Annotated in this window: 60 protein-coding genes and 1 riboswitch (2 of these 61 cut by a window edge); of the genes, 16 read left to right on the forward strand and 44 right to left on the reverse strand. The window is 39.2% G+C overall.

Annotated elements, in window-relative coordinates:
- The 6 genes from COJ96_RS20685 to cax form a co-directional block, all read right to left on the reverse strand.
- A protein-coding gene (locus COJ96_RS20685) for a nuclease-related domain-containing protein (RefSeq protein WP_257148609.1) crosses the window boundary here: on the reverse strand, positions 1-862 show its 5' portion. The gene continues 131 nt to the left of window position 1, outside the view; the window shows 862 of its 993 coding nt (coding positions 1-862); the start codon lies at positions 860-862; its stop codon lies off the left edge, out of view.
- Positions 863-1,112: 250 nt separating this feature from the next.
- Positions 1,113-2,657, reverse strand: coding sequence for a fumarate hydratase (locus COJ96_RS20690; RefSeq protein WP_098575688.1), 1,545 nt, complete (start codon positions 2,655-2,657; stop codon positions 1,113-1,115).
- 189 nt (positions 2,658-2,846) lie between these two features.
- Complete coding sequence (locus COJ96_RS20695; protein WP_066251284.1) at positions 2,847-3,044, reverse strand: SE1561 family protein; 198 nt, start codon at positions 3,042-3,044, stop codon at positions 2,847-2,849.
- Positions 3,045-3,167: 123 nt separating this feature from the next.
- Entirely contained in the window at positions 3,168-3,938 is a 771-nt protein-coding gene (locus COJ96_RS20700) for a YfkD famly protein (RefSeq protein ID WP_373561737.1), read from the reverse strand.
- Between the two features lie 126 nt (positions 3,939-4,064).
- On the reverse strand, positions 4,065-4,682 hold the full coding sequence (locus tag COJ96_RS20705) for a YczE/YyaS/YitT family protein (RefSeq protein WP_098575690.1): 618 nt from the start codon (positions 4,680-4,682) through the stop codon (positions 4,065-4,067).
- Positions 4,683-5,071: 389 nt separating this feature from the next.
- Positions 5,072-6,127, reverse strand: coding sequence for a calcium/proton exchanger (cax, locus tag COJ96_RS20710; RefSeq protein ID WP_180230203.1), 1,056 nt, complete (start codon positions 6,125-6,127; stop codon positions 5,072-5,074).
- A gap of 198 nt (positions 6,128-6,325) precedes the next feature.
- Between cax and COJ96_RS20715 the strand changes: the two genes are divergently transcribed.
- Together COJ96_RS20715 and COJ96_RS20720 are read left to right on the forward strand one after the other, a co-directional pair.
- Positions 6,326-7,504 (forward strand): MFS transporter, encoded by a 1,179-nt coding sequence (locus COJ96_RS20715; RefSeq protein WP_098575691.1) that lies wholly within the window; start codon positions 6,326-6,328, stop codon positions 7,502-7,504.
- 174 nt (positions 7,505-7,678) lie between these two features.
- Positions 7,679-9,592 carry a heavy metal translocating P-type ATPase gene (locus COJ96_RS20720; RefSeq protein ID WP_098575692.1) on the forward strand — a complete coding sequence of 638 codons (1,914 nt, stop codon included), beginning with the start codon at positions 7,679-7,681 and terminating at the stop codon, positions 9,590-9,592.
- Positions 9,593-9,857: 265 nt separating this feature from the next.
- Here COJ96_RS20720 and COJ96_RS20725 read toward each other — a convergent pair whose 3' ends face one another.
- Positions 9,858-10,694: a YihY/virulence factor BrkB family protein gene (locus COJ96_RS20725; protein WP_098575693.1), complete on the reverse strand. Its 837-nt coding sequence runs from the start codon at positions 10,692-10,694 to the stop codon at positions 9,858-9,860.
- 13 nt (positions 10,695-10,707) lie between these two features.
- A complete protein-coding gene (locus COJ96_RS20730) occupies positions 10,708-11,079 on the reverse strand; it encodes a YtxH domain-containing protein (RefSeq protein WP_098575694.1) in 372 nt (123 codons plus the stop codon).
- 193 nt (positions 11,080-11,272) lie between these two features.
- Between COJ96_RS20730 and COJ96_RS20735 the strand changes: the two genes are divergently transcribed.
- On the forward strand, positions 11,273-11,497 hold the full coding sequence (locus tag COJ96_RS20735) for a DUF1128 domain-containing protein (protein WP_098575695.1): 225 nt from the start codon (positions 11,273-11,275) through the stop codon (positions 11,495-11,497).
- A 39-nt stretch (positions 11,498-11,536) separates the two neighbouring features.
- Here the strand turns inward: COJ96_RS20735 and map are convergent, their stop codons facing one another.
- Positions 11,537-12,286 carry a type I methionyl aminopeptidase gene (map, locus tag COJ96_RS20740; protein WP_098575696.1) on the reverse strand — a complete coding sequence of 250 codons (750 nt, stop codon included), beginning with the start codon at positions 12,284-12,286 and terminating at the stop codon, positions 11,537-11,539.
- Between the two features lie 270 nt (positions 12,287-12,556).
- Here map and COJ96_RS20745 point away from each other — a divergent pair, with 270 nt between their 5' ends.
- The gene (locus tag COJ96_RS20745; RefSeq protein WP_026564443.1) at positions 12,557-12,883 is read left to right on the forward strand and encodes a helix-turn-helix domain-containing protein; all 327 of its coding nucleotides are present in this window, start codon (positions 12,557-12,559) and stop codon (positions 12,881-12,883) included.
- Between the two features lie 91 nt (positions 12,884-12,974).
- Here COJ96_RS20745 and COJ96_RS20750 read toward each other — a convergent pair whose 3' ends face one another.
- Complete coding sequence (locus tag COJ96_RS20750; RefSeq protein WP_098575697.1) at positions 12,975-13,097, reverse strand: anti-repressor SinI family protein; 123 nt, start codon at positions 13,095-13,097, stop codon at positions 12,975-12,977.
- A gap of 30 nt (positions 13,098-13,127) precedes the next feature.
- Positions 13,128-13,215: riboswitch (cyclic di-GMP riboswitch) on the reverse strand.
- 616 nt (positions 13,216-13,831) lie between these two features.
- On the opposite strand from COJ96_RS20750, the gene COJ96_RS20755 reads away from it, so the two are divergent.
- The gene (locus COJ96_RS20755; RefSeq protein WP_098575698.1) at positions 13,832-14,035 is read left to right on the forward strand and encodes a hypothetical protein; all 204 of its coding nucleotides are present in this window, start codon (positions 13,832-13,834) and stop codon (positions 14,033-14,035) included.
- Positions 14,036-14,269: 234 nt separating this feature from the next.
- On the opposite strand, the gene hutH is transcribed toward COJ96_RS20755, so the two are convergent.
- Positions 14,270-15,796 (reverse strand): histidine ammonia-lyase, encoded by a 1,527-nt coding sequence (hutH, locus tag COJ96_RS20760; protein ID WP_098575699.1) that lies wholly within the window; start codon positions 15,794-15,796, stop codon positions 14,270-14,272.
- Between the two features lie 323 nt (positions 15,797-16,119).
- Here hutH and COJ96_RS20765 point away from each other — a divergent pair, with 323 nt between their 5' ends.
- The 5 genes from COJ96_RS20765 to COJ96_RS20785 all read left to right on the forward strand — a co-directional run bounded on the left by COJ96_RS20765 (position 16,120) and on the right by COJ96_RS20785 (position 22,661).
- Entirely contained in the window at positions 16,120-18,207 is a 2,088-nt protein-coding gene (locus COJ96_RS20765) for a DNA topoisomerase III (RefSeq protein ID WP_098575700.1), read from the forward strand.
- Between the two features lie 103 nt (positions 18,208-18,310).
- Entirely contained in the window at positions 18,311-19,579 is a 1,269-nt protein-coding gene (locus COJ96_RS20770) for an MDR family MFS transporter (protein WP_098575701.1), read from the forward strand.
- A 337-nt stretch (positions 19,580-19,916) separates the two neighbouring features.
- On the forward strand, positions 19,917-21,149 hold the full coding sequence (locus tag COJ96_RS20775) for an aminopeptidase (RefSeq protein WP_098575702.1): 1,233 nt from the start codon (positions 19,917-19,919) through the stop codon (positions 21,147-21,149).
- A 437-nt stretch (positions 21,150-21,586) separates the two neighbouring features.
- A complete protein-coding gene (mscL, locus tag COJ96_RS20780; protein WP_098575703.1) occupies positions 21,587-21,976 on the forward strand; it encodes a large-conductance mechanosensitive channel protein MscL in 390 nt (129 codons plus the stop codon).
- Between the two features lie 49 nt (positions 21,977-22,025).
- Positions 22,026-22,661 carry a Bax inhibitor-1/YccA family protein gene (locus COJ96_RS20785; RefSeq protein ID WP_098575704.1) on the forward strand — a complete coding sequence of 212 codons (636 nt, stop codon included), beginning with the start codon at positions 22,026-22,028 and terminating at the stop codon, positions 22,659-22,661.
- A gap of 71 nt (positions 22,662-22,732) precedes the next feature.
- Here the strand turns inward: COJ96_RS20785 and COJ96_RS20790 are convergent, their stop codons facing one another.
- The 12 genes from COJ96_RS20790 to safA all read right to left on the reverse strand — a co-directional run bounded on the left by COJ96_RS20790 (position 22,733) and on the right by safA (position 34,971).
- Positions 22,733-24,475 carry an aromatic amino acid hydroxylase gene (locus COJ96_RS20790; RefSeq protein WP_098575705.1) on the reverse strand — a complete coding sequence of 581 codons (1,743 nt, stop codon included), beginning with the start codon at positions 24,473-24,475 and terminating at the stop codon, positions 22,733-22,735.
- A gap of 38 nt (positions 24,476-24,513) precedes the next feature.
- Positions 24,514-25,032, reverse strand: coding sequence for an RNA polymerase sigma factor (locus COJ96_RS20795; RefSeq protein WP_257148579.1), 519 nt, complete (start codon positions 25,030-25,032; stop codon positions 24,514-24,516).
- A 95-nt stretch (positions 25,033-25,127) separates the two neighbouring features.
- Positions 25,128-26,462 carry a polysaccharide biosynthesis protein gene (locus COJ96_RS20800; protein ID WP_098575707.1) on the reverse strand — a complete coding sequence of 445 codons (1,335 nt, stop codon included), beginning with the start codon at positions 26,460-26,462 and terminating at the stop codon, positions 25,128-25,130.
- 105 nt (positions 26,463-26,567) lie between these two features.
- A complete protein-coding gene (locus tag COJ96_RS20805; RefSeq protein ID WP_098575708.1) occupies positions 26,568-28,322 on the reverse strand; it encodes an FTR1 family iron permease in 1,755 nt (584 codons plus the stop codon).
- 33 nt (positions 28,323-28,355) lie between these two features.
- Positions 28,356-29,648: an iron uptake transporter deferrochelatase/peroxidase subunit gene (efeB, locus tag COJ96_RS20810; protein ID WP_098575709.1), complete on the reverse strand. Its 1,293-nt coding sequence runs from the start codon at positions 29,646-29,648 to the stop codon at positions 28,356-28,358.
- Entirely contained in the window at positions 29,649-30,500 is an 852-nt protein-coding gene (gene efeO, locus COJ96_RS20815; protein WP_098575710.1) for an iron uptake system protein EfeO, read from the reverse strand.
- A 142-nt stretch (positions 30,501-30,642) separates the two neighbouring features.
- Positions 30,643-31,275 carry a response regulator transcription factor gene (locus COJ96_RS20820; protein WP_098575711.1) on the reverse strand — a complete coding sequence of 211 codons (633 nt, stop codon included), beginning with the start codon at positions 31,273-31,275 and terminating at the stop codon, positions 30,643-30,645.
- Positions 31,268-32,323: a sensor histidine kinase gene (locus tag COJ96_RS20825; RefSeq protein WP_098575712.1), complete on the reverse strand. Its 1,056-nt coding sequence runs from the start codon at positions 32,321-32,323 to the stop codon at positions 31,268-31,270. Before COJ96_RS20825 ends, COJ96_RS20820 begins: the two co-directional genes overlap by 8 nt.
- Positions 32,320-33,054 (reverse strand): cell wall-active antibiotics response protein LiaF, encoded by a 735-nt coding sequence (gene liaF, locus COJ96_RS20830; RefSeq protein ID WP_098575713.1) that lies wholly within the window; start codon positions 33,052-33,054, stop codon positions 32,320-32,322. Before liaF ends, COJ96_RS20825 begins: the two co-directional genes overlap by 4 nt.
- Before the next feature lie 138 nt (positions 33,055-33,192).
- The gene (locus tag COJ96_RS20835) at positions 33,193-33,837 is read right to left on the reverse strand and encodes a PspA/IM30 family protein (protein WP_098575714.1); all 645 of its coding nucleotides are present in this window, start codon (positions 33,835-33,837) and stop codon (positions 33,193-33,195) included.
- Between the two features lie 21 nt (positions 33,838-33,858).
- Positions 33,859-34,206, reverse strand: coding sequence for a lmo0954 family membrane protein (locus COJ96_RS20840; RefSeq protein ID WP_098575715.1), 348 nt, complete (start codon positions 34,204-34,206; stop codon positions 33,859-33,861).
- A 150-nt stretch (positions 34,207-34,356) separates the two neighbouring features.
- Positions 34,357-34,971 carry a SafA/ExsA family spore coat assembly protein gene (gene safA, locus COJ96_RS20845; protein ID WP_098575716.1) on the reverse strand — a complete coding sequence of 205 codons (615 nt, stop codon included), beginning with the start codon at positions 34,969-34,971 and terminating at the stop codon, positions 34,357-34,359.
- Positions 34,972-35,078: 107 nt separating this feature from the next.
- Here safA and COJ96_RS20850 point away from each other — a divergent pair, with 107 nt between their 5' ends.
- The 3 genes from COJ96_RS20850 to COJ96_RS20855 all read left to right on the forward strand — a co-directional run bounded on the left by COJ96_RS20850 (position 35,079) and on the right by COJ96_RS20855 (position 37,344).
- Positions 35,079-35,453, forward strand: coding sequence for a DUF1360 domain-containing protein (locus tag COJ96_RS20850; protein ID WP_098575717.1), 375 nt, complete (start codon positions 35,079-35,081; stop codon positions 35,451-35,453).
- A 94-nt stretch (positions 35,454-35,547) separates the two neighbouring features.
- Positions 35,548-35,694: a hypothetical protein gene (locus COJ96_RS28825; protein WP_180230204.1), complete on the forward strand. Its 147-nt coding sequence runs from the start codon at positions 35,548-35,550 to the stop codon at positions 35,692-35,694.
- Between the two features lie 120 nt (positions 35,695-35,814).
- Positions 35,815-37,344: an FAD-dependent oxidoreductase gene (locus COJ96_RS20855; RefSeq protein WP_098575718.1), complete on the forward strand. Its 1,530-nt coding sequence runs from the start codon at positions 35,815-35,817 to the stop codon at positions 37,342-37,344.
- A 136-nt stretch (positions 37,345-37,480) separates the two neighbouring features.
- Here COJ96_RS20855 and COJ96_RS29355 read toward each other — a convergent pair whose 3' ends face one another.
- From COJ96_RS29355 to COJ96_RS20880, 6 genes are all read right to left on the reverse strand, one after another.
- The gene (locus tag COJ96_RS29355; protein ID WP_257148580.1) at positions 37,481-37,615 is read right to left on the reverse strand and encodes a hypothetical protein; all 135 of its coding nucleotides are present in this window, start codon (positions 37,613-37,615) and stop codon (positions 37,481-37,483) included.
- A gap of 55 nt (positions 37,616-37,670) precedes the next feature.
- Entirely contained in the window at positions 37,671-39,140 is a 1,470-nt protein-coding gene (locus COJ96_RS20860; RefSeq protein WP_098575719.1) for an amidase family protein, read from the reverse strand.
- Between the two features lie 108 nt (positions 39,141-39,248).
- Positions 39,249-40,394, reverse strand: a complete 1,146-nt coding sequence (locus tag COJ96_RS20865) for a DEAD/DEAH box helicase (RefSeq protein WP_098575720.1) — start codon at positions 40,392-40,394, stop codon at positions 39,249-39,251.
- A gap of 104 nt (positions 40,395-40,498) precedes the next feature.
- A complete protein-coding gene (locus COJ96_RS20870) occupies positions 40,499-40,798 on the reverse strand; it encodes a DUF5658 family protein (RefSeq protein ID WP_098575721.1) in 300 nt (99 codons plus the stop codon).
- Positions 40,799-40,951: 153 nt separating this feature from the next.
- Positions 40,952-41,800, reverse strand: a complete 849-nt coding sequence (locus tag COJ96_RS20875) for an MBL fold metallo-hydrolase (RefSeq protein ID WP_373561730.1) — start codon at positions 41,798-41,800, stop codon at positions 40,952-40,954.
- A gap of 159 nt (positions 41,801-41,959) precedes the next feature.
- On the reverse strand, positions 41,960-42,169 hold the full coding sequence (locus COJ96_RS20880) for a hypothetical protein (protein ID WP_098575723.1): 210 nt from the start codon (positions 42,167-42,169) through the stop codon (positions 41,960-41,962).
- 164 nt (positions 42,170-42,333) lie between these two features.
- Between COJ96_RS20880 and COJ96_RS20885 the strand changes: the two genes are divergently transcribed.
- Positions 42,334-43,038, forward strand: a complete 705-nt coding sequence (locus COJ96_RS20885; protein ID WP_098575724.1) for a Crp/Fnr family transcriptional regulator — start codon at positions 42,334-42,336, stop codon at positions 43,036-43,038.
- On the opposite strand, the gene COJ96_RS20890 is transcribed toward COJ96_RS20885, so the two are convergent.
- Complete coding sequence (locus COJ96_RS20890; protein WP_098575725.1) at positions 43,031-43,282, reverse strand: amino acid decarboxylase; 252 nt, start codon at positions 43,280-43,282, stop codon at positions 43,031-43,033. The genes COJ96_RS20885 and COJ96_RS20890 overlap by 8 nt on opposite strands.
- 278 nt (positions 43,283-43,560) lie before the next feature.
- Between COJ96_RS20890 and COJ96_RS20895 the strand changes: the two genes are divergently transcribed.
- A complete protein-coding gene (locus COJ96_RS20895) occupies positions 43,561-43,914 on the forward strand; it encodes a hypothetical protein (protein WP_180230205.1) in 354 nt (117 codons plus the stop codon).
- A gap of 72 nt (positions 43,915-43,986) precedes the next feature.
- On the opposite strand, the gene kynB is transcribed toward COJ96_RS20895, so the two are convergent.
- The 4 genes from kynB to COJ96_RS20915 all read right to left on the reverse strand — a co-directional run bounded on the left by kynB (position 43,987) and on the right by COJ96_RS20915 (position 49,052).
- Positions 43,987-44,604 carry an arylformamidase gene (gene kynB / locus COJ96_RS20900; RefSeq protein WP_098575727.1) on the reverse strand — a complete coding sequence of 206 codons (618 nt, stop codon included), beginning with the start codon at positions 44,602-44,604 and terminating at the stop codon, positions 43,987-43,989.
- A gap of 111 nt (positions 44,605-44,715) precedes the next feature.
- Entirely contained in the window at positions 44,716-46,695 is a 1,980-nt protein-coding gene (locus tag COJ96_RS20905) for a WG repeat-containing protein (RefSeq protein WP_251459261.1), read from the reverse strand.
- A 169-nt stretch (positions 46,696-46,864) separates the two neighbouring features.
- A complete protein-coding gene (locus tag COJ96_RS20910) occupies positions 46,865-47,878 on the reverse strand; it encodes a 4Fe-4S binding protein (RefSeq protein WP_098575728.1) in 1,014 nt (337 codons plus the stop codon).
- A gap of 187 nt (positions 47,879-48,065) precedes the next feature.
- Complete coding sequence (locus tag COJ96_RS20915) at positions 48,066-49,052, reverse strand: Gfo/Idh/MocA family protein (protein ID WP_306460607.1); 987 nt, start codon at positions 49,050-49,052, stop codon at positions 48,066-48,068.
- Between the two features lie 203 nt (positions 49,053-49,255).
- Between COJ96_RS20915 and COJ96_RS20920 the strand changes: the two genes are divergently transcribed.
- On the forward strand, positions 49,256-50,911 hold the full coding sequence (locus tag COJ96_RS20920) for a glutamine--tRNA ligase/YqeY domain fusion protein (RefSeq protein ID WP_098575729.1): 1,656 nt from the start codon (positions 49,256-49,258) through the stop codon (positions 50,909-50,911).
- 38 nt (positions 50,912-50,949) lie between these two features.
- On the opposite strand, the gene COJ96_RS20925 is transcribed toward COJ96_RS20920, so the two are convergent.
- The 10 genes from COJ96_RS20925 to COJ96_RS20970 form a co-directional block, all read right to left on the reverse strand.
- Positions 50,950-52,008, reverse strand: coding sequence for a PAS domain-containing sensor histidine kinase (locus COJ96_RS20925; RefSeq protein ID WP_251459267.1), 1,059 nt, complete (start codon positions 52,006-52,008; stop codon positions 50,950-50,952).
- Positions 52,009-52,027: 19 nt separating this feature from the next.
- A complete protein-coding gene (locus COJ96_RS20930) occupies positions 52,028-52,477 on the reverse strand; it encodes a GAF domain-containing protein (protein ID WP_098575730.1) in 450 nt (149 codons plus the stop codon).
- A gap of 14 nt (positions 52,478-52,491) precedes the next feature.
- Entirely contained in the window at positions 52,492-53,145 is a 654-nt protein-coding gene (locus COJ96_RS20935) for a response regulator (protein ID WP_098575731.1), read from the reverse strand.
- 13 nt (positions 53,146-53,158) lie between these two features.
- Positions 53,159-53,821 carry a sensor histidine kinase gene (locus COJ96_RS20940; protein ID WP_098575732.1) on the reverse strand — a complete coding sequence of 221 codons (663 nt, stop codon included), beginning with the start codon at positions 53,819-53,821 and terminating at the stop codon, positions 53,159-53,161.
- Positions 53,822-54,062: 241 nt separating this feature from the next.
- Entirely contained in the window at positions 54,063-54,344 is a 282-nt protein-coding gene (locus tag COJ96_RS20945) for a hypothetical protein (RefSeq protein ID WP_098575733.1), read from the reverse strand.
- Positions 54,331-54,642: a hypothetical protein gene (locus tag COJ96_RS20950; protein WP_098575734.1), complete on the reverse strand. Its 312-nt coding sequence runs from the start codon at positions 54,640-54,642 to the stop codon at positions 54,331-54,333. Before COJ96_RS20950 ends, COJ96_RS20945 begins: the two co-directional genes overlap by 14 nt.
- Complete coding sequence (locus COJ96_RS20955) at positions 54,635-54,826, reverse strand: hypothetical protein (protein WP_098575735.1); 192 nt, start codon at positions 54,824-54,826, stop codon at positions 54,635-54,637. The genes COJ96_RS20950 and COJ96_RS20955 overlap by 8 nt, the downstream gene beginning before the upstream one ends.
- Positions 54,816-55,340 (reverse strand): Rieske 2Fe-2S domain-containing protein, encoded by a 525-nt coding sequence (locus COJ96_RS20960; protein WP_098575736.1) that lies wholly within the window; start codon positions 55,338-55,340, stop codon positions 54,816-54,818. Before COJ96_RS20960 ends, COJ96_RS20955 begins: the two co-directional genes overlap by 11 nt.
- Positions 55,341-55,351: 11 nt before the next feature.
- Positions 55,352-55,912: a 4Fe-4S dicluster domain-containing protein gene (locus tag COJ96_RS20965; RefSeq protein ID WP_007086371.1), complete on the reverse strand. Its 561-nt coding sequence runs from the start codon at positions 55,910-55,912 to the stop codon at positions 55,352-55,354.
- Positions 55,913-57,671, reverse strand: the 3' portion of a protein-coding gene (locus COJ96_RS20970; protein WP_098575737.1) for a molybdopterin oxidoreductase family protein. Its footprint extends 410 nt past the window's final position; the window shows 1,759 of its 2,169 coding nt (coding positions 411-2,169); the start codon falls outside the window, past its right edge; the stop codon is at positions 55,913-55,915.

The following is a 57,671-nucleotide window of genomic DNA, read 5'->3' on the forward strand; positions in this document are numbered from 1 at the left end:
AGGAAGGCATGTTAAGAAATTTCCGTAATTCATGATTGGTAAATGAGGGTTTGATCAGAAGAAAGTAATCGTTAATACCATTAATGAAGGCATCTTTTGAAAATAATAAACATTTAGGACATATCCATTTCGACCTTATATAATCCATAGGAATATTTAAACACCTTGGGCATTGGACTCCCGAGATAAGTTCGTCTTCTGAAACCTGAAAATAATTAAGGATATCAATTTTTTGAGGTGTGTGTTGCGATAATAAAAGATTAATGATTTGATAAACGGTCTTTTTATTTAGCTTTTTTCCTGTGTGGGCCTCTTCTAATTCATCTACTTTCCTTAATAAATCATAGGCCCTTATGACTTTTTGCTCTGCTTCTTCGTATTCTTGATTGATAATTATTTCTGTAGAGGGTTTACAAATAGTAACAAGGTTTGCAATAGGAATCTGAGGTACTTTATCATACTCAAATGAATGTCTTAATAATATTTCATGGCGGTTTACTTGCGCTACTGGATTCTCATAGATGTCCCTGTTGTCTGCATATTCATGAATCATTTGTTTTTTTTCAAATCGTAGCATTCCTGAGTGGTTTTTTGCATCAATTATTATTATTAATTTTTGGGAAAGGAGTAGAGCATCAATCTGGAAATAGGTATTTCCTATAGGAAGACGAAGACCGTAAAAAATATGGTACTTGTGTACGGGAATTTGATCCAGATAGTATTTTAATGTTTTTTCTCCATTATATCCGGACCTTAAAATTCGTATTTTAGACTTTATTTCTGGCATTTTTCTATGATTTTCTGCTAGCCTTCTTTCTAAAGCCTCCACTTGAAGCAAGAAATTAGGGGGTGCGAGTTCCATTTCAATCAAGATAAATCCTCCTTTGTATTTTTAGTATAACTTCAACAAGATATTTGATAATCCTAGTCTTTTTTTATACTTGTTATGAAACTTTTGTGTCTGGTCGTCGCTTATGACATATTATCGGACTACTTTTTATCTATTTTTCGAAACTTACGACATTTGCTGGATATTATTTGAAAATCATCTCGTTTTTTTAGTTCATAAAAAAAATAAGCGCCCGCAACCCGAGCGCCTATCCCACAACTCTCTATTTAAAAACCGGCTCCTTAAACGCCGCTAACTTTTCTAATGAAGATTTATCCACGTCTGCGTGCAGGCTGTTTCCGTGTGAGTCCATTGTCACTACTGCTGTGAAGCCCTCTATACGAAGGTGCCACATTGCTTCTGGAATACCAAATTGCATTAAATCGACACCTTCAACTGATTTGATGCAATCTGCATAATATTGTGCAGCTCCGCCAATTGCATTTAGGTATACCCCGCCATGTTCTTCTAATGCAGCTAACGTCTTCGGTCCCATACCGCCTTTACCGATAACAGCTCGGATGCCGAATTTTTTCATGATATCACCTTGATAAGGTTCCTCACGAATGCTTGTTGTTGGACCTGCTGCCTTTACATGCCAAGCACCGGCTTCATCCTTCAACATAACCGGACCGCAATGATAAATCACTTGTCCATTTAAATCCACTGGTGCGTCATGATCGCTTAAATACTTATGAATTGCATCACGGCCAGTGTACATCATCCCATTAATCTGAACGACATCGCCTACTTTTAAAGAACGGATTTGTTCTTCAGATATTGGCGCCTCCAAGGAGATAACCCCTTCAGATGTAGCGGCTGTTTCCTGCACAGCTGCTTCTTTTTCAGCAAAATCAATGAATTCCCCGTCTTGATACATCCATTCGTTGATTTCACCAGTCTCCGCGTTTACACTCACACCTAAACGACGGAATGCCCAGCAATTGTAGGCAACAGATACATAGAAACTTGCAGGAATGCGGTTCATGACGCCCACTTTACAGCCTAAAAGGGTGGCTTCACCACCGAAGCCCATTGTGCCGATTCCTAATTTATTTGCATTCTCCATTACATACTCTTCTAACTTACGAAGGTCTTCATTTGGGTTCACATCTTCCACAGAACGGAATAACTGTTCTTTCGCTAAATCGTATCCAGAAGAACGGTCGCCGCCAATACCAACACCGATAAAGCCAGCGCTGCAGCCTTGACCTTGAGCCTGGTAGACGGAATGCATAACGCACTTACGGATTCCATCAAGGTCACGCCCTGCACGGCCTAATCCGTCTAATTCACATGGAAGGCTGTATTGAATGTTTTTATTTTCACAACCGCCGCCTTTTAAAATCAGACGAACGTCGATATAATCTTTTTCCCATTGGTCAAATTTGATAACAGGCACGCCTGCACCAAGATTGTCCCCACTGTTTTCACCAGTTAGGGAATCGACTGAGTTCGGGCGAAGCTTCCCTTCTTTCGTTGCCAACACAATGGCATTACGAATTGCTTCTTTAATTTCTAATTGATTCACACCTACTGGCGTTTTAATTTTAAAGGTTGGTAAACCTGTGTCCTGACAGATGGGTGACACTTGATCGTCTGCCATCTTGATATTATTTGTGATTGTCGCAAGGCTCATTGCGGCACTTGTACCCGCATTTTCATTTTCCTTAGCCCGTTTAACAGCTCGGCGGACGTCCTTAGGAAGTTTTGTTGATGTTTCAACGACTAGCTTGTACATGCTTTCTTGAAATTTAGAAATATTCAATTCGAGTACCCCTCTCCCCATGTTCCCCATTAATATATCACAATTTTACAATTTTTTGCACGCTTATATTATACTCCTATAACCATTAGAATTAAAGGATTAGCTTGCAACCGCTGCCAGGATAATCGAGGAAATCCCCATGTAAATATTGGATTCACTTTTCTCATCCCATTAAAAAGAGCCTGTTGGTTAAACAGACTCACTCACTTCACGGTTATTAAATTCCCTGCATTTAGATTCCATATCATCTAACATCGAAATTAAGCGGTCAATATCTTCAAGATCCGTATCTTCTGGATCAATGGCATCGAGGACATCAATGAACATGTTTAAGCGTTGTTTTAAAAAATTCACTTGTGTATTTTTATCTTCAATCGGACTACCCAAGTTGTTTCACTCCTTTCGCTAACGTTCTCATCCTATCGAAAAATTGCTGCTTTGACAATCGATTAATAATATTTTGCCCAACTTTTTAAAAAAGAAAAGACTCCTGTAATCAGGAGTCAGCTTTTAGCGTGGTCGTTCTGACGCTGCAAATCCAAAGGATACATAATCTTGAACCGGGATCCATGCACCGATTCCTTGAGAGGTGACATTTTTAATTACGATAAACTTTTTGCTGCCCTTTAGCATTAAATAGACTTCACCGTAGGTTACTTTACCTTTTTCATTCACACCTGGTGCATAGGCATATAAGTAGCCCAACCGATTCGGTGGAATGTTATAAATATGGTCGTTCTTCGTGCCGGCGCCAATAATCGTATCGAATGCAAGCGGAAGATGTGTTTTTTCCATTGCCTTTAAAAGCATCATTTTTTTCACCGCTTCTGCACTCGCAATTTTAGCAGTCAGCCCGCCTCTGATAATCTTTTGCGACTCCTGAACATACTTGATTTGATATGGGACTTTGCCGCCACGATTATCAAAATAATTGGTGTTTATTTTTTGAAACTCCCAATTCGGAGAAGTTTCCGATGATTCGTAATTTAAGGGCCACTGACCTAAATAGACGATGGCACGATAGCCAATCGCAAAAGGTGTGCTATTGATACTGGATTCATTTAGCATCCGGATTAGATCAGGGTTTTCGATTTTTACCTTTGATGAGTTAATCAACTTTTTAGTTAAATCACTTGGTTGTAGTAATGGCAGATCCTGTGTCGAATTTGGATAGGTATTCTCCTTAGTAATATTTCGAACCGAAGCTGGGACCTGATATTTTACCGAAACTTTTTGCGCTTGACCCTTTTGTGCGAAGGCTGAGGGAATAAAAGTTAACATTAATAGCAGTGTCATCAGGATAGTGACATTTTTCTTCACGAGTTAAACTCCTTTCACTAATAGCATAATCAGTCTGCTAATAGTTTTTTCGGAGTTGATTATTTTTATCCATCTCAGCAAGTAATTTCAATATTTCATCTGTAGTCGCAACATTAATTTTTCAAAAAATGGAAAGAACAATTGAATCGCAGGTCCAACAGTGAATGTAATAATAATGGTACCGTATGAAATAGGTCCATGTAGTAAAAAGGCAGGGATCAATGCTGTAATCTCCCCAATGGTTTTGGCAACCATTAAATTAACTCGAAAACGTTCTTTAATGGCTAACATAAAATTATCAATGGGGCTTTGAGGGAATTTTGCCTGAATGTATATAGCTGCACCAAATCCGATAATCAAGATTCCTACTAATAGCATAATTATTTTAGGGATAAGTTGATTGACTTGAAATAAATCAAAAACAGTTCCTAACCAAAAATCAACTAATGAACCTATGATTATTATCGTTAGAAGTGAAAGAAGATCAGGTCTTTTCTTTAATAAGAGAGAGACCACTATGACTAAAAAAGCCCCATCAATCATTACCCATTTTCCTACTGATAAACCTACCTTTTCAGTTAAGGCGACATTAAGAGCATCCCATGCACCAACACCAATATCCGCCACTTCAATGGTCATACAGACACCAAAAGTCATAATAGTAAGTCCAAAAATGAAAAATAAAAACCGAATTAATAGTCTCATTAGTCGCTCCTTAAAGTTAAGAAAAAAGTAACACAATTGTAATATTCAGAACATTTACAAAATTAAAATTAAATACTATAATATACTTAACTTATAAACAAAGGAGGGCCGTAATCAATCTGCTTCCATTACTTATTATCCATAAGGAGGTTGGGATTCCCGTCTTATATGAGATTCAACACTCGTGTTCATGTATCTAAATAAACATGAAGGTTGGTGATTGATGTCCCAAAGAAAAGCGATTGATTTTTACCCTACTAAATGGTTATTTTATCATAATAGCCCAAGCTTGACGATTAACCCAGTACATTGAAGAATGGAAATGAAACTTAAATTTAATAATAAAGACTCTATGCCACCGGGCTTAGAGTCTTTATTTTTTACAATAACTAGAGTAAGTAGAAGCCAATTCCCATAATCAAATAGGCAGCGAGTAGTGTTAACCCTTCGAACCAATTGGATTCACCGTCGTTCGAGATAACAATCATAAGGAGTACCGATGACACCATCGCAATTAGCTCTTGCCAGCTAAATAGCAGTGGCATAGTAGTATCAAAGAAAAGTGATACAAGCACAAGAACAGGTAATACGAACATGGCCACCTGCAATGTAGAACCAATCGCAATTTCAACGGCAATATCCATTTTGTTTTTAAATGCCATGACAATGGCAGATGCATGTTCGGCTGCATTCCCTACTATAGCCACGATAATGACACCGATAAACAATTCAGACCAACCAAGTGTTTCTCCTACATACTCAAACGTATGAACTAGGCGCTCGGAAATGTAAGCTACTGCTATTGTTGCAATGAAAAGAACAGCAATGGCTCTCCCTTTTCCCCATTCTGGTTCTTCTTCTTCATGTGCGACTTTTTCAGTACTAGGCTGGTATACGCCTCGATGGGTAACCAACTTAAAAAATAAGGCGGCCAGATAAAGGATGATCAAAATGACTGAAATCCCAATACTTAAGGAAAGAGTTTTTGTCTCATTCATATTAATAGAAAAAACTTCAGGGATAACAAAAGCAATGATAACCGCAAACATCAACAACCCTGAATTATGCCTAGCATCGTAGACATTAAATGATTGACGCTTAAATTTTAAGCCCCCTATAAAGAACGAAAGCCCGGCCACAAGTAGTAAGTTTCCTAACACGGAACCTGTTAGTGAGGCGAGAACAATTCCAACAAGCCCGGCTTTCAACGAAAAGATTGAAATAATAAGTTCGACTGCATTTCCGAAGGTTGCATTTAACAGTCCGCCAATCCGCGGCCCCGCAACAATTGCTAGACTTTCAGTTGCCCTTCCCATATAACTGGCAAGTGCCACGATTGTTAAGCAGTAGATAATAAATAAAACAATATTTGACCAATGCAACAGTGAGCCAATAACGGACAGCGGCACTCCAATGAATGTCATAAGCATAAAAATCCTGTTCACCGTATTCCCTCCATATTCTTTTTATATAATGAGGATATTTTCTATTAGGCTTTTCCTTTTGTTCCTTAATTTACCTAAAATTACCCCAATTGTCTAGGGTCGAAACTTTCCTCTTGCATAAGCACGTTTTTCTCGTTACCATTATTTAGGAGATATTAAATCTTCTATGAATGAAAATTGTAGAATTGAGGAAGTTCTATGAATAAAACTAATCTGCGATTTTGGATCCTTGTTAGTATCGTTGCGATTTCTGGGTTTTCGCAAGGAATGTTGCTGCCTCTCATCGCTGTAATTTTTGAGAAAGGTGGGGTATCCCCTTCATTAAATGGTTTAAATGCGACCGCACTTTATATCGGAATTCTCCTTGTATCTCCTTTCATGGAAATGCCTCTTAGAAAATACGGTTATAAACCAGTGATTATTTATGGCGGAGGACTCGTCATCGTTTCACTAGCTCTATTTCCTATCTGGGAGACGTTTTGGTTTTGGTTTGCCCTCCGGCTACTAATTGGAATAGGTGACCATTCCCTCCATTTCGCCACACAGACTTGGATTACCTCATCAGCTCCTGCTGATAAGCGAGGACGAAATATTTCTCTATATGGATTATTTTTTGGAATTGGTTTTGCCAGTGGACCACTTATGACACCATTAGTTAATGTAAATCAATCTCTGCCTTTTATTGTCTCCTCAATCCTTTGTTTTATTGGCTGGATTTTTGTATTTATGCTTAAAAACGAACGACCTGAACAAGAAGTTGGTATCAATTCCTTCCTATCGACCATTAAACAGTTTAAGAAGGCTTTAAAATATGGATGGGTTGCTTTCCTTCCGCCATTTTCTTATGGTTTTTTAGAATCCTCCTTAAATGGCAGTTTTCCTGTCTATGCCTTAAGAATGGATATAAACGTCACCAATGTTTCCATGTTGTTGACTGCATTTGCCTCCGGCAGTATTATTACCTCACTACCTCTAGGAATTTTGAGTGATAAGTATGGCCGGCGTAATATTTTAATAACGATCCTTTTTCTTGGATTTTTTAGCTTTACTGCTGCAATCTTCCTTGAACACTCTTTTATTGGACTGTTTGTCGTTTTTCTTATTTCTGGAATGGTTGTTGGTTCAACTTTCTCTCTAGGGATCAGCTACATGACAGATTTACTTCCAAAAACTCTTCTACCGACCGGCAATTTGTTATGCGGGATATTTTTCAGTCTCGGCAGTTTAAGCGGTCCCATCATTGGAGGTTTGTTTATTAAATTCGTTGAAAATGTGAGTTTCTTCTATATCATTAGTACGATGCTCTTAACCTTATCAATTATCATCTTCACATTTGGTAAGAAGACTAATTTAGTATTTAAGCAACAAAGTTCGTAACAGGATAATTATGGAGCAAATTCATATCTTATGCATAAAATATGTGGTAAGATAACCATAAATAGAAACCCTATAAAGATTGTGCTGTCATCCTTTTGATGACAGCTTTCGTATTTTTTAAGGGTATTGACTTTGATTATTCTTATCAATTAGCAATCGGAGGGGGGAAAATTAGTGAGTTCCGAAGCAAAGGCACTAACAAAGAGTATGAACAAATTAAAGCTATTCGAGAAAATCAAACCACATGCAGAATTAATTGCAGCAGGCCTAAGCGGTGGCTTTATTGCAGCTGGCTGGTTATTTGACAAGTATGGAAATGGTGCTGATTCCATTATTGCTTACCTGCTGGCATTTGTAATTGGTGGTTTCGCCAAGGCAAAAGAAGGCATTGAGGCTACCTACGAAAATAAGGAATTAAACGTAGAAATGTTAATGATTTTTGCAGCAATTGGATCCGCCATAATTGGGTATTGGACAGAGGGTGCCATGTTAATTTTTATTTTTGCCGTAAGTGGTGCACTCGAAACGTATACAATGAATAAAAGCCATAAAGAAATCTCCTCTTTAATGAAACTGCAGCCAGAAGAGGCTTTGCTCATCTCAGACGGCAGTGAAAAGAGAGTTCCTGTTTCAATGCTTCATATCGGAGATCTGATTTTAATAAAGCCCGGTGAGCGGATTCCATCTGACGGGATGATTATCAAAGGACAAACCAATATTGACGAGGCTGCTATTACTGGTGAATCTATGCCAGTATCCAAAGGTGATAAGGAGGATGTTTTTGCAGGAACTGTAAACATGACAGGCTCCATTACTGTTCAAGTGACAAAAGCGAGCCATGACACTCTTTTTCAAAAGATTATTCAGCTCGTACAATCGGCTCAAAGCGAAAAATCTCCTTCACAACTTTTTATTGAACGCTTCGAAGGAACCTATGTTAAACTGGTCCTTTCTGTTGTGTTTTTGATGTTTTTTCTCCCGCACTTTATTTTAGGTTGGAGTTGGCAAGAAGCCTTTTATCGAGCGATGATCTTATTGGTGGTTGCTTCACCATGTGCACTTGTTGCTTCCATCATGCCCGCAACATTATCGGCCATTTCCAATGGAGCGCGACGTGGAATCCTGGTAAAAGGCGGGGTTCACCTAGAGAATTTAAGCCATTTAGGTGCCATTGCATTTGATAAAACCGGTACATTGACAAAAGGCAACCCAGAAGTGACGGAAGTGATTGTAAAGGATGGACTTGATAAGGATGCCCTGATTTGGAAGGCAGCTTCGATTGAAAGCCATTCTAACCATCCACTGGCAACGGCAATTGTGAAATATGTAAAATCAAACCTTAACAAAGAACTCCTTCATCCGGACAGTCTTGAAGATATACCAGGATGGGGTGTTAAGGCTACCATAAACGGGGAGAATTGGAAGATTGGTAAAGCAGCCTTTGTAAACCAAGAACTAATTGAAAAGTTTGCGGATGGAAAGATTAAAGAACTTGCTGCTCATGGAAATACACTTGTATTTATTAAAATCGACGGCGAGTTATGTGCAGTAATTGCCATGAAAGACGTTGTTCGTGAGGAGACTAAACTTGCGATTGATCACCTGAAAAAGCAAGGGATCCGTACGGTTATGCTGACAGGTGATAGTGAAAAAACGGCACGCGCAATTGCCTCAGAAAGTCATGTGGATGAATTTTTTGCGGAATGCTTACCAGAGGTAAAAGTCGAAAAATTGAAGAAGTTAAGAACAAAATATGAAACCGTAGCAATGGTGGGTGACGGAATCAATGATGCACCTGCACTTGCTATTGCCAATGTTGGTATTGCCATGGGTGGTGGAACTGACGTTGCTCTTGAAACCGCGGATATTGTCCTAATGAAAAATGATTTGCCTCGAATTGCTGAGGCCATTGATCTTTCTAAACGAATGAATAAAATCATTAAACAGAATGTTATTTTCTCGATAACTGTTATCATGGTTTTGATTTCGTCAAACTTCTTCCAGATCCTTGATTTGCCATTTGGAGTCATTGGTCATGAAGGCAGTACAATCTTAGTTATTCTAAACAGCCTGCGATTACTTAAATAATTACACTAGCTGCTGGGCACTGGAGCTGGATTAAAAAACCGGATGAACATTCATCCGGTCTTTTTGTTTATATGAAGAAAAACTCATTAGTGATAACCATTAGAACCGTTTGCTGAACCGGAAGTTTTATTTCCTTTGCTTCCTTTACCCTTTTGCTTTGTACCGCCATCTTTTTTTGTTTTCTTTGTCATAATAAGAACCTCCTTGGTGAAAGTAGCCTGCCTCCTTAGTTTGAACAGATAGGCAAGTTTCATGACGGTAACTATTAGCAATTCTTTCGGTTTTTTTCACTATAAAAGGCATTGATTTCTCCACCTAAAATAATAATAAATGCCGATATATACAACCAAATCATTAAGACAATGATTGCCCCAATACTGCCGTAGGTTAACGAATAATTACTGATATTTCCTACGTAAAATGTTAATCCGATTGAGGAAACAATCCAGCCGACTGTTGCAAACGCGGCACCTGGGAAGGCGCTTCGGCATTTTAATTTTACATTTGGCGCAATCCAATACAACCCTGTAAAAATAAGGAACAAAATAATTGCACTAACAAGCCAACTTAATGCATTCCAGAGCTTAATAAATTCTGTGGTGTAGCCCAATTGAGAGAATAAAAAAATACCTATTTCTCTTCCAAATACTGGGAGAATAATTGCAAGAATTAATACCAGGATCATCCCAAATGTTAATAAAATAGCCATTCCCCTTGAAACAATAAATGAACGGCTTTCCTTGACATTATATGCCTTATTAAATGCCTTAACGATTGCATTTATTCCGTTCGATGCCGACCAAATGGTTCCAATGATCCCGAACGAAAGCAAACTCCCATTCCGATGGTTCATGATATCATGAACATTTTTCTCAATTAAATCCATGGCCTCGCTTGGTGCAAAATCTCTTACTATTCCGAGCATATCCTGATGTGGAATCGGAAAATAAGGAAGAAGTGTAAATAAAACAATCAGGAGCGGAAATAAGGATAATAGAAAATAATAGGCCAACTGCGCACTTAAGCCTGGCAGGTCATCTTCATCGATCCTATGCCAAAGTAATCGTAGTAGAGACGAGCGGACATTTCCTCCCTTTTCCATCTACATCCTCCTTTTAATCAATTTTATCTTCCTCGACTGCCACTTCCTCTAAAAGAAGCGCCTCATCATCCTTCGAGAAAGTATCCTTCGTTTCTTTTATCATGTCAGTTACCTGAGGTGTTAATTCGCGTAATTCTACTACCTTATCTGTGATAAAGGAGATATCTTCATTAACCTGCTTTACGGTTGTCTTGACTTTTTCAGCTGTTTCCTTAACTTTCTCCGCAATTTCACCAGGATTTCTAAAAACATAGGTAAGTCTTGATGTGTTTTTTTGTACGTTTGCTTTCATCACTTCACGTGTTTGTTTATCTAAAAGGCTAATGGCCCCGCCAGCAATGGCCCCGAGTATCATTCCGCGCCAAAATTGGTTTTTCTGTGTCATGTTAACGTCTCCTTTAATCCTTGTTATTATCAATAGTACCCCATGTAAAAAATACCAAAACCTGCATATTTTTATTTTCCTAGATAGACGGAGTGCATGCAAGTCCATATTCTCTTTTAATGATTTTTTTATTGACATATAATTTCTTACATGAAAAGATGAACATAATAATTATTCGGAAAGGATGACCGAAATGAATTTATCTGAAAAGTCGATTGAAAATGTTGAATTTATGATTGAACAAATAAAGGAAAAGTTAAAAGTCTTGAACCTTGGTGCGATTAAACCTTCACACTTTGATGAAGAAATGTACGAGGAACTGAAAGAGATTTATGATATGGTCCAAAGAAAAAATTCGTTTAGTCCTAATGAAATGCAAGCATTAGTTGAAGAACTTGGAAGCCTTCGAAAGAAATAAAGCGAAAACCCGTTATGCACATAACGGGTTTGTTTGTTGTTAATCTTGTTCAGTTAAGATGACAGTCCCTTCTTTGGTAATGGCAAGGGTATGCTCGTATTGGGCTGAATATTTTCCATCAATAGTTCTTGCCGTCCAGCCATTGAGATCCATTTTTGTTTGATATCGTCCTACATTAACCATGGGCTCGATTGTAAAGACCATCCCTTCTTTGATTCTTGCCCCTTTGCCTGGCAGTCCATAATGAGGAACATCCGGTTTCTCATGAATTACTGCGCCAATTCCGTGGCCAATAAAATCTCTTACAACCGAAAATCCTTCGCTTTCAACATATTTTTGAATTGCGTGCCCAATGTCTCCGATTCGATTACCGACAACGGCCTGTTCAATCCCTTTATACAGCGCTTCTTTTGTTACTTTTAATAAACGCTCAGTTTCCTCTGATACGTCTCCAACTGCATAGGACCAGGCAGAATCCGCTAGCGCACCGTTGTAATTAACAACCATGTCTACCGTCACAATATCCCCTTCGTTTAAAGGTTCTTTCCTTGGAAAGCCGTGGCATATTTCGTCATTTATACTTGCACATGTCGCATATTCATAGCCCTTATAGCCTTTTTGTTCTGGAGTCGCACCTTTTTTCTTAAGAAATTCTTCCACAAAGGCATCAATTTCCCAAGTGGTAATACCTGGTTTAATCAATTTAGCTATTTCTTTATGACAGGCAGCTAGAATTTCCCCTGCCTTTTTCATTGCTTCTATTTCACGTTGTGATTTAAGGACAATCATTATTGTAGGGTCCCCTTCCTTTTTATTTATTTTTATGTATGCAAATCAAAATTGTTATTCGACTAAAAACATACCACTAATAAATTATAAAACATGCCGCAATAGGCAACACTTTTAATATAACTCTATCCTGATATTTTTTCAAAAATACTTTATCTATATTATTTCATAAAGTACATATTTTCCTTATTAATTTGTTCTTAATATGGTGCTTTCTTATTCTTTTTGATAGAATTAATGTAGAGTGAATAATAATTGGGTGTGAGACAAATGATTGGTGATCGCGTAAAAAAATTTCGCTTAGATAGAAAGATGTCACTTTCCGAACTTGCTGCTCAAGCAGGTGTGGCTAAATCTTATTTAAGTAACCTTGAAAATAACAAACAAGAGAATCCTTCTATAAAGTTTCTAGAAAAAATCGCTGTTGTTTTAAATATTCCTGTGGATCACTTGATACATGAAGAGATTAATAAAGAGGAACTAGATATTGATTGGATGAATCTAGTCAAGGACGCAATGAATTCGGGCGTTTCTAAGGAACAATTTCGAGATTTCCTTGAATTTAACAAATGGCGAATTAATCAAAATGATAAGTAGAAATAAAACAATCTTATTGAAAAAGAAAAGCATTCTACAAAAAAGTTATTTTTGTGTAGAATGCTTTTTTTGTACTTCCTTGTGTGTCTTATCATCTCTCTGTGACCAAGAAATCACGAACTGCTTCTATGGATAACCCTAAGTCCTTTGCTTCCAATATGAGTGCAATCCATTCCTGATCGATTACTTCAAATTCATTTTTCGTAATAACCACTATACTCACTCCTAAAATACAGAATGTATTCCAGGTAGCCCGGCCATCCTAGCAAAAAACCTGCCTTAGACCCTCGGCTTTGCGTCCCTGCTTTTCAACAGGTTTGCCTTTTTCTGACATTTAATAAAACTTAAGTCACTGAATTCGATAGGACAATTTACTTAATCGTTATTGATATTATATCTAGTCCTATTTTAGTTGGTTGTTGTAATTTGTCGTATTGATTAAATTTTCACACAATTAATTATAGCAAATTATACCATATTTCTACAAAAATATCCCAATTAAGACTTTTAATCCAAACACCATCTGTCAAAATAGTGAATTTTTGGAAAAAACCTTGTTGTTTATTCCCTCCGTTAACCAAAACCAAAATACTTTTCCAACATATAACTTAAATATTTGTCTAAACTATGAAAATTGGCATATAATGTAAAAAACAAAATTATTTTCTGAATATTATTAATATTATAGAGTAGGTGGTGATTTCATACAATGACCTTTATCCATGTGTTGAATTTTTCAATTCCGATTGCATTTATTGTGTTTGCAGGGTATTTTTTGGATCGCATATGCAAGCCAGACTCCACCAAACAAAAAGCTGGTGAAGATTGAATCTATTAAAAGGATTCCTCTGTCATTCAGCTTTTTCTTTTTTGTGGAAGGAATTAAAAAAGTAATTATTTCACTCTGTTTCGGGAATGATACTTGCGTAGACGAAAGGAGTGTTGTAATTGGCACGTGGAGAACATTTTGAACATAAAAAGAAAAACCATCCAGGAAACTTCCCGGAAGGCAGTTTAACAGAAAAACACGCGAAAGAAGCTGTTGGTGACGAAGAATTCCTAGTTGTACGTGAAGCGTTTAAAAATCGTGTAGAAAACGAGGATGAGTATCGAGGAGATACTGCCCGATTACTAAATGATCAGACAGAATAAAAGGCGTGAGCATCTCACGCCTTCTTTTTATTAAGAAAAGCGCAAGCGCCCTGGTCAGCGGCGTATGGCCTGGAGCACTCCAACTGAGATAAAGGAAACACGAAGAGCCGGAGGCGCATTCGTGCTTGACTTATCGTAGGGCGGAGAGCGAAGGACACTAGCCGCTAGGGCGCTGGAGCTAAACAGTAATCTAAGTTCAAAAACTTATCTTTCTTATTTTTTAAGAATTCATTTTTAGAATTGTCCCTTTTCGATCCTTAAGTTTCTAATAAATGGTGAAAAATCGATTGACTTAAGCCAATAAGCAGCTTTTTCAATATCCTTTGAGAATACCCTATCTTGTTTAATGGATGCTACCTGTTCGCGTGCCTTGTCGTAAAACACTCTAGTATTTGCAGCCATTTTATCAATCCCGCGAATCTCCACGGCCTGCATCGCACATATTAGTTCAATTGCCACAACTCTTCGTGCATTCTGGATAATTTGATAGGCATGCCTTGACGCAATTGTCCCCATACTTACATGGTCCTCCTGATTAGCAGAGGATGGGATGGAATCAACACTGGCTGGATGGGCAAGTGTTTTATTCTCTGATACCAGTGCTGCTGCCGCATATTGCATGATCATTGCCCCAGATTGCAAACCAGGTTGAGGACTAAGGAATGCTGGTAAATCATTCAACTGCGGATTAACCAATCTTTCAATCCGTCTTTCCGAAATATTCGCCAGTTCAGCCACGGCAATTTTCATAAAATCCATTGCAAAAGCAATCGGCTGTCCATGAAAATTCCCCCCAGATATCACCTTTTCCCCATTATCAAAGATTAATGGATTATCCGTTGCCGCGTTCATTTCAATTTCTAATTTTTCTTTCACATAATCCAGAGCTTGCCACGATGCACCATGAACCTGTGGAATGCAGCGGAGAGAATAAGCATCTTGAACTCGTAACTCGCCCTGCTGTGTAGTTAATAAACTATCACTTAAATAACCACGGATTCTTGCGGCTGAATCAATTTGTTGTTTATAACCCCTAGCAACATGAACTTCTTCCGCAAATGCATCAATAATTCCATTTAACCCTTCCATTGTCATAGCTGCAATTAGCTCACTTTCATGTGCTAGTTGTTCAGCCTCCAAATACCCGATCACACCCATAGCTGTCATCGCCTGTGTCCCGTTAATAAGGGCTAGACCTTCTTTGGCCTCCAAGGTTAAAGGCAAAATTCCCTCTTGTTGGAGTGCGTCAAAAGCCGCCATTTGCTTCCCTTTGTAAAATACCTCTCCCTCGCCAATTAAAACCAGTGCAAGATGAGAAAGCGGGGCTAAATCACCGCTTGCCCCCAGAGAACCTTGCTGTGGGATAACAGGAATGATATCCTGATTTACTAACTCTAATAATTTTTCAATGACAACAGGTCTGACTCCTGAAAAACCCTTGAGGAGAGCGTTAGCTCGTAGAAGTACCATTGCTTTGGAAACTAATTCTGGAAAAGGTTCACCAACCCCGCATGCATGGGAGCGAATTAAATTAAGTTGGAGGTCCTGAACATCGTTTTTATCAATAAGGACGTCGCTGAACTTTCCAAATCCTGTCGTAATTCCATAAACTACTTTTGATTCAGAAACAATTCTTTCAACTGCTTCACGACTCTTCTTAACTGCTTCCATGCTCTCACTTGAAGCCATGATCTTTTGTTTTCGATATAAAACATCTTTCATCTGCTCTAATGTTAAACTTCCACCTGTCAGTGTTATCATATCGTCTCTCTCCTCTACCACTGTAGTATAATAAAGAAAGAGGCTGGATTCCGAATCTAATAGATTGGGAGTCCAGCCTCTTTTATGATGAATTGATTGAATTTTTTCAGATGCCTCATGGGTATCATTCCATTCTTTATTTAACTTAGTGATAATATTGTATGGTGTGCTAAGCATATTTGTCAATTTAATTTCCAGAATTTTACGACGATAATACTTTAGCGAGATAATAAATGAAAGGAAAAATGCTTAGGTTACAAAATATCTTGAGATTCCGTTATACTATATACAGGTTAAAATGGATGTACCTGAAAGGAGTAACTATGAAATCTCTTGTACTTGCTGAAAAGCCAAGTGTGGCTAGGGAACTTGCCCGTGTTCTTGGCTGCAATCAAAAACATAAAAGTTATATGGAAGGCAATCAATATATTGTCACATGGGCACTCGGCCATTTAATTGAATTAAAAATGCCAGAACACTATGATACAAAATATAAAACCTGGAATTTAGAGGATTTGCCGATTATTCCACAAAAAATGGGCTTAATGGTTATGAAGCAAACCAACCATCAATTCCGTGCGATTGAAGCCTTAGCAAAACGGAAAGACATTAACGAATGTATCATTGCCACAGATGCTGGTCGTGAAGGTGAACTAGTTGCGCGCTGGATTCTTGAAAAGATTCGCTGGAACAAACCCTTAAAAAGATTATGGATTTCTTCGCAAACAGATAAAGCCATTAAAGATGGGTTCAAGCAATTAAAGCCTGGTAAACAATTTGAAAACCTTTACCATTCGGCCGTTTGCCGGGCGGAAGCTGATTGGTTAATCGGATTGAATGTAACAAGAGCACTAACAACAAAATATAAAGACCCCCTATCGGCAGGACGGGTTCAGACCCCCACTCTTGCTCTAGTTTTGGAACGAGAACAGCAGATTCAATCCTTTGTTCCAAAAGAATTTTGGACAATTCGAGCCGATATTGGCCCACTTTCAACAGATTGGGAACGGGACAATGAAAAGCGCATCTTCGATAAAGCAAAAGCTGAAGCGATCCAATCAAAAGTAAATGGTAAGAAAGCTGTACTTGATAAAATTGATCGCAAGAAAAAATCAGAGCCCCAGCCCCTGCCTTACGATTTAACTGAATTACAGCGGGATGCAAACAAGCGATTTGGTTTCTCTGCGAAAAAAACATCTTCTGTTTTACAACGTCTTTATGAGCAATACAAATTGGTCACATATCCTAGAACTGATTCACGCTATTTAACCACTGATATGATGAACACAATGACAGACCGCTTGCATGGCATGGCTTCTGGGTATAAAGAAGAAGTTCGTCCACTGCTAGCAAACAAGGGGATTGTGCTCGCCAAACGCGTCTTTAACAATGAAAAGGTAACAGACCATCATGCGATCATCCCAACGGAACAAAGACTTAATCTTAGTGAACTTGATTCAGATGAAAAAAAACTTTATGACATCATTGCTAGACGTTTCTTAGCACTGTTTTTACCTGCTTATGAATTTGAAACCATACAGGCAACATTTAAAGTGGAAGGCGAAACCTTTATCGCCAAAGAAACAAATGTAATTGAATTGGGCTTTAAAAAGGTGTTAGGAAGAGAAGGTGCGGAACAATTAACTGGGCTGCAAAAATTAGCTCAAGGTCACTCCTTTGTGGTAAAAGATTGTTCAATCAGCCAAAAATGGACGGAGCCGCCTCAACGCTATTCCGAAGCTGATGTTCTCTCACAAATGGAGAAATTCGGACTAGGGACACCAGCAACCAGAGCAGAAATTATTGAAAGACTTGTAGAAACGGAAGTCGTTGAGCGACAGAATGGACGCTTCCACTCAACTAAAAAAGGCAAGCAGCTCATTGATCTTGTTAATGATGAATTAAAGTCACCGGAACTAACGGCAAAATGGGAACAGGAACTTGAGAAAATCTCCAAGGGAAAGGCGGACCCGAAAGCCTTTTTACAAAAGATTCGCCGTCAAACGGAGCAGTTGGTTTCTGAAATTAAAAAAAGTGAGAAATCCTATCGTGCCCACAATTTAACCGGTTCAAGATGTCCTGAATGTAACGAATTCCTAAAGGAACGGAATACAAAGGAAGGCAAAATTCTCGTTTGCTCGAGTCCAGAGTGTTCCTTCCGAAAACGTAAGGATCCAAAGCTCTCCAACCGACGGTGCCCGCAATGCCATAAAAAAATGGAAATTCATAATGGAAAAGCAGGTGCGTACTTCCAATGCCGCCGCTGTAATGTCGTTGAAAAAGCAGAGGACAAGAAAAAAGCAGTCAATAAAAAAGAAGCACAAAAGCTCGTCCAGAAATACACACAAAAAGAAGATTTCGGAACCAGCTTAGGTGACTTACTTAAACAGGCCTTAAACAATCAGGAATAATCATAAATGGTAAGCACTCATGCTGTGCTTACCATTTATGTTGTAAGTATTTCGATTCGGCTAGTTTTATGGTTGGTCAAAAATTTAGAAACGAGGACAATCTATGAGAATTAGAGATTGGGATCCTAATTTAAAGGTTCGCTTGTTTAGCGAAGCAATGATGAATATCACATTTTGGATGTTTTTTCCGTACTTAACGATTTACTTCGCAGAAGAGTTCGGTAAAAGTAAAGCAGGATTATTATTAGTTTTTTCACAGTTTTTTTCTGTACTTGCTAACCTTATGGGCGGATACTGCGCTGACCGTTTCGGGCGCAAACGAATGATGGTTCTATCAGCAATCGGTCAAGGCCTTTCGTTTATCGCATTTGGCTTCGCTAGCTCACCCTGGTTTGAATCCCCGTGGATGGGCTTTATCGCTTTCGCAGTAGCCGGTGTGTTCGGTTCCTTTTATTGGCCGGCAAGCCAAGCGATGGTTGCAGATGTAGTAGATGAAAAGGACAGAAGTAATGTGTTTGCCATTTTTTATACATCTATTAATATTGCGGTTGTGATTGGCCCGATTTTAGGAGCGATTTTTTATGTTCATTACCGTTTCCAACTATTACTTGTGGCTGGGTTAATTTGTATTTCCTTAGGACTTATTCTGGCCAAAAGGACCCGTGAGACAGTCCCGGTTACACATAATTCTCTTTCGTCTGAAGGGAAATGGTATGACTTTTTAAAAAATCAACTAAAGGATTATTCTCTCATTGTTAAGGATAGAACTTTCCTGCTTTTTATTCTTGCAGGTGTATTAGCTGGACAAACATTTATGCAATTGGACTTGTTGATTCCAGTTTATATAAAGGATGTCTACCAAGCTCAAAGTCTATTTTCAATAGGAAATTGGTCATTTTCTGTCAATGGTGAGCAGGCTTTTGGTTTGGTGCTCGCAGAAAATGGCTTCCTTGTTGCACTTCTGACAGTAATTGTCACAAAGTGGATGAGTAGTTATTATGAAAGAAATGTATTTGTTCTCTCGTCAGTCGTATACGCCATTTCAATGATTCTATTTAGCCAAACCACTTGGATTTGGGGGTTAATAATCGCGATGTCGATTTTCACTTTTGCTGAGTTAATGGGAGCTGGACTCCAGCAAAGCTTTGTATCGCGACTTGCTCCTGAGAATATGCGCGGTCAATACTTCGCCGCTGCAAGCCTGCGATTTACCATAAGCCGAACCATTGCCCCACTTGCCATTCCAATGACGGTATTACTTGGCTATAGCTGGACGTTTTTCGTGTTGGTTTTCCTTGCCTTGTTAAGTGCTGGGATGTATTGGGTCATGTTTTATTCATTTGAAAAACAAAATATTAAATCACATATATAAATACTGGTCAATAATCTCTTAATATTTGTACTAAATTGTTCACATTTGCCCAATTTGTATTATAATTAACTTATAAAGATAATTAATATAAGGGCGGTGGAAACAATGGAATTATCCCAGTTCATGGCTCCAACATCATTATCAGGTATTATTACATTCTTAGTACTATTTTCCGCAGGTGTTTATTTTAATATAAAAGTATACGGCAGCAAAATGCAGTAAGGATGAAAATCTTTACTGTTTTTTTAGGTGCCCATTTGCTTAATTGGTAATAGTTTCTTTTTCAAATTAAAAACGCTACAATATAGGAAGATTCAGAAAAAAAGGAGACGTACATATGAGTGAATTTCAAAAAACACTTGAAAAATATGCTGAACTAGCTGTTAAGGTTGGGGTAAATGTTCAGAAAGGTCAAACTCTAGTCGTTAATGCTACATTAGATGCAGCGAATTTTGTTCGTCTAATTGTTAAAAAGGCCTACGAAACAGGTGCACAAAATGTCATCGTCAACTGGAACGACGATACTGTGACGAGAACAAAATATGACTTGGCTCCAGATGATGCATTCCTTGAGTATCCTGTTTGGCGTGCCAAAGAAATGGAAGACCTAGCAGCTAAGGGTGCAGCCTTTATGTCAGTTATTTCTACTAGCCCAGATTTGTTAAAAGGTGTGAATCCAGAACGAATTTCTAACTTTAATAAAGCTGCCGGAACAGCCTTGGCAAATTATCGGAAAGCCGTACAATCCGATAAGGTGAGTTGGACGGTTATCGCCGCTGCGTCCCCTGAATGGGCTGCAAAAGTATTCCCTGATGAGCCTGTTGAAAACCAAGTCAATAAGCTTTGGGATGCGATTTTTAAAGCAGTACGTGCAGATGTTGAAAATCCAGTAGAAGCTTGGAAGAAACATGATGAAACTCTTCATGAAAAAGTTCATTATTTAAATGAAAAACGATATCAAAAGCTTCATTACACAGCGCCTGGTACAGACTTAACTATTGAACTTCCTGAAAAACACATCTGGGTGGGCGCAGGCAGTGTTAACGAAAATGGCTTCGAGTTTATGGCAAACATGCCGACCGAGGAAGTGTTCACTGTACCTTATCGAACAGGTGTGAATGGTACAGTTGCCAGTACAAAACCTTTAAGCTATGGTGGCAATATTATTGACCGTTTTTCGATTACGTTTGAAAATGGAAAAATTGTTGGCGTAAAAGCAGAAGAAGGTGAAGAGATTCTTAAGCGCCTTGTTGATACCGATGAGGGCTCCCATTACCTTGGTGAGGTTGCACTTGTACCATATAATTCACCAATTTCCCTATCAAATGTCCTTTTCTTTAATACATTATTTGATGAGAATGCCTCAAACCATTTAGCAATCGGCAGTGCCTATGCCTTCTGTATCGAGGGCGGTAAGAAAATGTCTTCTGAAGAATTGAAAGAGCACGGTCTGAATGAAAGTATCACCCACGTCGATTTCATGATTGGCTCCACTGAGATGGACATCGATGGAATCACCGCAGATGGCAAAACAGAACCTGTGTTTAGAGGCGGAAATTGGGCTTTCTAATAAAAGCGTAAGCGCCCTGTTCAGCGGCGTATGGCCTGGAGCGCTCCAACTGAGATAAAGGAAAGCAGAAAAGCGGAAGCGCCTTGCCCAGGGGCGACAGGCATAAGACGAGTCGGCGAGAAGGTTGCTCTTTAACCTTCTTGACGGATTGGCTTATGACCCCGAGCCCCTAGGCGCTGTAGCTAGACAACACGAAGAGCCGGAGGCGATTCGATGTTGACTTATCGTAGGGCGGAGAGCGAAGGACACTAGTCGCTAGGGCGCTGGAGCTAGACAGTAATCTAAGTTCAGAAAATTTAAGAGCAGGATCACCTGCTCTTTTTTTATATTATCCAATTGATTTAATTATTCGGACATATCGAGCTCGAAATTGCCATTATAGATGATTAAGAGTTAGAATAAATAATTAACAAATAAACTGGTAGGAGGACGATCTTATGTGGAATGAATTTAAACAATTTGCCATGAAAGGCAATGTTATTGATTTAGCTGTGGGTGTTATTATCGGCGGGGCGTTTGGAAAAATTGTCTCATCTCTTGTCGCCGATATTATTATGCCCTTAGTTGGATTAATCATCGGAGTAGTCGATTTTTCTAAGCTTGCCTATGGCACGTTAGCGTATGGAAAATTTATTCAAACAGTAGTCGATTTCTTAATTATCTCGTTTTCAATTTTCCTATTTGTGAAATTTATCAACCGCTTTAAAAAGAAAGAAGAACCAGCTGAAGTTGTAGTAAAAGCGGACCCAACTGTAGAATTGTTAGCAGAGATTCGCGATCTTCTAAAAGAAGATAAAGATTTTTTCAGAAAAAATGAAACATCTTGACCCATTTATCGTATATGTTAAGTAACAAATAATTTTCGAGGTGAAAAAATTGTATACACAAACATCTACTGAATTCTTGCCCTCTGTTATTCGAACGTTTGCGCTATCCCTTGCGATTGCTTTCTTGGGCACAATGGCAGGTGTATTTGTACCAGATAGTTTATTTATGCCGCTAGCGATACTAGAATTTGTCATGCTCATGATTGCATTCTTTTTCAGACGTAAGAAGGCTATTTCTTATTCCTTCCTATATCTCTTTACGTTTATATCTGGAATTACGCTTTTCCCTATCGTAGCCTATTACACAGCTGCTGCAGGAGCAAATATTGTTGTCATGGCATTTGCTAGTACAACCGTAGTTTTTACTGGTGTTGCTATTTATGCAACAAAATCAAAACAGAACTTTTCCTTCTTAGGCGGATTCCTTCTTGCTGCTTTACTCGCCTTAGTGGTTATTTCCATTTATAATATTTTCTTCCCATTAGGCTCAACCGCAATGCTTGCATTCTCCTTCATCGGAGTAATCGTATTTAGCGGGTATGTTCTGTTTGACTTCAATCGCATGAAGCATTATGGGGTCAGACCGGAAGAAGTACCATTGATGGCATTAAACTTGTACTTGAACTTTATTAACCTATTTATAAGCATCCTGCGCATTTTTGGAATTCTTTCCAGCAAGGACTAAATAGAAAAGCGCAAGAGAGCTGGAGCTAGACAGCATAAGAAAGGAGCTTGGATTCCCAAGCTCCTTTTCCTTTAACTATTATTGATTAAAGTGAACCCGCGTTGAATCACCTGATTAACTGATTTTCCCCAATTTTTGTTTCCTAATAGTTCCGAAATAATTTTAACGTTAGGATGGCTGCTATTTTGCAACTTATAGATTTCGAGTATTTCGAGTCTCAATAACCACTCATTTGGATATTTTTGATCTAGGGTCTCTATTACTTTTTCCAATCTGGTCCAACACTGTTCATTCCATTCCGTTCCCTCACGGAGACTGCGAATTTCTGCATAAAGGCTTTCAAGTTCATTCAGTCGTTGAACTTCTGCATCTACCAGACTATCTGTATCATTTATTGGCCATTCAAAGAATTTATCTGGATCTGCTGCACCTGCATACACAGACGTTATTGCTGCGCCAACCGCCATATCATATGTCCCCCATGATGGCTCAAAAAGAATTTGCCCCTGATAAGTTACTTGGCAATCCTGAAAAGAGATTAAGATAGGATTTCCTGCTGACATCAAAATTGACTTCACAATCCCCTTCACATTGACACCGCTTTCAAATTTCAATACGGCTTCGCTGCCCTCAATTATACCTAAATCCTTTAATTGAGACAGCGAACAATTCTCTAATGCTATCTTTCCTTCCAGAACTCCTATTGGTGTTCCAAAGCCTTTATGATGTGTATCTTTGCCATGACCATTTAATTCGTTATGGTCAAAAGATAGTGCAGTCGGCCCTTTGGTTCTGATATAAACAGCCTCTCCCTTGTCATCCTTCCATATTGTTGCCAAGGTACCAGTCACTTGCAAGCCAGAAGAGAAAACAAATGTTGCAAGATTATCAGATTGCAAGGCTTTATCAAGGCTTTCCGTCCCGCCTTTCTTAAAGGCCATCGTCGAAGCAAAATGATCAATTGCCGCTGCTAATTCATCAAAATCTTTACAGACAAATAATTGCGGCTGCGGCTTCGTGACATCATATGGTGTCTTAATGCATTCTTCAACTGAAAATGGAATCTTCTTCACATCATCGGCTAGACAGCTTTGACTCTCACCAACAGATGAAAGCAAACCAGCTCCGTAGATCTTCGGATTGTTCAGGTCACCTACCAAGCCATATTCTACCGTCCACCAGAAAAGCCTTGAAACCATATCTGATTCAGATAGTCCCTTCACCTTTTTCCTCGCTTCTGCCACAAGCCTTTCTGCCTCTTTCACATTTTCAGGGGTTGAATGAGGATCTTCTGCAACAATCGTTAAATGGCGGACAGCTTTAAATACCTCCAGTTTTTCTTTACTAGCGAGTGCTTTTGCCCCCATCTCACCAATTTTCCTTACAAATTCCCGATAAGATTTATCCAATAAAATTGGCGCATGTCCGGCCGCCTCATGAATCATATCCGGTGCAGGGGTATAAGCAATGTTTTGGATATTTCTTATTTCTGTTGCAATCGGTAAAAGGCCACTTGCAAGAAAGCCATAAAAGACAGAACCAGGAATTAGTCCATCAATCGTTACAGCCCCCCATCCAACTTTGGCTAGGCTCCTATTCATATCATCGACCTTTGGAATAGATTCGGTTTTAATACCTGAATCTCTCAGGCCATTTACATAAGCGGGATGGGCAATATCCTTTAAAAAGTAATGATTTTGCTTCATGACAAACCGCCACACCGCATGATCAATGGGTGTATAGCGATGGTAATACTGTTTTGAAATATATGGCTGCAAATGCGCCTGGCCTCTTTTTGCCCCTTTTCCAGTCATGATGAACATTCTCCTTCTCAAAGAATATTTTACTGGTATCATGCCAGTGACTGTATTTTTGGCCGGAGTCTTTCCTTCGCCCTTCTCATCCTTGTTTTAACCGTAGACATGGGAAGGTTACTTTTCTTCGCAATTTCGACGAGAGAAAAATCTTTATAGTAATATAAATAAATAGGATATCTATAGATTTCTGGTAAGAGGTTAACCTTTTCAGCCATTTGTGCTGCAGAGAATTTATGTAACACTTCCTCTTCCGGGATAACGGTTGGTTCGAGTGAGGCTGAATAGGAATAAACTTCTTCCCTCCAAAATTGCTTTGATTTATTTTCTTTCCGCCAATAGTCACGGCATTTATTGATGGCAATCGTAAATAACCATCCTTTAAATTTGGATTGTTCCTTTATTGAAGGATATGCTAAATATGCAGAGAGTAATACCTCCTGATAGATGTCCTCAGCAAGTTCTTTATGCTTCACCAATGATAAAATATATTTATAAATGGCTCTACCGTATTCCATGACCACTTTTTCAAATGATGGGGTACATTCATTTTTCATTTTCCTAAACCTCCATGTTGAAAAATAACTTTTCATATTAATAGACGGAGTGGAAAGTGGAACCCCCTACAGTTCTGAAGTAATTTTCTCTAAATTTATCTTTCAGTAGGATTTTGAATGAGCCTCTGCATAAATAAACTGATCCCGATTTTTTTACAAATGGTTATATAATGCATAAGCGCTAACAAAACAGCACCTGTATTCATGCCAATAATAACCCCGTTCATTCTCCATTCCGGCATGGCTGCAAGCAGAAGAATGAGTGCAAAGGAGATGATGGTCGACCAAATGATATGAATAAAGGTCTCTTTAAGTAGATTAAGTCCAAATAAAAAGGCCTGCATTGGCATGATAAAGAAGTGAAATAAGAAAAATGGCCAGAGTAATTGTAAAAATACAGCTGGTGTTTCTGATTTAAAAAATAGCGAAGTTAACTCTGGTGCAAAAAAGTAGAAAATAGCTACAGCTGCGACCCCGTATACAAAGGTGAGCTTCATCACCTGTCGAAGCATTTTTTGGAGCTTTTGATAATCACCCTGAGAGTAAGTCTTGGATACAGCCGGAATTAGAACAACCATAAGAGAATGGGCAATAAATGCAGGGAAAAAGCCAATTGACATGGCTACCCCCATCAGCAGCCCAAATTGCTCGGTCGCTACTGTTTCGCTCATGCCAGAACGAACCAACGCTGACTTAATGATAAAGGGCTGTATGGCACCAGTGAATGCTGAAAACAACCGAAGACCCGTGGTTGGGATCGATACTGCCATTAAATTCTTTTGCACTACCTTGCGCTTCATATTAGAAAACGGTTGTCGTTTCAATTGTTGGAATTGGATAATAAACATGTAAAATAAATATAGGAACACAACAATCTCGCTGCCAATAAATGTACCAATTGCGATTAACAATGACTCAGACGTATCAAAGGCAAACAAACGAAAGAGGAGAAACAACCCCGCGAGTTGAATAGTTTTCCTTAAAAAATTAGAGACTGCTATTTTCCCCATTTGTTGCTTGCCCATAAAATATCCCCTCGCGACAGACGTGAAGGAAATGATTGGAATTAAGATCAAAACGAGCCATCTAACATATGGGTGGTATTTATCAAACACAGGAATAAACGGAATGATCACTGTAGCTGCTAAAAAAAGGACAGCAGAGAATACAATCGTAATCGAAATAGCATGATGAAGGATATTACGGTGATAACGGTCTTCCCTTTCTGCAATAAATTTTGAAATTGATACAGGCAACTCAAAGCTTGCTAGTAATACAATGAAGAATATCGATGGCAAAATGGACATATACAGTCCTAGCCCGTGTGGTCCTAATTCTCGAGCAAGAATCATATTTACTAAAACTTCAATACCTTCCCCTAAAAAAGCAGCGGCAGCTAAAAAGAATATACCCTTATAATAAATCCTCAATTTTTTCTCCTCCATACTAATCTCACTTCTATAAACTTATGAGACAAGTTCTTTGATTAGTAGGAGAAAATTTTTAGAGTAACGAAAAAAGGACCTAAGGCCCTTTTAAATGTTAGTAATGACTGTTCTTTTTTTAATCATCCAAGTTAACCCCACAATGACGATGACTAATAATAACTGGGTAATTGTTGTTTCCAAAGTTGGATATAAACCAATCCAATCAATAAACGGAAGCTGATGCACGGTGCTTGTTGACAAAACATCCGAAATCTGCAGTGCGTGGATACTAATACCGAGAATTTTAAAGGCTAAAATATAAATAAGAATAGTTGCTGCTTTAAAGAAAAAGCGAATCGGTATTTTTACACTGTAGTAAATAATGGCGAACCCAACAATGGCCAGGATTCCCACTGCCAGGATCACACCCAATAACAATTGCTGCATACTAATGTATGGGGTAATTCCTGTATAGAAAATGATGGTTTCTGCTCCTTCACGGAACACAGACAGAAAACTAATGAAAGCAAAAGAAACTAAACTTCCTTTGGCAATGGCTTGTTCCATTTGTTGATTGATGTATTTGTTCCAGTTCCCAATACTGGATTTATTATGGAGCCATGCTCCAACTGTTAACATCATGATCACAGCAACAACTCCAGTAATTCCCTCTATATATTCTCGGCTGGAAGCTGCAACGATACTTGAAAATACAATATTAATAATAATGGCTAATACTGCACTTGCTAGGATACCTGCGCCAACACCCGCCCAGATCCATTTCTGTTTTGCACCCTGACCCATTTTCTTCAAAAAGGCAAGCAATGTGGCGACGATTAATAGCCCTTCTAACCCTTCGCGCAGCAAAATTAATGCCGCATCCCATAAAGAATAATCAGTTTTACTAATTAACGGTGCAAGACGTGAATTTATTTCTGTTACAATCTCCTCTGCTTTTAGACCATCGACTTTAGCAGAACTTAAGAGACTAATAGCTGTAGGTATTTTGGTTTCAAGATCACTATACAGTTTACTATCCCTCGTCTGAACATCTCCTTCAACCATTGGCCATACGTTTAGGACTTCATTTAACTGGTCAGCAGCACTATTATAGTTTTTTTGTGAAATCTGTGATTCTGCCTTACTTAATAATGTAGAGAGATCCGATAGTGTATAATCACTTTGAACCTGTTTAGAAACCTTCCCTGCTAAGAAATTTTCCACTTCACTTGATAGCTTCTCGATATTTGTTTTCGCCTTGTCTAAATCGGCCGGACTCTGGGTTATCGCGATTCGAATTAAAGCCATGTATTTCTCGATACTGCCGTAGGTAGCAATGCTCTCATCATGGACAATTTTTTCCGAACTATTCCATTTATTTAGCAAGGTTTCATATTGAGTTTTCAATACTGCTTGATTCCCGTCCTCAATCGATTTCTTTAATGCGGAGATGAGCGGTGTCATCTGTTTTACTTGTTCTTTTCCTTTTTCTTTATCTTGTGGATTTTGTTCTTGGTCATAGAGAACTACCGCACTTGAGAGAGACGAAAGGCTTTTTGACAGAACGTCCTTTTCTAGATTCCCTTCGGTTAGTAAGCTTTGAACCTCTTGAAGTGCTTGCTCAACCTTTTTAGCCTGTTCACTATCCGTGTTCTTAATCGCTTTCCATTCGTTTGCAAACTGTTCCATATTTTTCGAAACGGTTGATTGGTCTCCATCCTTGGCTTTCATTAAACTATCACCAATAAGAACGAAAAGTTCATCATGATTTACTTCCGCTTTTGCTGGATGAACGGTTTGAAAAAAAACGAAGAGCATCATTAGAATTAATATAGATATACTTTTTGTTTTAAATCGTAACATGTGTCTCTCTCTCCTCTATAAATGGGGAAAACTCTAGTTAAAAAGTGTTTCACCTATAAAGCCACCTGGTTTCGTTCCTGGTAAACAAGCAAAGATGGCACTTCCTCTATGGGAAATATATTCATTCAATTTATCCATCATGGCCAATCTATTTTGTATCGGAATAAATTGTTTACTAGGAGCACGTTGGAAACATAAGAACAACAAGCCTGCATCAAAGCTGCCGGTCTTCAGGTCCATTCCATCTGAATAGGAATAGGCCCTGCGCAGAATTTGTTGTGAACCGTCCCCATGGGATACACGTGTATGCGAGTCCGCTGGGATACTATATTCGCCTTTTTCATTTTTTTGCTTCAAATTAAGTTTTTCAAATTCACTTTTTTGCCCAATTGGTGCACCGTTTTCACGATAGCGGCCAAAGGTATTTTCTTGATCTTTTAGTGTTGTACGATCCCACACTTCAATAAACATTTGAATTCTTCGGACGACAAGATAACTTCCATTCGCTAACCAATTAGGGCCATCTCCAGGCTGAACCCAAACCTGTTTATTCATTTGTTCTTCATTGTTTACATCAGGATTGGCTGTGCCATCTTTAAAACCAAACAAGTTCCTTGGTGTTTCATTTTTTGGATCTGCTTGTTTCGTGCGTTGAAACCCTGTTTGCGCCCAGCGTAAGATCGCCTTTCCTCTTGCAATTCGAATCAAATTCCTCACTGCGTGAAAGGCAACTTGCAAATCATCCGCACAGGCTTGAATACACAGGTCCCCACCAGTCCATTCGTCTTCCAACGCATCAAGCGGAAATTTAGGCAGATCCACTAATTCTTTTGGCTGCTTATGTTTTAGACCGAATCTGTCGAGATTGTCCTTTACAAACAAACTAGGACCAACTCCAAATGTAACCGTTAAATTAGAAGCAGATAACCCAGCTGCCTCCCCTGTATCTTTTGGCGGGAGAAACTCATTACTCGAAAGATCTCCGACTGCTTTTCCTTCAGTTAATAGGCCAGCAGCCTTTGTCCAATCCTTGAATAATTGAACCAGCTCTTCTTTTTTCGAGGTGGTTACATCCAAGGAAACAAAATACACATGGTTTTGCGTTTTTGTGGTGATTCCACTTTGATGTTTTCCATAAAAGGGAACGATATCGTGGGCTTCTTTAGTGGTAGCTTTGCTTTCCGAAATAGAAAGCAATCCTCCTAATCCAGATGCACCCAGTATCACTCCGACACCACCAACACCGGCCGTTTTAAGGATATCCCTTCGCGAAATCTTTTTTCCGATTACTGAAGATTCATCGATGATGTTTGTATTCTTTGCCAATTAAGACGCCTCCGTAACAAGTCCTATTTGTGAGAGTGGTTCTGCTAGTGCATCAATCGCCTGACTTAGTTCTTTTACTTGGTCCTTTGATAGTTCTGTGTAGAGTTTGTAGCCATCTCCCTTTTTGTGCTGGTTCAATAAACTGTACACATCATCAAACCGGGCTTGAATTTCTTTTGAAACGTCCGCATCTTTTTTCGTTAATGCCGGATTAAGCAATTGATAAATCTTTTCTGCTCCCTCCACATTGGCAGCAAAATCATATAAATCAGTATGAGAATAACGATCCTCTTCGCCTGTTACTTTTGAAGTGGATACCTCATTTAATAGGTCAACAGCGCCAGTTATCAATAATTCTGGTGTCACTTCAACGGTATCTACCTTGGCACGCAGGAGATTAACATCTTTCATTAACTGCTCCGCGTACTGCTCATATCCTTTAGTGGTTTTATCGATCCAAAGACCTTTTTCAATCCGGTGGTATCCGCCCCATTCCGCTTCAGGAACATCGCCTTCTCGTGCATCAATTTTCGGGTCAAGGTCACCGAACACTTCCGCAATTGGTTCAGCGCGCTCATAGTGCATCCGCGCTGGTCCATACAGAGCTTTCGCTTGTTCGATTTCTCCCTTTTTAACAGCGGCTGTAAAGGCATCTGTTGCCTTAACAAATTCTTCAATTTCCCCTATGGCATATGCCCTGTAATCATCAGTGACCCCAGAAAGCGAAGCCTCACTTGTAACAGCTTTTTCCTTTACCTTTTCTTTTGTTGAAGTTTCCTCTGTATTGTTTGAACATCCAAATAGAAGACTGCTAGATAAAATTAGGGTGCCTGACACTTTTAATAGTTTCATGTATGTAATCCTCCGGTATCTATAATAATGATAATCATTTTCATTTGCATTTATATCATAACAATAAATGAGAAACCTTTTCAATTAAATTTTTGCATTTTTATAAAAAAAAAGACCTTCCATTTCGGAAAGCCTTCGGGATTTATTTAATTAATGAATGCTTAAATGCATAGATGACTGCTTGCGTTCGGTCCTGTACGTTGAGCTTGCTCAAAATATTGCTGACATGGGTTTTGACGGTTTTGAGGGCAATAAACAATTCATCCGCAATATCTTGGTTGGTTTTGCCTTCGGCCATTAATAATAATATTTCAATTTCACGAGAGGTAAGGTCTTCGTGTGGCAGATGGGTATTCTTTTGACGCATTTTCACCATCATTTTACCAGTAACTTCCGGTTCAAGGACCGATTGTCCGTGGTATGTAGCGCGGACTGCATTGGCTATTTCACCAGCTTTAGATGTCTTAAGCATATAGCTTGTGGCTCCAGCCTCTAGTGCAGGATATACTTTTTCATCATCCAAGAAACTGGTTACGATGATGATTTTTGCTTCAGGCCATTTTTCAATGATTCGCCTCGTTGCTTCAATCCCGTCCATTTCCTTCATAACTAAATCCATTAAGATAATATCAGGGCGAAGTTCGAGGGCAAGTTCTACACCTTTTGTTCCATCGTCCGCTTCTCCTACTACCTCAATATCTGGCTGTGCAGATAAATAAGAAGAAACCCCGATTCTTACCATCTCATGATCATCAACAAATACTACTCTAATCATTGGCACCATCTCCATTAATCATCACCGGAATCTTTACTTCCAGCCTTGTTCCTTGATTTTTTACACTAACTACTTTTAACGTACCGCCTACTTCAACAGCACGCTCATGCATATTTTGCATTCCATAGGAGCCTGCCTTCATCTCATTAACATCAAAACCAATTCCATCATCTACAATTCTTAGGATGACTAAATCATCCCTTTTAACCATTAGAACTTCGAGCAAGCTTGCTTTCGAATGTCTTAACGTATTTGATATAGATTCTTGCAGAATTCGGAAAAGATGATCTTCCACACCTTTATCCAAGGGAAAGGCCTCCGTTTTCCATTTAATATCCATTTCAACCTTTTGAGATAATTCGATTAACAGCTCTTCAATTCCTTCTTGGAGTGTTTTATTCTTCAAGGCAACAGGACGCAAATGTAAAAGAAGGGCCCGCATTTCTAACTGTGATTGGTGAATCATTTCCTCTACAATTTTCAATTGCTTTGCTTCACGGTCATTTTCTAGTGGTGATTGCTGCTTGGTTTCGTTGATGGCTGACATCATCATCGAAGCAGCAAATAATTGCTGACTGACAGAATCGTGAAGCTCACGGGCTAGACGGTTCCGTTCTTGTTCAATTATTTCTTGTATTCTTCCTTCTAAGTCCTCTACCTTCTCGGTGGCTAAGCGCTGAGAAAGTTTAGCCTGCTCTGACATCTGTTTACCGATTTTGTCTATTCGGTTGGCAATCAGTTGCATTTCCGAGATCACTGGCTTCTCCTTCACTTCTATCTGTTTCCCTTCCTCTAATAAATGCAAGGAATGTTCAACCGAGAGAAACTGCTTTCTCCAATACATCCCAGAGAACGCACCTAAAAGTATTCCGACCGCAATACTAAAAGCAGGGATAAAGATAACAAAGGGAATATTCATGAACTGTTTACTCCACAATTCTGCCCAACTGCCCAATGGAAAAACAAAGATAAAAATGGCACCGATAATGATCGCAATAAAAAAGGAAAAGCCGACACTCCAGAAAATTTGGCGCTGGGTTGTGCTCATATCCGGCTCACCTCTAAATTTCCGGCAACGAGCGAGGTAAATATTTTTACTTTGTGCTCGGCTGCCTCATATCCAGGTGTCTTTACGTGTAAGACCCGATTGAAAAGTTTCGAGTCATGGTGCTCGAAAACACTTGTTGAACCTACTATGCAGGAGTGGTGGATACTTACTTCAATATCATAAGGAACAAGGATTTGAATATTCCCGACGAGATTTCGTATAAAGATAACGGTTTCCCCTTTTGGAAGCATCGTAAAACTAAGATCAATGATGGTATCGCCAATTCCTGCCTGGATGTTTACATCATTCCATTTATAAGCACCAGTAGGGGTCTTCTGTTGACCAAGAACAATATTTTCAAATAATGGCTCTGTTTTAATCAGAGTTTCTTGTTCCGTGGTTTCCTCCTCCTGGATGATTTCCGGTGTAATCTTTTTAGGATGTTTTTTTGAATTAATAAACTGAATTAAAAAATGCAGTAATATGGCAAGCAAAAAGAACCTAAACGTTATCATGTGAAAGATACTAATTACAAAAAAGATAATTCCGCCGATAAAAAGAAACTTTCCTCTTTTTTTCCCAGCACGCTTGCGGCCGAGAAAAATCATGCCGCCAGATATGATAAGGGAAAAAATAAGCCCGCTGTTGAAAAATAATATTTCCATGACTAGAATGATTGCACCAATGATGAACATCCAGCCTAAATAATCATTTTTGGTATTTTTAAACATGGCCCACCCTCCCTTATAAATATCTGGCTCATCATTTAATTTAATGTATGGACAAAAGGCGCAGAAAGCCTACGCCTTTTATCCTTGCGCCCATGTGCAGCGCGCCACCGCTTTTCTTTTAGCATACCATATTTGTAATTAAATGGACTTGCTTTCTTCTAATTTCATTTCTTTTTCTAACTGAGCGATCCGAGCATCAATGGTATTACGATAAAACGAACTATTCACTTGATGTTCCAAACGGTCAAGATAGTTCTCAATCTCTTTAAACTTTGAATAGGATTTATCTGAATAAGTATTTGCATCAAGCACTTGGTTGATTTGGTGGTTCGCACGTGTCACATTTTCACGGCCCATTAATTCCATCCTTCTTAGGTGCATATCCTTGATTTTGTGCTTCATTTCTTCATATTTTCTTTCTAAGTCTACTAGTTGCCCTTTTACTTGTTCAAGCGATACACTTAATCGTGTTGCACGGTCCGCATATTGCTCAAACTCTGAAGAGGCAAACTGATAAAGCTCTGTTTCCCCAGCCTTAGAAGCTACATCCGCCTGGTATTTTCTTTTTTCAGCTAACTGGGCTGCCTGCTGGTATTCTCTCGTAAATTCATCCTTCAATGTATATTGACGTTCTAACAACTTTCTAACTTTCTCCGTTTCTTGTTCACATTGTCGCAGGTATTGATTCAATAATGCAATCGGATTTTTTTTATCTTTTTGATCAAGTGCCTCGTGTAAATCTGCTGTAATCGTATTTTTAATTCTTGTAAATAAGTTTGTCATTTGTATTCTCTCCTTTTAATCTTAATAATTTTTCAGTTCATTCCATTGTTTTTCAAAATTAACAAATGGGTCAGACTCTTCCTTTACGGCAGTTTCCTTATTTTGGTTCCATTTTTTATAAACAAGGTATAATACATAAGCTGCAGCCACTCCTATGAGGGCTGGGGCATTATGAATAGAGGCCAATAGAACGATGAGGCCGATCATGCCAAGCCCGATTTTTCCACCTGTAGATTTTGCTTTTAAGAACTGTTTGAATATGAAGTAGAGGAGTACCAAGCTTACGAGTAACCCCAGCATTGGACCAATGGTTGAAAGCAAGATCACTGCTGAAATTCCACCTGCTAACAATAAACCAAATTTTTTCATTTTATTTTTCTCCTTTCTTTATCTTGATATCATCTTACCTCTTTTCATTGTTTGTCATAATTGCGCCTTAGCTTGATTTTTATCTCGGTCCTAAGACGTAGAAAGGGTCAGTCCTTAAGCGAAATGCTTAAGATACTGACCCTTTTAAGCTTATTTAGAGATAAACATCTGAACCCAATAGTGTCTTGAAGAGCCGCCTTGAGCGTAGCCAACTCCAATATAGGTTGATTTCGTACTTAATATATTGGCTCTATGACCAGAGCTGTTCATCCATGCTTGGACAACTGATGCAGGTGTTGTTTGCCCTGCTGCAATGTTTTCAGCAGCTGAACGATAGGAAATTCCAAAGTTTTTCATCATATCAAATGGACTGCCATACGTTGGACTGGTATGACTGAAATAGTTCTTATCTCTCATATCATTGGCTTTGTAACGAGCCACCCTTGACAGTTCCCAATCTGGAGTCAACGCTTTTAATCCATTTTTCGAACGTTCCTGATTGGTTAACTGAATGACCTGACTTTCAATGCTCTTGACAGAATCGAAGCTAGGAATGGTTACCTTTTGACCTGGATAGATCAAATTCGGATTCGGAAATTGCCGATTGGCAGAAATAATCTCAGAAATCCCAACTTGATACCTGACTGCGATTTTCCAAAGTGTGTCACCCGGCTGAACAGTGTAGATTTGCTGGGCAAACGACACACTTGGAAGACAAAATAGCGATAATAAAAACAGTAAACTAAACCAAAAAGATTTTTTCATTTTTTCGCCTCCTCCGAATATATAATCTTGAATTCAAGCTCAAAATATACAATGGATTAAAAAATTTTGATTCATTTAAATTTGGTCTACATTATGGAGGATTAAAAGTGAAGGAAATTTCATGGATGACATATATAATGTTAATTTTAGCGAGTTATCGTTTAACCCATTTAATTGTCTTTGATAAGATTACCGAATTTATCCGTAAACCTTTTGTTAAGAAAATCAAGGTGGAAACAGACGCCGGCGTAGAAACAAAGGAAGTTCCGACATCGATGTTCGGTTATTTATTGAAATGTTATTGGTGTGCAGGTGTTTGGAGTGCCATTTTACTTGGGGGAGCCTATTTACTCTTTCCCCGGATTACCTTTGTGGTCATCTTAATTTTATCGATTGCCGGCGGCCAGTCGATTATTGAAACCTTTGTCGGTGTAAATATCAAAAAAGTGGACTATTATGCTTCACTTAAGAAAAAAGACTAAGTGAAATTCGTTGGAAAAATCCTCCCCCCTTTTGCATATATTTTTAGAAAAGCTTAAGACAATCATCTCTTTCGCTTTTCAAAGGGGGAATACAATGGCAGCAATTTGGTGGGTCACAACGATTGGTTTATTTATATTACTTGGTTGTATAGGTGGTACATTCTTCTACTTCCTTAGAAGTTCATTAAATACCGAAGACTCTACCCGAATTGATCCATTGGAAATTGACAAAGAGGAGTAGGAACCTTGCATACGCTGGGTTCTTTTTTACGTTAAGAAAATCTTTCCTTGATTACATGTATTTTAACTCCTTTGGGAAAATTAATTATGATGTCATTTTTTAGGCTGGAGGAGTATATATATGAGTTCATCTGAAAAAATTCCACAATTCCCAAAAACGTATTGGCGTGAAATAGAATTACCAACTTTTAAGAATTTAACTGAAGATATATCTGTCGATGTGGCCATTGTTGGAGCGGGGATTACAGGGATTACAGCTGCTTATTTACTTGCAAAGGAAGGCGTCAAGGTCGCATTATTAGAGGCCGGCAGTGTTTTGAATGGTACAACTGGTCATACAACTGCAAAGATTACCGCCCAACATGATTTAATTTATGACGAATTTATTAACCATTTCGGAGAAGAAAAGGCCAGGATTTATTTCGAATCACATATGAACGCTATAAAATTTGTTGAAAATAATGTAAACGAAAAAGGAATTGATTGTGATTTTAGCAAACAAGATGCTTATATTTATGCGGTCACGGATGAATATAAAGAAAAGCTGGTCACGGAGTGGGAAGCATATAAACGTCTTGGTATTGATGGAGCATTAAAAGATACGATTCCATTCAATATCGAAGTGAAAGCAGCCTTGATGATGCAAAATCAGGCCCAGTTTCATCCACTAAAATATTTAAAAGTCCTCTTGGATGAAGCCGTGAAAGCCGGTTGTATGGTGTTCGAAAATACAACCGCTACTGACATTGAAGATGATGAACAACAGTCAAGGGTTGTTACCAAATCTGGTTTCAAGGTAAATTGCATTAAAGTGATTATTGCCTCTCATTTCCCATTTTACGATTTGCCAGGTCTTTATTTTGCACGAATGTATGCCGACCGGTCTTATGCGATTGGAATTAAAACAGACAAAGAATATCCTGGCGGCATGTATATTAGCGCGGATAGTCCATCCCGTTCGATTCGTTATACACCAGTTAACGGGGAAAACCTCATTATAATTGGCGGTGAAAACCATAAAACCGGCCAAGGTATTGATACGATTGCGCATTTTGAAAATCTTGAAGCATTTGCAGAAGAGGTTTTTGGGATTAAGGAATATGATTACCGCTGGTCTGCACAGGATTTAGTTACATTGGACAAGCTGCCATATATTGGTCCAATTACTTCTGAGCGGGAGCATATTTTAGTGGCTACGGGATTTAAAAAATGGGGGATGACAACAGGAACCATGGCTGGCCGTTTATTAGCCGATTATGTGTTAAACAACGAGAATCCGTACAAAGAGCTTTATTCACCGTCCCGATTCCATGCTGACCCGGATTTAAAAAGTATTGCCACCACTAATATCGACGTTGCCAAACATCTAATTAAGGGCAAGCTTGAAATTGTTCCAGGAGATCCGGACGATCTGTCGGATGGCGAAGGTTCTGTTGTGATGTATAACGGAAAAAGAGCGGGTGCCTATAAGGACGAAAAAGGTAAACTTTATATTGTTGATACTACCTGCACCCATCTTGGCTGTGAATGTGAATGGAACCATGCGGAAAAAACATGGGATTGTCCTTGTCACGGTTCACGGTATGCATATTCAGGCGACGTGATCGAGGGACCTGCTAAAAAAGCACTAAAATTACTTGCTGAAGAGTGAGTTTATCTAAGAAAGCACAAGCGCCCTGTACAGCGGCGTATGACCTGGAGCTAGATCTTAATCTAAGTTCAAAAACTTACACTTTCTTATCAAACAAAAAAGCGCCTCTCTTCTCATGTGAAGGAGGCGCCGTTTATTACTTACTATTTGGACGATTGTGTTTTACTTCTTCACCAGTTGTGAATTCAACCAGCTCTTCACTATCTCTCATTTGCTTTTTGCGATTATTATTTCGTTGTGCATTTTGATTACCTAGCTTCTGTCTTCCCATACTACCAGCTCCTTTTTGAGAAATACATTGATAGTATGAGTGAAACTAAATAGTCTTATTCTTTTTCAAGGATCGGCGCTTTTCTAAATTTAGTCATTTGTTCAAATGCATAAGCGACTTCGATTAAAAGAGGCTCACTGTAGGCCGTTCCTGCAAATGTAATCCCGACTGGCTCCCCTTCTGCTGTATAACCAGCTGGAACAGCAATGGATGGATAACCCGCTTTTGCACTAATATGAGAGCCTTCTTCACTTGGGAAAACAATCACTTCAAGGTTGGATGTTTCTAAGGCAAAATCAATTCCCTGGTTTTTCGAATGATAAAGGTCAAACTCCAATGCGTTAACATAAGCAGCTTCTGTTAACGAGCCACTTGTTTCTTCAGACTCGATCAGGACTGCCTGACCGTATTCGAGCATTTTCTCCTCATTGTTCTTATTAAAATCAATAAGGTCTGTTATATTTCTAATAGGTATCAATGGATGGAGGCTGTTTAAATACGCATTAAGATCTGGTTTAAATTCATAGGTTAAAACATCATACTTCCAAGCGGCTTTGGCAGATGGAATTTCAATGTTATCAATCACGATAGCACCAGTGGTTTTTAATTTATCAACCGCTGCAAGAATCACCTTTTGTTTTTCTTCACTTAATAACTCGATAAAGCCTTCTAGGGCTATGCCTATTCTTTTCCCGCTTAGTCCATGCGTCAATAGATGATTGGAAAAGTCTTTTTGAGCAAATGGATTTGTTGTGGTAATGGGATCTTTCTTATCGCTTCCACTTAGTGCCGTTAGAAGAATTGCAGCATCTTCCACTGTTCTAGCCATTGGACCAGCTGTGTCCTGGGAGTGTGCAATTGGAATAATCCCTCGTCTGCTGATAAGACCCACTGTCGGCTTGATTCCCACCAAGGAATTTTGACAAGCAGGATTTAAGATGGATCCAGATGTTTCCGTTCCAACCGCTACTGTGGCAAAGTTAGCGGCAACGGCTGCTCCTGAACCTGAGCTAGAACCACCCACATCAAACTTGCTTGGTCCATATGGATTTAAAACCTGTCCGCCTCGTGAACTATACCCGCTTTTCATCCCGATTGCCATGAAATTCGCCCATTCAGTCATATTTGCCTTACCAAGAATGACTGCTCCAGCTCTGCGTAATTGTTCTGTCACAAATGAATCATGGAGGGCAATTGAATCTTTTAAGGCAAGAGACCCCGCGCTTGTATGCATTTTATCGTGAGTATCAATGTTATCTTTTAGTAAGATCGGAATTCCATGCAATCGACTGCGAGGTCCTTTTTCGTTTCGTTCGTTATCGAGCGCTTCGGCTATCTGCAAAGCATCAGGATTCACTTCAAGGATGGAATGCAAATGTTTGTCATACTTAGCGATTCTATCTAGATACATCAAGACAAGCTCTTTCGATGTAAGCTCCCCTTGCGCAAATTTTTCTTGGATCTGTGTGATAGTTGCTTCTTCAAGCCACTCTTCAGCCATTTTTTTTAATTTCGGATTTTCCATGGGTTGTTCTCCTCCGTTTCTTCTTCTTAACTATTCAAGCAATAGAATTGAAAGTCCTTTCTTATAAAAAAATGACAGTGGATTTTACTCCACTGTCATTGCCGACTATCATCTTCTTAGTTTGTGTTCCCTTTGTCCCTCTTCAGCGATAAGTCCTTTGTAAAAAACTCTCTTATTAACCGGGACCTTTAATTCACGGCAATACTGTTTCAATTCTCGTTCTTCCCTCTCGGTAACAAGCGAGATAACAATCCCATTCGCACCCATTCTGCCTGTTCGTCCCGCTCGGTGCACATACTGTGAGATATCCTTTGGAGAATCGATATTAACCACGTGAGTAACTCCTTGGATATCAAGTCCTCTTGCCGCTACATCCGTTGCAATCAACATGCTCATTTTTCCATCACGGAAAGACTTTAATGCAGCTTGTCGTTCGAGCTTCTTCATGTCGCTATGCAAGATTCCAATGGATAGCTCTTTAAAATGTAATTTTTCTTTAAATACTTCAATTTCGCCAATATCATTAATAAAAGCAAGCGATTTACTATTTTCTAAACGTGTGATTTTTTCAAGAAGCTTAATCTTGTCTCTTGGCTCACAGGAAAAATAAATATGCTCCACTTCCCCAGAAGACGCAAGTTCATCCTTTTCAATGCGAAGAATTTCTGGGTCCTTCGTCATTTCTTTGGCTAATTTCTCTGTCGCCGGTTTCATTGTTGCTGAAAACAAGACCACTTGGCGGTCGCTCATTGTTGATCTCACAATATTTTGAACAGTACTAAGATGTTCGTGAATGAGTAATTGATCTCCTTCATCGAGAACGACTATTTTTACTTCATGCATTTTCACTTTTTTCTGTTTGATTAGTTCTAGTAAACGGCCAGGTGTAGCAAATATGACATGAGGGCGTTTCTTTAATTTCTCAAGCTGCCGTTTCATATTGGCTCCGCCAATGATGGAAGCGCCTCTGATTCCACTGCCTTCAGACCACTTTTGAAATTCTTGATAAACCTGCATCACCAACTCTTGTGATGAAGCTAATACAATAGCTTGGAGGGATTGTAAACTAGGATCCATTTTATGTAATAATGGCAGGAGATAAGCAAGCGTCTTACCAGTACCTGTCGGTGACTCGGCAATTAAATCCTTGCCTTCGAGAATCATCGGAATGGCCGCTTCTTGAATGGAAGTCGGCTGTTGAAATCCTGACTTTTCCCATGCTGCCTGCAAGTATGGTTTTAAAGTATTTAACATAGTGTACTCCTTTTATAAAATCATTTTTCTTATTATTTGTCTTTACATATCGTATTGATACTAACGTAATAATCTTGGAGTGTCTAGTTAGGAATAGTGTAAAGTCATGATGCAGAATTAAAATAGAGGGCAATCCAAACCATATGATAAATCAGTACTGAGAAGTAAAGAACGCAAGTAGAAACCAAGAGCGTCCGAATCCAGCCTTTTAATGGGCGCAGGTAAAACAACCCAAGCAAGATTAGGGGCAAAAAGATTTTAATAATGTAGAAATAAGACCAGCTTTTTTCAATGACCAGTTTCATCATCGGGTTCCCTTCAGAAACGATACCTGAAGCAATCCCAACATGCGTCAGAACAGCATCCAATAGTCCAGCAATTAACAGGAATATACAGAGTTTCATTATTACCACCTCATAAATTGTTCGATTAGTTTCCATTATTTTTGTAGTATCTATGCTGAAATCTATGAATTCTTTCGTTTGTTCTCAAAAAAGAACATAATGTTCATATAAAAGAGCTGCATGCGTCGGCAGCTCAAGTTTTTTTCAGGATTTTTAATTCACATATCTTCCACTCTTAGGACGGCCAATCTCATCAAAATGCTCCACTAAATACCAAAGGCTTTCTGCTAGTTCTTCACCGCCCATAGGAAGCCCATGACCGGTCACCACTACTTGAGGCTTGAGTGCCTCTAGCTTTTTCACGGATTCAAATGCCGCTTCCCAGTCAGTTGTGTAATATTTAGGGGGCCCGCTAATCTCCTGTGTTTGCGTCATTACTTTATAGAGTGATTCTTGTTTTACGGTCACAAACGCATCACCGGCAATGAGCACCCGATCTTGTTCACGGAATAAACTGATATGTCCTGGTGTATGACCTGGTGTATGTACCCATTTCCAATTAGGCATATTTGGAATAGTCCCATCGGCAGGTAGGACATGAACATAGTCACTTATATTAATTCCATGGTTTGGGAACATCGGTGACAATTTTGCAACAAGTCCACTATCAACATTTGGGTCACCAGGTGGGTAGTCACGTTGGCCAGTTAAAAAGGGAAGTTCTAGTTCATGAGCATAAACCGGAATCTTCCACTCTTCCAACAATTCAGCCACTGATCCGACATGATCAAAATGTCCATGTGTTAAAACGATCGCTTTTGGAATGGCCCGCTCACCAAAATGTTCTTGTATCATTTCCATTATTTTTTCTGCGGACTTAGGCATACCTGTATCAATGAGCACAAATTCCCCCGATTTATTCGGATCGCCAACAAGTACGAGGTTCACGATTTTGTCGGTATAACAATATACATCGGGTAAAACAGCCATCCCCACGCCATTGCCAACCGAGGTCATTGGAAGAAAAGTTTCTTCAAACTTACTATCCTGATTATGCTCCAAAAAAATCCCTCCCATTTTTGTTTATTATTTAACCTGGAAGAGAAAATTATTACCGTCGCTTATTCGAGTTCAGTCGTAACACATACAACATTATAACGAACTTTATGTTCTTAATAAAGATGTAATGTTCAAAAAAAAACTGCCCACTATGAGCAGCCATTAATCAAATATTCGCAATGCCATTTTATAAAGATTCCGATTTATTTCCTCGGAGTGTATAAAGCTTTCATTAAAGTTTATTTGAATCTTCCCACTACCTGTTAGGATTTTAACTTTTTCAATTCCATATGTTCTTTGCATTTCTCTTTTAATTTTTCCGATACATCCTGAGCAGGCAACTTCATTTAATGCTAATTCCATGATACTCACTTAAATAGCACCCCTTCACTGCTTGTTTTACTTTGATTGTAATGCGAATCGTTCTAGTTAACATTGATTTATATCAAGAAAAACAGAATTGATGTAAATCACTACAAAGAAGGATCAAAGAAGATACTATAAAGTTATAAGAACTGCGGAGGAGTGACTTAAGAATGTGCTGTGACCATTGCTGCTCTCATGAATCATCATGTATTACATCCGTACCAGTTTTTAAAGGGATGAATGAAGAGGATCTTCAACAGCTACAAAAGGTAACCAGAAGCAAACGTTTTAGTAAGGGAGAATATATTTTTCGAGATGGCGAACGTTCGGAGACATTATTCGTGGTGAATGAAGGACTGATCAAGTTAACAAAAATGTCCCCAGAGGGGAAAGAACAAATTATCAGATTGCTGTTCCCGGGGGATTTCTTTGGCTTATTTTCATTATTAAGAAATGAAAATCATTATTTGAATGCAGAAACCGTGGGGACCTCAACGGTTATTTGTTATATCGAGAAAAAGGATTTTCTTAACACAATGGAAGGGAACGCAGGGTTATCCTACCGGTTCTTACTAACTGTCAACGACCGGCTATTCGAATCTGATGAGTCAGTTGGTTTTCTAAGTTTTATGGAAGTAGAACAACGCCTGGCAAGAGCACTCATTCTATTCCATGATAAAATGAATGCAAAAAATGGAACTTTTACCTTGCCAATTACTAAAAAGGATTTAGCCAGCTATATTGGAACAACCCCAGAATCGGTAAGCCGGAAGCTGGTTTCGTTCATGTCGCAGAAACTTATTAGCATGGACGGGCGCCGACAAATACAGATTCTAGAGTTGGATCAACTAAAACAAGTATCAGGTATTAGTTAATCTCATCAAGCTTGATGGCCATTAGTCTAAAATGCATAGGCTCTACTTCATTAACAATTACATTCATGCCTAACGATTGTAAACTGGCGATTAGAGGCTCCCCTCGATGTGGCAAGTGAATTTCAAAAATGGTACCGACTGGTGCTTCTCTAACAAAATTCAATATTTCGCGGCGTGGATGTTCGCCCTTTGCAATACGTTCCCGAATATCCATTACTGCTTTCTTATCAACGATTTCAAACATAATTCTCGCTCCCCTTTGTTAAGAGTATAAGTTTATGCTTCAGTTTATCACCCTTCTCTTCATTTGAAATTGATTTATATCAAGTTTGGATTTGGAAGATTTCCGATGAGAAATAGCCCCCCGTGCACTGAGATTCCTATGTTTGGGAAGAATTTTTGTTAATTTTAAGAGGACTTAAATTTCGAAAGCTTTGTGAACTTTGCGGAAAAAGTGATATTTCCTGCAACTAACGATGATAGAATAAACAACAGAAAGATTACAATATAGCGGAGTTGAATATGATGTTTAATAAGATTGCTCTTATCACATCACTGTTGTTTTTTCTAGTAGGAACGATTGTCTTTGCCGATTCTCGAATAGAAGTTTCTTCTCCTCAAAATAATTCAGTAGTTAGCCAAACAGCTCAAATGGCTGCGTTAACCTCAGATAATAATAAAATTGTTTCAGCCAATAAAAGCACCGCAACAGAAAATGAACAGGCCAAATTGGCTCAAAAACAATTGGCGCCTGCCCAGCCAACATTAAAAAGTTATGTTGTTCCAGGTTTGGTGGGGTTATTTATTATCATTGGCTTTGGAGGTTATTGGTTAATTTATCGCCAAAAATATACAAGTCAGACAAAGGAACAGTGACTTTTCCTTAGTAAGATAAAAAAGCGTGAGTCCAATGGATTCACGCTTTTTGGTGCCTGACACCAAATTCTTCTACTTCCTCAGGACTGCTCGAACCGGACTTCCGTCTCCTTCTGATAGTGGTAATGGAAGGGCAATCAGTTCGTAATCTCCAGGTTCGATTTCATCAAGCATCAGTGACTCTAGGATGTGAATACCGTGCTCATTCAAGCTATGATGGGCAGGCAGTTCTTTACTGTCAATTGGATCGACAGATGGGATATCCAAGCCGATCAGTTGAACTCCCTTACTTCCTAAAAAAGGAGCTAAGTTTGGCTCAATATGTGGAATCTTTTCAGGGAAAACATCAGAGTTTTCCCAGGAAAGGGTTCGGAATAGCACCCGTTTGCATCCATCAAGATTAATCTTTTCTAAATCAGCGGCACCAATGCTTTCCTTACCTTGCATATCAATAACTCTCGCCGGACCAATGTATAGGTCGAGGTTCAACTCGATGATTCGTTTTCCTTTGTTATCAAAATGAAAGGGAGCGTCCACATGTGTTCCTGTATGGGTGCTCAATTCAAGTTTACCCACATTAACGGATCCACTTTCCTCCATTGGCCATGCGACCTCGTAATGAAAGGCCGTATCCCCTGGCCAAACAGGCATCCCATTTATTAACTTTCTAGAAATATCATAAATCTTCATACCCATGCACTCCTTCAATAATAATTTAGCACTTACCACCATTATTTCATATTTCTGTGTAGTTTTTCATTAGTTTACATAAACAAAAGACAGGATTAATTCCTGCCTTCCTTAGTGAAACGATTTCCAAAATTCGCTGTTCCTATTAATAAGCTCTTTTATGTCATCAAAAGGAATGATAAAGGTAGGAAAACCGGCTGCAAATGCCGCAATTTCATAGGGTTGAAAGTAGATATTCAGACCAGCCTCACTTATAAAAAATGGTTGATCTGCCTTTATCCCATGGTAATCATCAGGAAATAAGTAAGATGAGTATTGGTTATTACCTTTTATTTGTTCAAGAATCAGATTGCTAATTACTTTTACATAAGGGCTGTCAGGCTTAAAAAGGTCTTTCAATTGGTACATCGACCCAGTTTTCAGGTTAATATGAGCATATTTTTGCACCGGCATTCCGTGCGCCGCACAAAACGGGTAGTCGTAGCCCTCAATCTTGATGACCAGCAGGTTTTTCTCAAAATAAGAAATATCATAGTTCCCCGTATAATTTGATTCCAACTGAGTGTGCGCGGGTATGGGTTTTACGCCCGCCATCTCCTTTAAAGTGCGATTTACACTTTCTTGATTTTTCATCCCTGCAATTTGTGGATAATAGACTAAATAATCCTTATTAGGTTTATATTTATGCTCCACCACCGAATATTGGTTATTTAGCGGGAGAATAGTGGCTTGCTTCCAGAGTAACTCTCCCGTTTGATTAAAATAGATAAGATGGTCGTCAATATGACCCTTAATTAGTGTTTTCTCAAAACTAAGCCAGCCTGAGCCACTAACCATTGGCAGATGTTCCTTTCGCCTTCCATGTTTATCAATAAAATAAGTATGCTGATCATCTGTGACAGACGCAAGACCATCCTCAAATTTCGTGATCACTGTAAAATGAAATCCTGTGAGGATATGACCATCCGAATCAGCTAAGGCATAGATGGATCTCATACAAGGCTGTTTCGGGTCAATCTCCTTTCCTATAGCAAAGCGACCTTCACCTAAATCTAAGATTTGATTATAGTTTGGCTTAATTACAAAATGACCTTGCCGATCAATAACGCCAAAGTTTTCTCTATTATTCTCTGACAAACTGACAATCGCCCGGCCTTCATTAAATGACTCTCCATTCGAAAATTGCGGCTCTATGATTGTTTTCCCCAGCTCATTAATATAACCCAGCTTCCCATCGTTCCTCTTCCGAAATGCAAGCAATCCTTGACCGTAATTAGCGACGTATGCATAAGGATACGATTGTAAAACCTTTCCGGTAAGATCAATAAGTTGAAACCTACCTTCCTTAGTTTTAACAATTGCTTTCCCCTGTTCAAAATCACTTGCCGTTTTATAAATTAATGGAATTACTTCTTTCCCTCTTTTATTGAGATACCCATATAAATACTCCCCATTCGCATCTATTTCAACAGCACGAACGCGTCCCTCTTTATACTCTCCAACAATGATAGAATACGCCTTTTCCGTGATTTCCTTGCCATTCTCATTAATTACCTTGAATCCCTGGGCATCATTGACAACGGCCCGGCCTTCAGAAAAAGGGGTTATAGTATCGTATTTCGGACGCACGATATAATAACCGCTAGAATTTATGACACCTGATTTGTCCATTAAACCAACAATGGCCAAACCATTCTCCTGGAAATCCTCTGCATGATCGTAGTTTGCCGGAAGAACCCATTTACCTTTTGTATCCATATAGCCCCAACTGTTTCCGCCAATTTCCTTCCTCACAACAGGAAAAAGGTAAACGGCCCTTGACTCTCTGGAAATGGACAGCATTCGGATGACGTCTTGCTTCACCTCAGAGGGAAGCGGATAATAATATTTAAATTGACCAAAGTACTGCTTAAGAACAAATAAATAGGGCTGTCGGTTAAGACGGTATACCCCAAAGATTTCCTGGATTCCATCACCATCGATATCCATAGATTGAAGGATTGCTTGTTGATTTCGGTATTCCAACTCTGCTCCCATTGGGAGATATGGCAATACCCAAGTTATTAATTCTCTGTTATTACCAACCATCATAACTCACCCATTTTAGTTTTTTATATTTATATGATGAAAAGTGGGCTATGTGTTTAACACTCGAAACGAAAAAACACCACTATTGTGGATGACCCAAATAGCAGTATTTTTATAGTTTTATATATTACAACTGTTCATTAATCTTATATTTTTTGCTTCTGTTCCTTCTTTATTTTATGTTTTCTACTTCCGGGATTAGCTGTTTCCATTCCTCATAGGAAATGATGGTATCCCAGTGGCCGGTTATTTTTGCAATCGTAATAACCACGAAGAACAGCACGAAGAAGGTAACTGGAACAAACCATTTATTTACCTTTTTCCGCGCTACCGTCATGTTTAGCGTGTCTTTCACGGGACATGCCTCTACACAGGACAGACAGGCTGAACAATTAAGGGAATTTACTGTCTCAACTTTATGTACCTTTAATCTTTGCGGACAAACCTTTGTGCACATTTCGCAGTTTGTACATGTATCTTCATTTCTCTCAATCTTTGTAATTCTAAAGATACTGCCTAGTCCGATCAGTGCACCATATGGACACAAGAAGCGGCACCAAAAATTTCTAAAGAATAAGGACAGGATAAAGATGACAATGATAAACTTCAAGGCAAAGCCGCCAAGATTGATAAATAAAAGGAGCATTTTTACATCGGATACTTTATTATACGGTTCCACGAGAAAACTTTTCGCCGTAAACACGGGCATTTGTACAACCATAAGACCAAAAAATAACATCAATAAGTATTTTATTGGTGTTAGTATCCAGGTCAGCCATCGTGGAATTTCAAAACTCCTCTTAAAAATTTTCCTGCCCAGCCATCCAATCAACTCACTAACTGTTCCAACAGGACAAATCCAACTGCAGAATGATTTACGTAAAATAATTCCTGCACCTACAAAAAATGCAAGTAAAACAAGGCCGGCCGGATGAATGACATCAAATTCGCCACCCGTAAGCCATACTTTTAAGGCGACCAAACCGCTGATTGGCAAAAAACCTTCAACTGCAGACGGACGGTCCACAAAAGGGGATTTTCCGAGTGTTTCAAAATGCAAATAGAATTGATAAAACTGCAGACCAACATATAGTAAAAACAACAAAAACAAACCCTGAACAGTATATCTTGTAATTTGGACAGGTTTACGTTTCAACTGTTTCTGGTACCAAGCTTTTGATTTCATAAGGTTTCCTCCCATCTTACTCCCTCAACTATAATGAACTTACAAAACATGGCATGTGATAAAAGTCATTGAGAATATTGAATTCATAAAGAATTCACATACCCCTTCATCAAATGTTAAATAAACTTTTTTGGGGAAGATAACCTCATAAAATAAAGCCAGGAGAACGTATCCTCCTGGCCTTGCTTTATTTTTCTGCTGCAAATAAGATATTATTTTGTTTCCTAGCCTCTTCGGTAATTTGGAGTACGATTTCACTCCAATTTTTTAACCGCAAATATTCTTGATCATTTTTCGTCTCAATAATCTTAGCAATGTTTTCACATTCATATACCATATTTTCTTCTTCTTGGGTGACGCTAATGGTTTCTCTCTCTTTTCCTCGGTTGTCCACGAAGGTAATAGTTGAAATCGGGGCTGCATCTTCAAGGAAAAATGTTCCACTTTCCCCGTGAATTTCACACGGTAATTCTGAATGAGAAATTTTTGAACAAAGGATCGTACAAATAAAATCATCATACGTTAACACCAAGGTTCCACTTCCATCCACACCGCTCCGAAGAACCACTGGATGATAGTTGACCTGCTTAGGAGCACCAAACAATCCTACTGCTAAATAGAGCGGATAGACACCTAAATCAACAAGCGCGCCGCCAGAATATTGAGCCGAGAAAATATTGGGCTCCTCTCCTTGTAAAAATAAATCATAGCGAGAGGAATATTGGATATAAGGCAATATGGTACTACGAAGCTTCCCAGCCCGTTGGAGGTTGTCTTTTAGTATTTTAAAATTTGGGGTATGGATATTACGAATCGCTTCAAATAGATATACGCCATTTTCCTCCGCTGTCTGATAGGCAGTATGTAACTCCGCGCTCGTTGAAAAAATTGGCTTTTCACAGATAACATGTTTCTTATTTTTCAAAAATGTAAGTGTTTGTTCAAAATGGACAGAATTCGGTGATGCAATATATACCGCTTGTATTTCTGAACTCTTTGCCATCTCCTCGATGTCAGTGTAAAAATATGGAGCGTTATATGTATCGGCTAATTGTTTCGCTTTATCCTCTGTTCTGGAATAGACACTTGTTAATTGCAATTGACCGCTGAGCTCTGCTGCTTTGATAAAGGATTCAGTGATCCATCCTGTTCCGACTGTTCCAAAGTTAATCAATTTGTAGTTCCCCTTCCTTTATATTACTTCAAGAAACTATTGTAGTCTTTTTCATACACACTTGCCAATTCCAGAATGCTTAAAAAATAAATAAATTTTCCATTTCCCGAGTGTTTTATACATGAATTGTTGGGAACAATGGAAAAATATCTGTATTTATGTTATTTATAATGTAGAGTTAAGAATGAAAGAGGTTGAAAAGGGTGGACAATAACACATCTAATTTTATTAAGGATATTATGATTAAAGATCTTGAATCTGGAAAGCACCATAAAATCGTCACTCGATTCCCGCCAGAGCCTAACGGTTATTTACATATTGGACATGCAAAATCGATTGTCATCAACTTCGGCTTAGCCGACGAGTTTAACGGGCTGACCAATTTACGCTTTGACGATACCAATCCGTTAAAAGAAGATATCGAATATGTAAACTCAATCAAAGAAGATGTAAAGTGGTTAGGCTTTGAATGGGATAACTTATTATTTGCTTCCAATTACTTTGAGGAAATGTATAAACGTGCGGTGCTATTGATTAATAAAGGATTAGCCTATGTTGATGACTTATCAGCTGACGAAATCCGCCAGTACCGTGGGACACTAACGGAACCTGGAAAGGATAGCCCTTACCGGACCCGTTCGATTGAGGAGAACCTTGAGTTATTTGAAAAGATGCGGGAAGGTGCCTATGAAAACGGCCAAAAGGTTCTTCGAGCAAAAATTGATATGTCATCACCGAATATAAACTTACGTGACCCTGTTATCTACCGGATTGCCCATGCATCCCATCATAATACCGGTGACAAATGGTGCATTTATCCGATGTATGCTTTTGCTCATCCACTTGAGGATGCAATTGAAGGAGTAACCCATTCCATTTGTACGATAGAATTTGAAGACCAACGGCCCCTCTATAATTGGGTTGTCGAACATTGTGAAATGGAGAGCACTCCACAGCAAATAGAATTCGGCCGCCTAAATGTAACGAATACGGTCATGAGTAAACGGAAGCTGAAGCAATTAGTAGATGAAGGATTTGTGGATGGCTGGGATGATCCTCGTATGCCAACCATTTCCGGGATGAGAAGAAAAGGATTCACGCCAGAATCGATTGTTTCGTTTGTCCGAGAAACTGGCATTCACAAAGGTTCTGGAGCAGTTGATTCACAAATGCTTGAACACTTCGTCCGTGAGGATTTAAAATTAAAAGCACCACGAACAATGGGTGTCATCGATCCCTTAAAGGTTGTTATTACGAATTATCCAGAAGGGCAAATTGAATTGCTAGATGCTGAAATCAATCCTGAGAATCCAGAAATGGGCACGAGAAAAATTCCATTCTCGCGGGAAATTTATATTGAACAAGACGACTTTATGGAAGAGCCGCCTAAAAAGTATTTCCGTCTGTTCCCCGGTAATGAGGTCCGTCTCAAAAATGCCTATTTCATTAAATGTGAAGAAGTGATAAAAGATTCAACCGGTAAAGTAGTTGAACTGCACTGTACTTACGACCCAGAGACGAAAAGCGGCACAGGGTTTACAGGTAGAAAAGTGAAGGGAACAATCCATTGGGTGGAAGCAGCCCATGCCGTTCCTGCTGAATTCCGTCTTTATGAACCACTGATTTTGGACGAGACAGACGATAACAGCGGTACAGAAAAGACATTCTTGGACAATGTTAATCCAAATTCAATTCAGGTGTTACAAGGCTTTGTCGAGCCTAACATGAAGGAAAGCAGACCGCAGGAGAAATTCCAATTCTTTAGACATGGATACTTTAACGTCGACCCTAAACATACCACAGTCGAAAAGCTCGTATTTAACCGCATTGTATCATTAAAGAGTTCATTTAAAATTTAAAAGAAAGAACCAGGCGCATTACGTCGCCTGGTTCTTTGCTATTCCACAATAGAACTCGGTACTTCTAAAATCAGTTTAGTCCCCTTCCCAGGTGAAGAGCTGATTAATAACTCTCCGCCCACCGAACGTGCTCGCTCATCCATACTAAACAAACCAACACCAAAGGTTTGATTCTTCACATCAAATCCCTTTCCTTTATCCTCAATCATCACTCGAATAACATCCTCTATTTCTCTAACAGAGACCGTCGCTTCATTAACTTCTGCATATTTCCGTATATTCGTGAGTGCTTCCTGAATAATCCGGTAAATCGTTAGTTCAATGCTGATGTCCAAGCGCCGATTTAACACGCATTCAAAATAGACATCAATATTGTAATGGTCAGAGTAACGGGATAGAAACGAACGAATAGCTGGCACTAATCCTAAATCATCAAGTACGGAGGGCCGAAGTTCCCATGAGATCTCGCGGATTTCTTCAATCAATTCGGTTGCTTCGGTTTGCATCTGCTGCAGTAGAGGATGATCCATTTCGGCTAAGAGACGATTAATCGTAATCAAATGACTATACAGGTTTTGTCCAATCCCATCGTGTAAATTACGTGACAAGCGTTTTCGTTCCTCTTCTTGAACATTAATGATAGTAGTCATCATTTTTTGAAGCTCTCGTTCGACTCGCTTTCGCTCGGTAATTTCATAACGAATCGCTAAGTATTGATACGGTTTTCCCTTTTCATTTAAAAAAGGAACAATCGTTGTATCCATCCAATAAAGGGTCCCATCTTTTGCCCTATTGCAGATTTCCCCCTTCCAAACCTCACCGGAACCGATTGTTTTCCACATTTTCCGAAAAAATTCTTTTGAATGGTACTGGGAGTTGATAATTCGATGATCTTGCCCTAGGAGTTCCTCTCTGGAGTATTTCGAAATATGGCAAAATTGATCATTCACATATGTAATCGTGCCCCGAGAATCGGTGATGGCTACAATTGAAGATTCATCAAGCGCAAACTTTATATCTACTAATTCCTGCATTGACTTTTTTAATTCTAACTCAAGATTCGCGAATTTTGCAGGCTGGTCCATTTCCTTGTCCATTAGCTCCTCCCAGAATCTATCAAAGTATCTGTTCCGTCAATATTTTTTCTAAGTCTTTAGCAGCTTCCATTACATACTGCTGATCCTTTTCTGTGTACGCTTTGATTTTCCGATTACCAATAAGTAAGACCCCTTTAGGTACACTACGAAAAAATAAAGGGACAGCATATGTCGAAACAAGTTTTTCAGCAAGCATAATTGGATGGTCCGTAACTTTTCCGATAATTCCGTTTGGAAAATCTGTGAGCATCATTGGACTTCCACTTGAGATTATTTTTCCTGCGATGCCTTTTCCGAAACGGACAGTTATTCTTTTGTATTTGTCATTTAAATTGCCAGCAGCATAATGCCACTTAACATCCGGGCCCACTTCATTTTGCAGAGCCAAGGCAACAAATTCGCAATCAACTACAGTCAACAGACTGTCGCAAACCTCCATTACTACAGGACATTCCTTAATCTCTTTCATCTAAGAATTTCTCCTTAAATACCATATCCCAATAACCCTTTTCTTACGGCATATTCCACCAACTCAGGTCTGGTTTTCATCTGTAGTTTCTCCATCAACTTACCTTTATGGGTTTCGACAGTTTTAACACTAAGGACTAGTTGTTCAGCAATTTCCTTATTGGAATACCCTTTAGCAATAAGTGTCAGCACTTCTTTTTCCCGATCAGATAAAAGATTGTACGTATCATTCCCATCTTGTTTTACGCTGCTCAGATATTCTTCCATCAATCGCTTCTGTGCAGAGGGATGTAAATAGGCATCTCCTACCGCCACAGATTCGATCGCTGACATTAATTCAGCATGTGGGGCACTTTTTAAGATACAGCCAGATGCTCCCCCTTGAATGGCACGAAAAAGGTACTCCTCATCATCATGCATCGTTAGGATTAAGATATTCACTTGAGGCATTAACTTTTTCAATTCCATTGTAGCGGATAGACCGTCTTTTCCATGCGGCATGCTTAGATCCATAACCACAACATCAGGTTTTAACTTTAACGCTTGTTTAATTCCTTCATTTCCTTCCGATGCTTCACCAATTACCTCCATTTCTGGATTTGTGTTTAACAGCATCTTAAGTCCCATTCTAACCACTGCATGGTCATCGACCAAAAGGATTTTTATCACTCTTAACTCTCCTTTAATCCCGATTTAACGGAAGAGATATTTCTATGGAAGTTCCTTCCCCTATTTTAGAGGAAATCTTGCACTGACCGCCAGTCAGAAGCATTCGTTCTTTCATTGCGGCAAGCCCTGATAGTGGATTAAGGTTATTGTATTCCTCTGGTTGAAATCCTTTGCCAAAATCATAAATGGTAATGGTCAATTCTTCCTCCGTCCAATTAAAATGAATAGAGATGTTGGAAGTATCCGCATACTTGGCAATATTGGCAAGTGCCTCCTGGCAGACACGAAATACGGTAATACTATGTTTTTCAGGTATCCTTTTTTCGTCACCCGTTGTTTCTAAATCTACCAGGATTCCAAACGTTGATGTATATAAGTTAATATAACTCCTCATGGCTGGAAGTAAACCAAGGGTTGTCAGTGTAGGCGGATGTAATTCAACAGATAGGAGCCTAATTTCTTGAATGGTCTTTTCAATCAACTCCGACATTTCGCGAACATAATGTTTCATGTGTGGTTCTTTAGCGCCTGATTCAATAAACTGTAAGCCTGTTAATATACTATAAAGATTTTGTCCGACACCTTCATGAAGTTCTAGGGCAATCCGTTTGATCTCTTCTTCTTGGGAATGAATTATATAAGAGCTAATCTGCTGTTTTGAATTTAATTCATCCATATTGCCCCTCCAATATTTTATTAATTTATATAAAGGCTCTGTAAACCTGGCCTGTTGATCTCCGCTCCAGGCGCTTTGCTTTCCGCGGGCGGTCCGGGGAGCCTCCTCGTCGCTGCGCGCCTGCGGGGTCTCCCCTGCCCCGTCCTCCCGCAGGAGTCTTCGCGCCTTCCACTCCAATCAACAGGGTGCCAAAATCAAAAATAAGCCTTAACATAGACTATATAAAAAAGGCAGGTTCTTATTAGAAAACCTGGACCTTTTTTATTGTATATGTTAAGCCGCTTTCTGAATCAAAAGCCCTCCATTGCCCTTCTGACTCTTTTACTTGTGAAGAAATCGGTACGGCAAGAAAATAAAAATCATCAAAATAAAAGCGGATATGTGTCCCATCTGGACAAAACTGTACTTTTTTTACTACTTTCTTTACTGCAGGTGCTTGGTCTCCGCCTTCAGCATCTTGAATGGCTACCTCAACTGGTACTCCAACAAACTGGCTCATATCTTCTAACTTAATGAGTCCCACAGCTGTTACATCCTCTCTTCACAGGATAGATGAACATCTTATATCCTTGCAGATACTCCCAAAACTTCTCACCGGCGTGTTCCTCGATAAATTGAATCGTTTCATCTTCAGAACCCCAGTCACTCATTCCTTTTATTTCCGCAATAACCATCTCAGCCCCATCAAGGGTTTTTTCTTCAAGAAACCAATTTAGACGTTTTTTCGCAAACGTATTCTTTAACAATGAGTCAACTTCAGCTGTAAAATTGCCTGCTGACGGACGGACAAAACAAAAATCAATATACGTCTCACTAGTCATTGACATTCACACCTTTTTTATAGATAAGGAATGCGATTGGGAATAAAATCACGTTGATCACCACGGCTACGATCGTATTGGTATAATTCTCATAAAAATATTGATGGACCATATATTGAGTAAAGATAATATTTAACATTAAAACCGCTAAAAGAAAGACGACAGGCAGGTAACTACGCTTCATAACGTTTCACCCCCACAGCGTAAACTGCACCGTTTTCCACTTTTACATATATTTCAGGAAGCGGTCGCCGCGGCGGCCCTGCGATTGGCGCACCCGTTTCTACATCGAATTTTCCGTGGTGGCAAGGGCAAAGCATTTCTCCTTCATCCTTTTTCCAAAATACAGGACATCTTAAGTGGGTACACGCATTTTGGTAGGCTACATATTTATTTTCAGATAATCGAATTAAGATTGCACTGTCATGTTCACCAGGAAAGGCAAAGTCAACTGCATCTCCTACAGGTAAAGAATTAACATTAGTAATTTTTTGCTTTGGATATTTTTTATCTCCCAAACCAGTTAATTCTTTTGCAGCTAATGCTCCCCATGGAAGAGAGGAAACAGCAAATACTCCTGCTGCTCCAACTAATGTTTTCATAAAGCCGCGCCGGTCTAGTTTTCTTTCATTGCTGCGGTTAATATTATGGGTATAATTATCTTCATTGAACGGGATTTTATTATTTTTTTCTGTCATGTTCATCCCTCCTAAAACAGTTTCGTGACGCCCTGCAGAATACCAGGCAGGTTCACTTTTACATTGGTTTCGCCTTCTAAATACGGCATACTAGTAACCCATTTTCCGTTATCCAGGTTAAATTGCTTTTGTTTCGCTTCTATCTCTTCATCTGTCAGCCATTGTAATGTATTTGAGGGACATACGCTCGCACACATTGGCGGAATGCCGTCCTTTGTCCGGTCAATACAAAGATCACACTTGTACATTAAATTTTGCTCTGTATCAAACTTTGGTATTCCATATGGACACGCAATGGTACAGTTCTGGCAGCCAATACACTTTTCCACAAGAGCCGATAGCACGGCACCTGTTTCATGTATTTGAATGGCTTGAGCTGGACAACTTCTAGCACAAGCCGGATTTACGCAGTGCAGGCACATAAGAGGCATGGTTTGACGGTTAACAAGCGGGTTCACATCGTAAACATAGTTACGGTTACGTTCTTCATGCCCGCCGCACTGTGTACAAGCCGCCAAACATGAACGGCACCCTATACAGTTTTCAAGTTCAAGATATAGCCTCTTTTTCATTTACTGCACCTTCTTCATTTCTAGTTTTTCAATCTGAGCGGCACACGCTTTAAATTCCGGCATCCGTGACATCGGGTCAAGCGCTGGAATGGTTAATAGGTTAATAGATTTCTCGTGGCCAAAATGGTACGGAACAAATACAGTATCTTTTCGAATCGCTTCTGTGATTTTCACTTTATAATCAGCCTCTCCTCTACGTGTAAAGAGGCGTACAAATTCTTCATGTTCAATCTTATATTTTGCAGCTGTTTCTGGATGTACTTCCACATAAGGCTCTGGGCACATATCCCGTAAAAACTGAATGCGGCGAGTTTGATTCCCAGAAAGATAATGGTAGACGACACGTCCGGTTGTTAAGCGTAATGGATATTCCGCGCACGGCTCTTCAGCTGGCGGACGGTATGGTAAGGCACAAATTTTTGCTTTTCCATCTGGATGATAGAATTTTTTATCTAGGAACATATGCGGTGTTCCTGGATCGTTTTCATCTTTACATGGCCAGAACACACCATCTTGCTTGTCGATCTTATCCCATGTTGCCCCGTAATAGTCGGCATAACCGCCCTTAGATGCAAGACGGAATTCATCAGCCACATCTCTCGCTGTTTTCAAGTGAGAGAAATACTTGCCTCTGCCAAGATACTCTGCTAACTCTGCTTGAATCTGCCAATCCGGCTTTGATTCACCAACTGGTTCTTGTGCTTTATTGATTTTAATAATCCGGCCTTCTAAATTAGTTACCGTTCCTTCATCCTCTGACCATGTAACGGTTGGAAGGATAACATCTGCAAATTCTGCGGATTCGGAAAGATAGAAGTCAGCACAAACCATAAAGTCTAAGCCTTTTAAAGCTTTGCGGACAAAGTTTAAGTTTGGTGCGGATACTGCTGGGTTGGAGCAGAGCAAATACAAACCTCTGATTGTTTTTTCCTCCATTAGTTCGAACATTTCATAGGCTGAAACACCAGGCTGCGGCATTTCTTCAGGGGTAATTCCCCAAACCTTGCATACTTCTTCTACATGCTTCGGATTGGTGATTTTACGATAACCTGGAAGCAAATCTGATTTTTGACCATGCTCACGTCCGCCTTGACCATTACCCTGCCCTGTAAATGTAGCTACTCCCGCTTTTGGGCGGCCAATTTTCCCTGTAACTAAGGCCATATTGGTGTAGGCTGATACATTATCAACACCTTTATGCTGCTGTTCAATACCACGTGCAAACATGACAATGGCATTTGGTGCTTTTCCGTAGATTTCAGCGGCGCGAATAATTTTTTCCGGTGCTACTCCCGTCAGTTCACTTGTATATTCTGGTGTAAATTCTTTCACCAATTCTTTGGTTTCTTCAAAACCATTTGTATGATTGTTAACGAATTCTTCATCTGCATACCCGTTTTGAATAAGTAAATTGAGAATACCATTTGCTAAGGCAAGGTCTGTTCCAGGACGTAAATCCAAGTGAACATCCGCTCTTCTTGCAATTGGGGTTTCTCGTGGGTCAGCTACAATTAAGTAACCTCCTCTTTCCTGAACAGCCCATATTCTGAACATGGAGGTTGGATGACACTCAGCCGTATTGCTTCCAGCGATGAACAAGCAATCTGTTTCATGGAGATCTGTCCATGGTAATGTGGAACCCCGGTCAACTCCAAAAGAGCGAAGGAATCCACCGGCTGCACTTGACATACAAAAGCGGCCGTTATAATCAATATAGCGTGTTTGCAATCCAACCCTAGCAAACTTCCCTGTCAAATAA

Origin of the sequence: Bacillus sp. AFS073361 (assembly GCF_002567005.1) — a bacterium.
GTDB lineage: Bacteria > Bacillota > Bacilli > Bacillales > Cytobacillaceae > Neobacillus.

Bases quoted from the DNA above. Each gene is read 5' to 3' on its own strand.
- COJ96_RS20700 (WP_373561737.1), bottom strand. From the start codon at position 3,938: ATGTTAACTTTTATTCCCTCAGCCTTCGCACAAAAGGGTCAAGCGCAA.
- COJ96_RS20705 (WP_098575690.1), bottom strand. From the start codon at position 4,682: ATGAGACTATTAATTCGGTTTTTATTTTTCATTTTTGGACTTACTATT.
- COJ96_RS20715 (WP_098575691.1), top strand. From the start codon at position 6,326: ATGAATAAAACTAATCTGCGATTTTGGATCCTTGTTAGTATCGTTGCG.
- COJ96_RS20725 (WP_098575693.1), bottom strand. From the start codon at position 10,694: ATGGAAAAGGGAGGAAATGTCCGCTCGTCTCTACTACGATTACTTTGG.
- COJ96_RS20730 (WP_098575694.1), bottom strand. From the start codon at position 11,079: ATGACACAGAAAAACCAATTTTGGCGCGGAATGATACTCGGGGCCATT.
- COJ96_RS20735 (WP_098575695.1), top strand. From the start codon at position 11,273: ATGAATTTATCTGAAAAGTCGATTGAAAATGTTGAATTTATGATTGAA.
- map (WP_098575696.1), bottom strand. From the start codon at position 12,286: ATGATTGTCCTTAAATCACAACGTGAAATAGAAGCAATGAAAAAGGCA.
- COJ96_RS20745 (WP_026564443.1), top strand. From the start codon at position 12,557: ATGATTGGTGATCGCGTAAAAAAATTTCGCTTAGATAGAAAGATGTCA.
- hutH (WP_098575699.1), bottom strand. From the start codon at position 15,796: ATGATAACACTGACAGGTGGAAGTTTAACATTAGAGCAGATGAAAGAT.
- COJ96_RS20765 (WP_098575700.1), top strand. From the start codon at position 16,120: ATGAAATCTCTTGTACTTGCTGAAAAGCCAAGTGTGGCTAGGGAACTT.
- COJ96_RS20770 (WP_098575701.1), top strand. From the start codon at position 18,311: ATGAGAATTAGAGATTGGGATCCTAATTTAAAGGTTCGCTTGTTTAGC.
- COJ96_RS20775 (WP_098575702.1), top strand. From the start codon at position 19,917: ATGAGTGAATTTCAAAAAACACTTGAAAAATATGCTGAACTAGCTGTT.
- mscL (WP_098575703.1), top strand. From the start codon at position 21,587: ATGTGGAATGAATTTAAACAATTTGCCATGAAAGGCAATGTTATTGAT.
- COJ96_RS20790 (WP_098575705.1), bottom strand. From the start codon at position 24,475: ATGACTGGAAAAGGGGCAAAAAGAGGCCAGGCGCATTTGCAGCCATAT.
- COJ96_RS20795 (WP_257148579.1), bottom strand. From the start codon at position 25,032: ATGAAAAATGAATGTACCCCATCATTTGAAAAAGTGGTCATGGAATAC.
- COJ96_RS20805 (WP_098575708.1), bottom strand. From the start codon at position 28,322: ATGTTACGATTTAAAACAAAAAGTATATCTATATTAATTCTAATGATG.
- efeO (WP_098575710.1), bottom strand. From the start codon at position 30,500: ATGAAACTATTAAAAGTGTCAGGCACCCTAATTTTATCTAGCAGTCTT.
- COJ96_RS20820 (WP_098575711.1), bottom strand. From the start codon at position 31,275: ATGATTAGAGTAGTATTTGTTGATGATCATGAGATGGTAAGAATCGGG.
- COJ96_RS20825 (WP_098575712.1), bottom strand. From the start codon at position 32,323: ATGAGCACAACCCAGCGCCAAATTTTCTGGAGTGTCGGCTTTTCCTTT.
- liaF (WP_098575713.1), bottom strand. From the start codon at position 33,054: ATGTTTAAAAATACCAAAAATGATTATTTAGGCTGGATGTTCATCATT.
- COJ96_RS20835 (WP_098575714.1), bottom strand. From the start codon at position 33,837: ATGACAAACTTATTTACAAGAATTAAAAATACGATTACAGCAGATTTA.
- COJ96_RS20840 (WP_098575715.1), bottom strand. From the start codon at position 34,206: ATGAAAAAATTTGGTTTATTGTTAGCAGGTGGAATTTCAGCAGTGATC.
- safA (WP_098575716.1), bottom strand. From the start codon at position 34,971: ATGAAAAAATCTTTTTGGTTTAGTTTACTGTTTTTATTATCGCTATTT.
- COJ96_RS28825 (WP_180230204.1), top strand. From the start codon at position 35,548: ATGGCAGCAATTTGGTGGGTCACAACGATTGGTTTATTTATATTACTT.
- COJ96_RS20855 (WP_098575718.1), top strand. From the start codon at position 35,815: ATGAGTTCATCTGAAAAAATTCCACAATTCCCAAAAACGTATTGGCGT.
- COJ96_RS29355 (WP_257148580.1), bottom strand. From the start codon at position 37,615: ATGGGAAGACAGAAGCTAGGTAATCAAAATGCACAACGAAATAATAAT.
- COJ96_RS20860 (WP_098575719.1), bottom strand. From the start codon at position 39,140: ATGGAAAATCCGAAATTAAAAAAAATGGCTGAAGAGTGGCTTGAAGAA.
- COJ96_RS20865 (WP_098575720.1), bottom strand. From the start codon at position 40,394: ATGTTAAATACTTTAAAACCATACTTGCAGGCAGCATGGGAAAAGTCA.
- COJ96_RS20870 (WP_098575721.1), bottom strand. From the start codon at position 40,798: ATGAAACTCTGTATATTCCTGTTAATTGCTGGACTATTGGATGCTGTT.
- COJ96_RS20885 (WP_098575724.1), top strand. From the start codon at position 42,334: ATGTGCTGTGACCATTGCTGCTCTCATGAATCATCATGTATTACATCC.
- COJ96_RS20890 (WP_098575725.1), bottom strand. From the start codon at position 43,282: ATGTTTGAAATCGTTGATAAGAAAGCAGTAATGGATATTCGGGAACGT.
- COJ96_RS20895 (WP_180230205.1), top strand. From the start codon at position 43,561: ATGATGTTTAATAAGATTGCTCTTATCACATCACTGTTGTTTTTTCTA.
- kynB (WP_098575727.1), bottom strand. From the start codon at position 44,604: ATGAAGATTTATGATATTTCTAGAAAGTTAATAAATGGGATGCCTGTT.
- COJ96_RS20905 (WP_251459261.1), bottom strand. From the start codon at position 46,695: ATGATGGTTGGTAATAACAGAGAATTAATAACTTGGGTATTGCCATAT.
- COJ96_RS20910 (WP_098575728.1), bottom strand. From the start codon at position 47,878: ATGAAATCAAAAGCTTGGTACCAGAAACAGTTGAAACGTAAACCTGTC.
- COJ96_RS20925 (WP_251459267.1), bottom strand. From the start codon at position 52,008: ATGGACAAGGAAATGGACCAGCCTGCAAAATTCGCGAATCTTGAGTTA.
- COJ96_RS20930 (WP_098575730.1), bottom strand. From the start codon at position 52,477: ATGAAAGAGATTAAGGAATGTCCTGTAGTAATGGAGGTTTGCGACAGT.
- COJ96_RS20940 (WP_098575732.1), bottom strand. From the start codon at position 53,821: ATGGATGAATTAAATTCAAAACAGCAGATTAGCTCTTATATAATTCAT.
- COJ96_RS20950 (WP_098575734.1), bottom strand. From the start codon at position 54,642: ATGACTAGTGAGACGTATATTGATTTTTGTTTTGTCCGTCCGTCAGCA.
- COJ96_RS20955 (WP_098575735.1), bottom strand. From the start codon at position 54,826: ATGAAGCGTAGTTACCTGCCTGTCGTCTTTCTTTTAGCGGTTTTAATG.
- COJ96_RS20960 (WP_098575736.1), bottom strand. From the start codon at position 55,340: ATGACAGAAAAAAATAATAAAATCCCGTTCAATGAAGATAATTATACC.
- COJ96_RS20965 (WP_007086371.1), bottom strand. From the start codon at position 55,912: ATGAAAAAGAGGCTATATCTTGAACTTGAAAACTGTATAGGGTGCCGT.